A 45,153-nucleotide genomic window follows, 5' to 3' on the forward strand; every position below is an offset into this window, starting at 1 on the left:
CGGTTATCCCAATCGCGATACAAGCTATGACACTCAATTTATATTTACTGCGACATGGAGAAACTACTTTTAGTCAAAGTGGTAATTTCTGCGGTGAAACTGATGCGGAGTTGACTTCTTATGGGATGCAGATGGCAGAGAACTTTGCCGAGGTTTATCAAAAATTGAAGTGGGAAGCGGTTTATGTTAGCCCAATGAAGCGCACAATTGCAACTGCCAAGCCATTTTGTGATGCTATCGGTATGGATATGCAGTTACGTGACGGACTGAGAGAGGGTAGTTACGGCGAATGGGAAACTTTGAGTAAATCCTTTGTCCAAGAAAATTACCCAGAAAACTATGTAAAATGGTTGACAGAACCCGCTTGGAATGCGCCCAAAGGTGGAGAAACTGCGGTAGATATTGCTAACCGTTCTCTGCCTGTAATTGCTGAAATTCAAGAAAAGCATCCCCAAGGTAATGTTTTAGTAGTTTCCCATAAAGCCACGATTCGGATTATGCTTTGCAGTTTACTGGGAATTGATTTGGGGCGCTATCGCTATCGGGTGAATATTTTGGTCGCGTCAGTCAGTATGGTTAAATTTGACGTTCATGGCCCTTTGTTAGAAATATTAGGCGATCGCCATCATCTAAGCGATCATCTTCGCTCTCGTCCGGGAACATAATAGGCATTGAGCCGAGATAAGTGCAGTCAGAGGAAATAGAGCCAACCCCTTTGAAGCATGGATGTTGGCAAATGGCTATTCTCAGGAAATCATCGACCAAATCTATCAAATCATCGACAGTTGGCTTGTACTGACCTTTCACTCTGTCCAAGCCTCGGAGCATTTTGTAAATGTGGTTGATAGAGCAACGGCGATCGCTCGGTACTCTACTTTGATTTTGGTAATAAGAAATTTTATACTTTTTATTCTCAAGGGACTCTATTTTAGAAATAAACCTTTTAATATGGTCGTATTCACCCCTAGCTATTTAGCCTAGAGTCAGTAGTAAGATTTTCTGCTCTTGAGATGATTGAATCTAGAAATGAAGTGAAAATCCGCTTAGCACAGGCAGAAGATAAAGAAGCTGTACTCGCTTTTTGCGAACATACTTGGGAAGACAGGGAAGATTACATTCATCGGGTTTGGGGTAAGTGGTTAGCAGATGAAAATGGTAAGATTTTTGTAGCTGTCATGGATAGTCAACCCGTGGCAATGATACGACTTGTCTTGATGTCGGAACGGGAAGCATGGTGGGAAGGCTTGCGGGTAGACCCCCGATATCGAAAACGCGGTTTGGTCAAGGTTTTAGAAGCATCGGTAGAAAGATATTTGGCTGAGGCAAATGTTAGTATCTCGCGCAGTGCCGTTCTTGCCAATAACGCGCTTATGAACGACATCATGGTACGGCGAGATCGTCAAAAAGTTGGTTGCTATTTTGACTACGTAGCTCCTAGTATAAATTCTTCATCCGGTCAGTTAAAAAAGTTAGAAATTTCTGATTTTGATTCTCTCAGTAAATTAATAACCATTTACCCTCACGATGAGCGAGAAGTTTGTCTGTATATCAATCGTGGTGCCAAGTGGCAGGAACTGACAGCGCAACAGTTAACACAGCGCCTTAAATCCGGTCAAGTATGGGGTTTAAAGCAGAACGATTGTTGCCAAAGTATGGCTATTCAAAGCTATCTCGAAGGTTCTAACAAAACCTTATGGATAGGTTTTGCTACAGGCGACAATGAAAGCTTACCGACTTTACTGCACGAGTTGCGCCAACTGGCATACTGTATGGGTTACCAAACAGTTAGCGGAATGTTCCCTCAAAACTCCTTTATACTTGATTCACTTGCAAGAGCTGGTTACCAAAAAGTTGAGTCTGAAGAGCTTTGGCTGTATGAATGGTGACGAATGACTTTCAATAAGTGCGATCGTCAATGTTTTGGACACTCCCGACTTAAGACAAGTTGCCCCGAACTCAGTCGATACACGCCCAGTGGTTCTACAATTGGATCTCCCTTTTGCCAAGGACGCGATGCATTCTCAGTTTGTACGTTACGGACATCTCCCGTGGGATAAGATGAAACTGAGGCATCCCCAGGACGGTTGGGTAAACCGCCAGCACCCGTGATGGTGAAGCTCCCTTCAGATTTTTGATCACTGCGGGCAATGCAGCTATTGGCAATGAGGGCGTTGGTGTCAATGGGAGTTTGCGATAACTCGCTGAGGTTGTTTTGAATGGAGCTAGTATCGGGGATAAAGATATTTCCGGATGCGATCGCGCCTGTTGCGTTGACATCTACGCGATTGTTTCCATCAAGTTTTTCCAGATTGATACCTCTTGATGCAGCTTGATAGCCAGAACCAAAAAAAGCTCTTGTGTTGAGGGTAATATTGCCACCTCTGCCATCACGGGCAAAGGCGAGGATGTCGCTGTCATCAAAGGCAATGATGGAGTTAGCAGTGATGATAATATTTCCCCCCTGGTTTTGACCACTAGCAACATCTGTTCTAATATCACTGTCATTACGCAAGCGAATGTCTTTTGCAGCGATCGCAATTTTGCCTCCTGAAGACCGAGCAGATGTAGCTGAGATAATTCCTTTATTAACTTGCAGATTTTCACGAAGTGTTCTACAGGCGATCGCAAAAGATGTTGAGCTTGAAGACAGTCGTGAATATACCGAACCAGTAGTAGGCGCGTGGACTTTTGAGCCTGAGCCAGAACCAGACGATTGTGAAGATGATACGGCAGATGTGCCACCTGTTCTGTTGTTGATTGAAACCTTGCAAAAAGCCTCATCCTGGCAAGAAATTTCTCTGGCTTTGAAGAACTATGGCTCGTACAAACAGCTTGCATGGGACGCATTAACACCATTAGAGAAGAAACGAATCACAGCCCTAACCCCAACTGAAGTCAGGAAGCTAGGTGAGGCAAAGAAAGTTGGTAAAATTATCGATATATGCTTTAATGCCTGCATCTAAATCTTGCAACGCTGCTTCCATACTGGGGTAACAAGATTTACCTTCGTAAACAGTACCACCATAACTGTAAGCTCTTACCCAGGACTTAATCTGTTGATTTTCCCCAATTTCAATCCAACCAAGTTCATCCACAAAATGACACACATTTGGGTATTTTTCTTCAAAAAATTTGGACTTTGGCATTTGTCAACAAGAAAATTAAATAATTATTGGAATATAAACAAGACTACCGAAAATTCTGCTACAACGTTCGCTTGTCGATTTTAATAGCGGTTTATCTCAAAATCTTATATAGTACATAATTACTGATTAAGAACTGTTATTGCCCGTGTACTGTGTATGCAACGCCCAAAAAACAATGTCTACTCTACCCAACTCCCAACAACAACCCAACGCAACTCCCAAGTACGAAACAATAACGGGAGTGGTAGAGCGCTTGACTTATTATTCTCAGGAGTCAGGTTACACTGTGGCAAGGATGAAGTGCAGTGGAATGTCAGAACTAACGACAATTACTGGTAACTTTGCTGACATTCAACCGGGTCAAACGCTGCAATTGACTGGTTTTTGGCGCGAGCACCCACAGTACGGCGCTCAATTCCAAGTCACTCAATACAAAGAAACCAAGCCTGCCACTTTAACCGGAATGGAAAAGTACTTGGGCAGTGGTCTCATCAAAGGTGTTGGTCCCGTCACTGCCAGACGCATTGTGACTCACTTTGGTTTGGAAACTCTCGACATCATTGAAAACCAAATCCATCGCCTCACGCCCGGTAAAAGGCATTGCCAAAAAAGTTATTAATTCTTAAAGAAATTGAATCAAAAATACCGATTTCAATGCCTTACTGGGAGAAGTTCATACCCTACAATAAGTAGTTAGGCAAAATTATTTATGTCATTGTGAGCGAAATGAAATGTAGCGAAGCCATCTCCAAAGCCTTGCGTTCGCTTTATTTTGCTTCGCTTCATTCGCCACGCTCGATGTATATTTAATTTGGCATTAGTACTTAATTCAACGCTTAATTTGGTTGGGTTACTTAGCAAAATAGACTACTTGACTCTACCTTGAAAAAATTTTTTGTTTAGGAGAAAGAATTGTGTTTAACATCTATTCCCGACGTCAAATTTTGAAGGTTGGTGGAGGCACCCTTGTAGGAGCCACTGCTGTAGGAAGCTTTCCACTTATTCGTACTCTGGCTGCTGGCAGACCTAAAACCGTACTGAGATTTCAGTTTACTATTGAGGGTGGGGAGAAAGGTTCCTTTGATTTCAACACAGCTACTGTACCCACTGATGCACTAGGAGATTTTGGTAGAGAGTTTTCATACTTTAACGCTGTTTCTGATTTCTCTTTTTCAGGACGAGATAGGGATTTGAAAAAGGAGAATGCTGGTTGGAAAGTCGTCCCTGGTCTTAAAGCTGAATTTCTCGGTCTTCCGTCTGGAACTCCTGGAGTTCTTAGCGGTGTTAATTATCCAGATGGGTGTTCAACAGGAACAGCCAATGCCTGTTCAATTACTGTTGCTGTTCTCTACTTAGGTAATCTCACAGAACTTCCTAAACTTTCTACTGACCCGAATGACTACCAACTCATTGGCATTGACTTAATCGATACCACCACTGGACAGCTCAATCGTATTGATGCTATTGACAGCAAAGTCATTGCTCTACCTGACAAAGTAGGCAATTAGATTTCACCTCTAATATGCTGCAAGATATCGATTCAGGAGCGATAAGCACTCTTTCGGCTTGCGCCGAAGCGATCGCATTATTCTTTATAAAAATTCAAGATATTTTGAAAGCTTAGTAAAAGATTCGATTGACGGACTTACATAATATATTTGATACTTTTGTGAGGAAGTTGTGAGACTCCTGTTGGTACTGAGCCGAGATAGGTGTAAAAATATGCTTCGTATACTTAGAAACTTGGTAACAATACAGTTATTGCGCGAGCGCGAGCGTACTGTTCCGTAATGCCCAACCATGCGATGATATGACAAAGTGAATAAGTTCGTGGGAACGATGTCTATTGACAAAAAGGAATTGGTAAATCGAGTCTCTAAGCGCGTTATCAAAGGAACTGGCACGGTAGAAGAAATCATTGACGCCACTATAGAAGAAATTTACGAATCCCTCAAGCAAGGTGAAAGCGTCTCAATACGAAACTTTGGCACTTTTTACGTCAGGGCTTCGCTTTGAAAACTGGGTCTTCAAATTCAATCCCGGACAAAGACTGCGTTCGTTATTTGGCTGGTCGTCTACCTACAAAGGACAATAGAAGGACGCGATTAAGTGCGTCGCCTCCTGGTTGACGTGAAGTTTTACTGTGCAGTTAACACACAAGGGGCGATCGCGGTTGCACTCCAAAGGGAGCCGAATAGCGATCGCTCTGGAGTGCAGCTCCCTTCGGAGAAAAGCGCCATCATACTTCACTCAATCATCTGGAAATTGCCATCAGCAAACGGATTCAACGTCAAAGCTACTACACTTGGTACAAACAACCTCAAGATCAGAATCTACCCATTCATAACCGCATCTACGACAGTGACAGAAAATGTTGTTACGGTTAGCCATTCTAATACCCGTATGCCACTCGTGTAATTGGGATTTGTTTTGAAAAGGAAAAGTATTTGACATTTGGTGTCAAGTTAAAAACAGCAGTTCATATTATATTTTTCCAAACGGTTGTCTCAATTAAAATCAAATCAAGCTTTCATTAGTGCATTTGTACCGCTATCATGTCTATTGGCTAAGCGATCTACATCTATCTGCGTCAAGCGCTACGCGCAATTCGTCATGCGCTCGGCGATATTACTTTAGATAAACGATCGATAAATTTGACTTCTGTTTCATTTCCGTTACAGTTCTGGTAGCTGACAATTCAGCAAAACCCGATGCCCAATCTGTATAAACTATGAGTTGACAAATCTCTATAATTATTCTTGATGAAATCATTTCATTGGGAGACTGAGAATGCAATCTAATTATATTGGATTCAGCAAAGATTTGTGGTTGCCACTGTTTATTGGCATCTAATAAATATAGGACATACCAAAATATTTTCTCAAATAATAGCTCCATTTTTCTACTCCGTAAAAAATCCGCCACCTCTTTCACGATAAGTTTGTGCATCCTCTGGTCTATCTTAGTTCTTAAAAATTTCAACTGCTGGTTTTTGTTAGCAGCAATTAATAAATCAGTGCTGTGTTTTATAATGCGTCCTTTTTCTCCTCTTAAATTAGCCAAAAATAATTCTAAATAATCTTCAATCTGCTTTCGTTCGCTAAAGAGTTGCTGACAAGTCTGATAAATTAGTTGACGATGGCAACTTCGATCTAAATTATTTAAAACATTTGACTTAAACCTTTCTATATAGAAAAATAACTCCCTTGCCACCTTTCCACCGGGCAATAAAGGATTCTTTGCCCATAGTATTTGCCAAAACCACTGTTGTAATAACTTTAATCGCTGATTTCTAGCAGATCGTGCTCTGGTTTCAATCTCAGCAATGGAATATCGCGATACACGTAATTCGCACCCTGTAACAAGGATTGGGTTTTTGACAGCACGATGTATAAATGAGGACGCTACTTTAACTTCTTTATTATGTACAATCCGATTGTGAGCAGCTCTTAAAACTACAGGCTCCGAGCAGACCGGACAATGGAGCCCCAGGAGCAGGTAATCTTCATAATTACATTCAATAGCAGCAAATAACTGTCCTCCATAACGGATAGATGCAGCATATTTCATAGACGAGAGTATTGAGTAGATTTACGCTTGTGCTGTATTTAGAATTCCCAAAGTTTAATGATCAATTAACAAAAATACTGCTTTATGTACTCTGCGCGATCGCTGCAACTCTTACATCTAAATTATTCGATTGTTATGCGGATGATTTGTAAAAGGGAACTCTTAACGGGGAACGGGGAACACCGGATGAGTATGGTGGGGGCTTTGGACCTAGGGCAACGCGTGCCAGTCAAAACTATTCTCGCCTTGTTAATACCTGTTAAACACGCTTTGAGGGATTTTCTAGGCATAGTTACACGCAAAAACTACACCAATTTTAAGTGAAAAGCTAAAGTCATGCCAAAAGCATACAAAAGTCACTTCTTCTATAAGCCTTACCTAGACTGAACTTTAAGCGTTAAACCGCGAGACTAAGAGCAGTTGAGTGGTAGAGAAAAAGATGACACAATTCACAAATCAAGAAATTATTAAAGAGCGTGTACGCCAAGCACGCCAAAGTTTTAACTTAGCACTAGTCGCCACCGCTATGTCTACCTTTATCAGTTTAACTGGTGCAGGTCTCCTGCTTACAGGAAGAGCGAATGAAGGTGCAGTTACAGCTGCTAGTGGGATGACTGCTAGTGTGCGATGCGCCCAACTTGCTAAAGATGCCAATGACAGGTTAGATAAAATTGGGCAGGCTAAGAGATGAAGGTTGAGGGGTGGTTGCGATCGCCCCTTTGCTCAAAGCGATCGCCCTACAGAAGCAGCATCGCGCTTTGTCCGTTATAGAAAAGCACAGCAGAGATTGACAAGCTCCAAGCTAAGTGAGAAGCTTTGGACAAGCGAGCCTAAAATATTAATTGAAAATCTGGTTCCAAGCGACTCATGGGGTATAAGTAGGGGCTAGGCGTATCCCACTAGTTTTTTATAAAAATTAACCCCTATGCAGGGTATATATAGGTGTTTCTTAGGGTATATTAAATCTCTTAAAACGTTATACCCCACATGACACCCAACAGTGTAAGCGATAAGGCACGCTACGGGCTGAAGTCGTATCGCGAATTTTGTGGTTCAGTCTTATTCTAACTTTTTAGGGGACGTGGAGTCAGGTTTAAGTAGAAGCGATCGCACTTGCAAAGCAGTTGCCTTTGGACTAACGCTCTTTCAATGGAAAAACCCTAGCCTTGATAGCTAGGGAGAACATGAAAACCTAAATGTCGATTGAAGTTTGAAGCGAATTCACTCGTCTTAACCAGCTGCAAAAGCAACCAGAACTAAAGCAGCGACAAGTAATGTAGCAAACACGCCTTGGATAACATATTGACGTTGCTCCCAAATTGCAGGGTATTCAGCAAACTGCATTTTAGTTTCGGTTGGATAGTTGTTGAGGACGCCGTCTTCATTAACAGTAGTATACATAGCTCTTTTCCTTGTTTGTTATCTTATGTAAATAAATATAACGATATTGTTACAAAACCTCAAGAGTGCTTGACATAGAAAAATAAATAGTATCCATAAGAGGAGCTAATAATAAGATTGTTGCGATACGGTAGTATAGCCGTTATCCCTTGCAAGCTCGCACTCCCAAGAAAAAACCCCGGTAACTCTGACTAGACCGGGGTTGAATTATCTATGTGTAAGGAAATTTATCCATTAAACAGTCAACTAAGCAGCTGGCTGTTCTAGATTAACTTTGACGACTTTGTTCTTTTCTTCTTCCTTCTTTGGCAGAGTCAGATTCAAAATACCGTCTTTGTATTCAGCAGTAACGTTGGTATTTTGAACTTTAACAGGCAATGGGATGACGCGCTGAAACTTACCGTAGTGGAACTCAGTCCGAGTGATGCCTTTGTCTTCAGTCTTAGTTTCAGACTTGCGATCGCCACTAATAGAAACAGTGTTTTCTGTCACTTGGATATCTAAATCTTTGGCGTCCATACCTGGAAGTTCTAGCTTGAGGTGAACTGCATTCGGAGTTTGAGTCAGTTCAGCAGCAGGAACTTTAACGAAGTCTCTTTCAAAGGGAACTCTTGTTTCTTCAAGCAGGCGTTGAATTGCGTTTAGTTCTTTCCAGGGATTGTAACGAATGATTGTCATAGGTATTATGAATAAGTAGAAATTGTGTTCTTGTTTGTTTGCTTTATGTTTTTATGATATGGCTAGTAAAATATTTGGATGTTCGGCTTCAACTACCATTAAATTCATAATAACCGCATAATAATTTATAACTGCACTTCTTAGGGTGCTAATCGAATATTTTAGTTCGGTAAACAAGACTTAAGAACATTTCATTTAAAACATTTTTATATATTTTGGAGCTTAGGAGAAAACTGTCACGAATTGAAGTTAGAAACTTGCAAGAAAATCCGTTATGGAATACGGATGGGTGCCGCGAGTGCTCGCAAGCTCGCCTTTGTAAGAGCATCATTGCACTTTAGTTCTGGGGACTAAGTAGCGATCGCCTGACCGTTCTGGCAAACTCCAGTATTATCTCTAAGCTGTTATTATACTTACTTTTGTTAAAATACTGGAGTGTAGAATTAATTAACCTGCACCTACTTAGTTTCACCCTAACAAGCAGGGAGGCGCTGTACAAAACAGAAAAGAAATTTGTAAGTATTAATCAAGCCTAAGAGGATGTTTTAAAAGGGTGATGCAAATGCGATCGCTGCTTCCAATCCCCAACCAATTAAAGCTTCTTTGAGCAGCCAACGACTCCCTTCTATAGTTCCACCTACCAAAAACTTTCCTTCTACCAACTCCAATCGGAATTCCGGTTCAGAGCATTCACTCAATTCAATTGATTGTGACGCACAGTGATATTCTAATGCCAAGAGTGTTCATGACTCTTAGCAGTTTCTTTGTGCTATGGAAAATGAACTTTATACAGGTCAAACAACTCACCCTCCAAGTGTTTATCTACCTTAGCACCAGCAGATGCGATCGCACCTTTCCAAGCTTCCATTGATTCTAGAAAAACCTCTGCACCCAAATATGTTTCTAGAACAGCCCAATCCAAAGCCAACGGTTTCTCTGAATTGAGAACATCAAAAACAAAATGTCCCCCTGGTTTCAGTACCCTCTTAACTTCTTCCATTACGAGTAGCCAGTAATCAAGGGGATAGTAGCAACTCCAACCTGTCGCGATCGCCAGATCGAATTGGGCGTTATCATATTGCAATTGATGAGCACTCCCCAAAGCAACACCTTTAAACAGCTTAGAATTCAGTTGAGGACCGCGACTATTCAAAATATCTCGTGCAACCGTGCTGATTTCTTGACCAGAAAAAAGAGCTTCCCACTCCCGCCAAGGATAAATTAAAAAGCTAACACCACAACCAATATCCAAACAGCGCTGATTCTTACGAGGAAGTTGTATTTCCCAAAAAGGAGAAGTAATTTTCGCGTTCAAAATTCCCGTTACCCATTCTTGATAAATCGGCATAGCTTTCACTTCTTCCGGGAGTTCTGAAGCTTCATTTTGATACTGTCGATTGAAGCGATTTGCAACAATTGTTTCGATTTCAGTATAGTCCTTATGCTCTGTAAGGGAAAGCTCAGCAAATTTAGACGGTTTCATTTCCATAGGTTCTAGATTTCACGTAGTGATGTTCATTTCCAGAACGGGCGAGGACGCCCGTACCACAAGAGAATATACAAAAGATTTTCTTGAAAACTGCTGTGTACCTGTCTAGAAATATAGGGAGTAGGGAGTAGGGAGTAGGGAGTAGGGAGTAAGAAGTTTTCATTCCCTCGTTGTGGGCGATTACCTCCGGTACGCTCTGCGAACGCCTGTGTCTATCTTTTGATAAAATAGCTCAATATATAAAGTTACTATTTAAAATCATAACTTCCCCAAAATCTAAAATCCAAAATCTAAAATCCAAAATGTTCAGACCTCAACGTATTGAACCCAGTCCCGGACAAGAGTCAGTATGGGATTATCCCCGTCCACCTCGCCTTGAGGACGTGGACAAACATATCCAGATCGTTTTTAACGACATCACCATAGCAGATACTCACAGTGCCAAACGCGTTTTAGAAACAAGCCACCCCCCTGTCTATTACATCCCACCTACAGATATTAAAGTAGAATATTTACTTCCCTTACAGCTATCGAGCTTTTGTGAGTGGAAAGGAAGTGCAGGTTATTATACAGTTCGTGTTGGGGATAAAGAAGCCCAGAATGCTGCATGGTTCTATCCCAACCCTACACCTACCTTTGCATCCATCAAAGACTATGTAGCTTTTTACGCACATCTTATGGATGCTTGTTACGTTAATGGAGAGAAAGTTCAGCCTCAACCAGGGAATTTCTACGGCGGTTGGATTACAAGTGATATTGTTGGACCGTTTAAAGGTAGCCCTGGTTCTTGGGGATGGTAATAGGACTGATGCTCTACCAAATTAAAGGAATGCCAGCAAGCCGTATTTTGCTATCTCGACTAATGAGTGGTAAACCTAGATGTAGTGATGTAGCAGTAATAATTCGGTCAGGCAGATCGGGTACAGTAGTTCTCGAAACCTTTGCCACAGCCTCAGCTACCTCATCTGTAAGATTGGCAAGTATGAATCCAGTGGTACTAGTACGTAACTCAGTATCTAGTTGCATTTTCAAGTTTGGCGAAATACGACCCTTTTCTTGTAAGTAAACCATCTCTACCAGGCAGATGGTTGGAATGTAAATGCTAATCTCTCCGCGATCGCATCGTTTAAAGATCTCATTAGCCGCAGTACCTAAGTTGGGGCTATCTTCTAAATACCAAATCAGAGCATGGGTATCAGTTACAGCATCACTCATCAAATATCCTCACGGGGAAAACCACCCCACATTTGCTGTCTTATTTCCGCAATATCCGCATCCGTGATATCAACCCCTCGCCATAACCCCCGTAAAGATTTACGCGGTTTAGCTTGAGATGCAGTTATCTCTCGCTTAATCTCGGGGGCCACTTTCTCTACCAAACGCACTTTGTCAACAAGTGAAAGTTGTTTTGTCAACTCTAAAACTTCCTCTAAAGTAACCTCTTTTGCCATTTTGCCTTGTCCTTAGCTCTTGCTAACTGCATTATGACACCTTTTTAAAATTATAAAAAATTACCTCCCGACTCAACCATTGCCATAAATCTTTTTGGAATCGTTAACGATACTTCCAACATCCAGAATCATTTGCTCAGCAACACTAGAAGCGTGTGTTTGCTTGTTTGTCGCTTGAGCAATTTCCTCTAACAACAAGTCCATTTGAGTATCGATATTCATCATCCAATCGAATTTTTCTTGAATTGCCTCTACCAATTGAGTTCCTGCTGTTATTTGCTCTGCTCCCATTCCAATAGCCTCAAATGCCTCTTGGATCTCTACCTGAATTTTTACCACAAGGCATTCAGTTTCTTCTATATTCCCTTTCAACTGCCGCATCGAACCTAAAACTTTATCTGCTAGAGCAATACGCTCTTGCTCGGTGCTGTTTCGAGTTGCTTTTAGTGCGACATTCATGGCTTGAAGATTTAGTTCGGAAATTGTATGACTCACAAGCAGCACTGTTGAGGAGAGGTTTTGCGATATCTCGTCTATAAGTTCAATTTTTTCGGCAGCTTTCACGATGACTTGTTGGATGATAATGGCACTTTTGGTTACCCGATCGATAGTTTTTTGCCCAGTTTGTACAACGTGCGCGTCTTCCTGTCGTTGGAGTTTCAATTGTTGAACAGTTGCATCGACTGCTCGAACCAAATTAGCCACAACCTGAATGCGATCGCAAGCAGATTGGACAGCTTCCATTTGTTTTGATGCTTCATCTGCTATATTTTGGATAGCTATTTGTCGCTCTCTCAGCAGTTCTGATACCTCATGCTGAAGCACTTCATTTTGGTGATACTGCTGAATAGAATTCGCTTCAACTGCTTGGTAAGCCTTTTCTATCTGATTAACCAGTCGAGCATGGTCAAGAGCAAACCCCACTTGTGCAGCCACTTGGGCAAATAAATCAATTTCTACCTGTCGCCAATTCCGGGGTTCAGAGCACTGATGGGCAATCAATAAACCAAATAACTTATCATCTTTGAGAATAGGAGCCACTAAATTTGCCTTCACAGCAAATGGTTCTAGTTGACCGATATGACAAGGACTCAAACCCGCTTCATAAATATTGTTGGTTGCTTGAACTCGCCCTGCTTGATACTGGTCTACATAGCCCTCTGCAAAACAAGGGTCTTTAATATTAGCTCGCAAAGCTTTGGGAAAACCTGGAAGCACCGATTCTGCAAGGACAGTTCCATACCAATCTTCGTCAAAGCCAAACACAATGACTCGGTCAGTTCTCAGTTCCTTGCGAGTTTCTTCCACGGTAGCTTTGAGAATATCCTCTTCATGCAGGGATGCACGAATGCGTCGGGTAATGTCGATAAATACCTGACGCCGATCTGCTTTTTCATCCACCTGTTCTAACAACCTAGCACGGTCAAGCGCAAATCCAACCTGAGACGCCAACTGGGTAAATAAATCAATCTCAGGCTGTTGCCACAAGCGAGGACCGGAACACTGATGGGCAATAAATAAACCGTATAGCTGGTTGTTTGTAATAATTGGAGCAATTAGATTTGCCTTAACAGCAAATCGTTCTAGTAGACCAATGTGGCAATCATTTAGACCTGCTTGGTAAATATTGTCAGTTGCGCGAACGCGACCCTGAAGATATTTTTCTACATAACTTTCAGCAAAACAGGGGTCGTGTATTGTTGACCACAAAGCTTTTGGCCAACCAGATGCTACCGATTCTGCTACAAAAGTGCCATCCCAGTTTGCATTAAAGCGAAAGACACTCACACGGTCAGTTTTAAACACTTGGCGAACTTCCTCAACCGCAGTTCTTAGAACCTCTTCTTCAGAACGCGCTCCCCAAATTCGGTGGCTAATGCCTATCAATAGTTGTGAGAGTTCGGCTGCTACTTCCTGTTTCCACAGCAATTCTGGAAGTTGGTCTTCTATTGATTTTAGATTTGCTCCTAACGCGACCAGTTCATCTTTTCCACCTGCGCGATCGCGAGTACTCATCTCTTCTCGAAACAGCCGATTCACAACAGCCGTAGAAGTTTCTGCAGCATTGAGAACTTCACGCAGGGCGCGATTTATGAGAAAAGTCGCGATCGCACCTGCTGATAATGCTGTTACAAGAGTTCTCATCAGTAAGACTTGTCTTTGACGCTCTAGTTCAGACTTTACTGCATTTTGAGCTTGTCCTGCTTCGCTGCTTTGCTGCTGAGCCAACTGACTGCTCAAATAAGTAGATGTACCAACTGTCAGTACGGGAAACACACTTACAATTAGTGATAAAGCCATTGCTTTATGCTTCAAACTCCATGCTTGCCTTTTTTTTCCTGAAGGAAGCGCTGGTGGCTTGCCGTTATTAGTAGCCTTGCCACGAAAATTTCTGGAAATAGTTTCACTGGTACGAGGTTGAGGAGAGGGAGTTTGAGTCATGAAGAGTTTTCTATTATCTCATAGGCTAGGTAGATAGTAGATGCTTACGATAAAGAGTTTTAAGAATTGCAGAAATATGTATGGACGTAAAATTACTGACGCCATTTTAATATGTACGCAGTATTTACCGAAGCGTCAGGATAAAAATATTTAACCAACGGCACAAAGGGGATAATATTTTGGATTGAGAATGCTTTGCTTAAACCGCAGTAGATAACTTACTTAAGTTTTGTAAATTTTTAGTGTTCTAACCACTATCAAAGGAAAGATAAATTGTAAATTTTTAGTGTTCTGACCACTACCAAAGGAAAGATAAATACTTTAGCCTTTAGGTAGATGACAAAAAAATTAATATAATTGTCTTTGAAGACTTAATTCTCTATTAACCATAACAATACCTAAATTCTTTTGACTGTTCCAAAACCATAGTTGACCTAATAAATCAAAGTTACGATTTCCCGTTTCTCCCCCAGTCGGTGCTATGATAACCAATTCTCCAACAGCCGTTAATTCCAAACGCAACTCTTGATTCACAGCAACAATCTGCTCAAATTCCTCATCCGTAAATTTGAGATTAGGAGGTAATTGTAAAGTTAAAGCAGTATATTCTGCACTAGTATGTAATTTGTTTGATTTTAAAGATGGGATCAATTGATGCCAATTTGAAAATTTTGAGAATAAAATGATTGTCAGCTTTCAATACTACTCGGATAAGCAGAAATTAGAACCCCGGTTTCGCACTTATTTACCGAGGTTCTGAGATATCAAATACCGTTAACCGAGCAGTATTGAAAGTTGGCTAATATAATGGTCAAAGAAACCGGGTTTCTGTTCCGGCTTATCCGAGCAGTATTGGATGTTGTAGTCTTAGCTACAGAACTCTTAGCAAAAGCGATAGAGTGGGAGACCAACGATTGTGAAGAAGCTGTTACAGGTATCCAACGCAATACTACTCGAATAAGAATTTTTGTGGGTTGGGATCATCGTGGAGAAACTCAACAAATGCCTGTAAATGTTGGGTTTCGTTCCTCAACCCAACCTACGTATTTTCGGATTTTTACACAAAACCTACGCAGTATTGAATTGACTACTACGCGAGCAAGAACTACAACCATAGCTACATCGAATCCAATCGCTGACGTAATTTGCTGCTAAGAGCATCAATTATAGTAACGACAACTGACAATATTAATATCATGGTGGTTGCCTTGGTGTACTCAAATCCGTCGATATAACTCTTCAATTCAAAACCAAAACCACCTGCACCGACTGCACCAAGAACTGATGCTGCTCGGATATTATACTCAAACATCCACAAGGTATAACCTAATATTAAAGGCAGCACTTGAGGTAATAAACCATATTGAGCAATTTGTAACCGAGACGCACCTGCAACTTGCAAAGATTCTATAGAACGGGGATCGACAGCTTCAATCGCTTGTTGATAAAATTTGGCTAGATAACCAATAGTATAAATTCCCAAAGCTAAAGTTCCTGCAAGAGGACCTAGCCCAGTTGCAGCTACAAATAACAAACCAAGAATAATTGAGGGAACAGAACGAACAGCATTTTGCAGAAAATTAGCCAACCATCGCAGCCACAGAGGAGCTACATTACGAGCACTCGCAACAGCAATAGGCAAAGACAGTAATGCTCCAATAGTGGTTCCCAACACAGACATTTGTACAGTTTCTACCAGTGCTTTGGCTGTTTTGTACAAAATATCCCAACTGGTATTTGGGGGAAATAACCGTGAAATAAAGTCAATGATGTGGAACCAGCTATCTTTTAGTAGTTGAAAATCTACTTTCAGACCTTGCAACGCCCAACCATAAATTACAATAACAATACATAGAATAACTAAGCCACTTAGCCAAGAAAAGCGTTTCCAAAGACGAGAAATATTTTTCATAATTAGCGATAGGGTACTGGGGATTGGAGATTGGGGATGAGAATTGAAAACTCAGTCCCCAGTTACCAGTCCCTAGTTCCTGATATTTCCTTGAGCAAATGTAGCTCGTAAGCTGTTATCGCAGCACCCGTCATAAACCACACGTCCAGCATCCAAAATAATCGCTCGTTGTGCGTACTCTGCTGCGACTCCCAAATCGTGCAAAACTGTGACAATTGTCATTCCCTGCTCGGAGTGGAGTTGAGCTAGAGTTTCCATCACTTGTTTGGACGCCATAATATCCAAGCCCGTGATAGGTTCATCTGCTAGGAGAATCTCTGGCGATTGAATTAAAGACCTAGCAATTGCTACTCTTTGTTGCTGTCCACCGCTTAAATTACCAGTTTTTTGATAAGCCTGTTCTCTCAAACCTAACTGTTCTAGCAGTTCTAAAGCTTGACGACGATCGCTTTTAGGAAACCCAAACAGTGTTTGCCAAGTTGTCCTCACGCCAAGACGTCCGCACAGTACATTTTCAATCGCTGATAACTGGCGAATTAATCCCCCACCCTGAAACAACATTCCCACGTTACGCCGAATAGTCGGCAGCGTGCGAGAATTTAATGGCACACCATCGACGTGAATTGTTCCCCGTGAAATTGGAACTAACCCAACTAGCGATCGCAACAAAGTAGACTTCCCCGCACCATTAAGCCCTAACAGCACAACAAATTCACCGCGATTAATTTCAAAATTAACCTGGTTTAAAATGGGACGGTTCAACGTCGTGGAATAAGCTGTTTCTACGTTTTGACAACGAATTACTGATTGGATCATAAGCTAATTGGGGAGTGGTGAGTGGGGAGTGGTAATTACTAATACTTTTTCATAACTAAAATCCCTACTCCCTACTCCCTACTCCCTACTCCCTATTCTGAGATTATGGTTCAACTCCCGCATTCTTTAGGGCTTCACGAATTGGTTTTAAGTGAGCGTCGTGATTGATTTTTACTAATTCTGTGGAGTTATAGAGGTTGCGTAGCATCTGGTTGTTTTGTGGCTCGTTCAGCTTGAGCATAGCAGTGATGATTTTTTCTCTTGTAGCTGTAGGAACATCATCATCAATAGCTACGCCGTGTGCTGGAACACCGGGAATTTTGTAAAGAACTCGTAGTTGATTTTTTTCGGCTTCAGTAATATACGGGGCATTCATAGCATATTCTGATACTGCCGCTACATCGGCTTGACCGCGTAAAACGGCTTGCAGGGCTTTGCTGTAATTGCCACCATAACTTACCTGACCGAAGAAGCTGTCGAGGCGATCGCGATTCGGTACTAGTTTTTGCTTAACCATCTCACCCACAGGGAAAATAAACCCTGAACCAGAAGTGGGCGAGGTAAAAGCCATTTTTTTACCGCGCAGCTGTTCCAAGGTAGCTTTACCTGAAGTCAAAGTTTTCAGAGAGCTATCTTTAGGAACAACAAACACTGAATTATAAGTGTATTTTCCCGAATAAGTTGGGCGTACTTCAGCCAAATACAAGCGAGCATTTGCCAATTGCTCGGCTTTCAAAGCAGGACGGCTGCTTAAAAAAGCGACATCTGCCTTATCTCCTCTCATCGCTTCTACTGCTGCGGTATCATCACCAACTAGAGCTTCAACAGGCATTCCTACTTCTTTGGATAGAAACGCTGCTACAGCATTCGCTTTAGTTTGCAAGTCTGTAGAATCCGATCTACTTGGAAAAATAATTTTTAAAGACTGTTGTGCTGTCTGAGCGAGTAGAGTTGCTTGCTTGCGTTCGGGCTTTGAGTTAGCAACCGCTTGCAAACTCCCAAAGCTACCTGCGACTAGACTAGTTAGAGCTAGGAATGCTGCACTCGCTCCTAGCAGACCCTTTTGCCTCACACTCATTTGCTGCTCTCCATCAAAAAACTTTCTTATTAATTTTGAAATTCTATCTCAATAAGGTTCTTATTAAGAAAGACTATTATTAAGATTCAAGCTTTTTGCCACAAAAGTCAATAGATAATCTCGAGCCGCTTTCTTAAAGAATTGGTTATATGAGTAGCTTGACTAAATATTTTTTTTATGTATTATGAGTCATAATCTTTTTTAATAAAAATTTTGGTTAAGATACCCGACTTCTTGAAAGAAGTCGGGTATCTGGCAAATCAGCCCTAAATTACAGCAATACACTCAATCTCTACCAAAACATCTTTAGGCAAACGCGACACTTCAACACAAGCACGGGCTGGAGCTGAGTCTTCCGAGAAATATTTGGCATAAACTGCATTCATAGCAGCAAAATTATTCAGATCGGACAAAAATACAGTTGTTTTCACCACATTTTCAAAAGTAGCACCTGCGGCTGTGAGAATAGCATCAATATTAGCCATAACCTGCTCAGTTTGCTTTGCTATATTATTGGTGTAAAGAACATCACCAAGTTGGGGATCGATGGGAATTTGCCCAGCAACAAAAATCATTTGACCAGAGGCAATAATTGCTTGATTGTATGGTCCTACTGGTGCGGGTGCTTTATCGGTACGAATTACTTGACGAGCCATAGAGATTTTGGATGAGTGGATTTTGGATGAGTGGATTTTGGACAAATTTTTCCATCTGGCATTATCGCACCTTTAATCCCTAACCTAACCGGGGACGTATTCCATAATGCCGAAAGTGCCAATAATCGCGCAAAATCTTATCGTGGTCAAAACATAAGTTTTCAGGTACTCGCCAAGACTCAAAAATGCCTATACCCTTAGCATCATCCCCCGCCTGCGGTTCACCAGTCGCCGTCGCCAAAAACACAACACTAAGAGTGTGCTTGCGCGGATCGCGACTGGGGTCAGAATACACCTGAAATTGTTCGAGCAACTCCACCTGCAAACCAGTCTCTTCCAAAGCTTCGCGTTGCGCCGCCACCTCAACAGATTCGCCGTAATCTACAAAACCACCGGGGATAGCCCAGCCAAAAGGTGGATTATGTCGCTCAATTAACACTATTGGTCGATGAGGACGGTCTACCAATTCAATGATGATATCAACTGTTGGAACAGGATTTCGGTAATTCATGGTTAATGGTTAGTGGTTAGTGGTGTAGGACAGGCGTCTCGCCTGTCATCGTGAATGGTTAGTGGTTAATGGTATCAACTAACAACTAACAACTAACAACTAACAACTAACAACTAACCACTAACAACTAACACTGTTAACTGTTCCGTGGTAAATTCGATGCGATCGCTTTCTTGTTAACAACAGGTTAAGTATGCCTTTTCCCAGATCAAGTGGTATTCTATTACACCCTACCTCGTTTCCCGGTCGATTTGGCATTGGGGATTTAGGCTTAGAAGCCTATCAATTCATTGATTTTCTTAGAGACAGTTGTCAGCAATTTTGGCAAGTTTTGCCTCTAGGACCGACTGGTTACGGTAATTCTCCCTATGCTTGTTACTCAGCATTAGCTGGTAACCCCTTCCTCGTTAGCTTAGAAAAAATGGTAGAACAGGGCTTACTCGTTGAAGAAGACTTTGCTCATCTACCAGGATTTGAGCGATCTAAGGTAGACTACGAAAAAGTCATACCAATTAAGCTCGAGCTGTTAAGGAAAGCCTGTGAAAATTTTAAAAACAGAGCAACTCCCTTGCAGCAAACAGAATTTGCTGGTTTTTGTGACAGCAAAGCTTACTGGTTGGATGATTATGCCCTATTTATGGCACTCAAAGGTGCTAATGGGGGTGTAAGCTGGCATAAGTGGGAGCCAGAACTTGCCAAACGCGTACCATCCGCATTAGATCGGGCTGGACGAGAACTTACTGGAGAAATTTTTTTCCACAAATTCACCCAGTATGAATTTTTCCGCCAATGGTCTGAATTAAAAACCTACGCCAACATGAGCGGGGTTCAAATTATTGGCGATATTCCCATTTATGTAGCTCACGATAGTGCTGATGTCTGGTCTCATCCCGATATTTTTTGCCTGGATGAAGAGACAGGAGAAGCGGCGCTGATGGCAGGAGTTCCACCCGATTATTTCAGCGAAACCGGACAGTTATGGGGTAATCCAGTCTATAACTGGGAGGAACTGAAAAAACAAGACTATAATTGGTGGGTTGGACGCTTTCAGGCGCTGCTTGACTATGTCGATGTGATTCGTATTGACCACTTCCGAGGGTTTGAAGCTTACTGGGCTGTACCCCAAGGGGAAGAAACTGCCATCAATGGAGAGTGGCTCAAAGCACCTGGAGAAGAGTTGTTTGAAGCGATTAAACTGAGGTTGGGTAAGCTCCCCATTATGGCAGAAGATTTGGGGTTAATTACACCAGAAGTGGAAGCGTTGCGAGACAAATATGAATTCCCTGGAATGAAGATTTTGCAGTTTGCCTTTGGTAGTGATGCAGGCAATCCATTTTTACCATTCAACTACTCGCGCAATTTCATTGTCTACACTGGAACTCATGACAATGACACAACCATTAGCTGGTTCAATCAAGCGACAGAGTACGAAAAGCAGTACGTGTTGAACTATTTAGGTTGTCTCAGCCCTGAAGGTATTCACTGGGATTTCATTCGACTCGCTATGAATTCTGTGGCAAATCAAGCCATTATTCCATTACAGGATGTCTTGGGATTGGGTGGTGAAGCGCGGATGAATTTCCCAAGTAAAGCTGAAGGAAACTGGGACTGGCGTTGTACCTCAGGTAGTTTAACTAAAGAAGTGAGTCAGCGCTTGCAAACTCTCACTCGGCTGTCCGGACGCAGCCCTCAAGGGAAATCTTGAGGAGGGAGTAGGGAGTAGGGAGTAGGGAGCAGGGAGCAGGGAGCAAGGGAGACAATAAGGAATAATTAATCCCCAATCCAAAATCCAAAATCCCCATTCCCCATTCCCCACTCCCCACTCCCAATTCTAAGAAGGATTCACAGCAGCGATGGTGACTTCCTTAGCTGTTCCTGGTTCTCCCAATTGCTTGGCTTCCTCTTTGTTAACGCTCACAAGTACGCCACCAGCATTTCCGGCTTTGACGGTGAGTTGTTCTTGGGCTTTCCAAATGCGGTGAGTTCCCTCTGGTAGCTCACCCTCGTACTGAATTTTGCCATCAGCGACGACTTTGATCCAAGATTTCTCTTTCAAAGTTACACCAATTTGTACCTGCTGACCTTCATTATAAGACTGGCTAAATGTTTGAAGTTGTACATTTTTATTTTGTGTCAGATGTGATTCCAAAACACGGGCTTTTTGTACCTTTTGGTTATTTGGGCTGCTACTTGCTTGCAAAGTCGCTGTATTTAAAAATTGCGACAAGCCACTGATGGAACCAAAAATGACAAATATGTAGAGTACGTAGAGATGAACGGGACGTAATTGATCTGATGTTGTTTTCCAAATGGGCTTGAAATTGACTCGATTGGTACCAATTGGGTAACTGCTGGAGAATTGCACTCCATGAAAACCAAGGGCATCGGCATATTGCCGGATTAAACCTTGGGTATATACTGGCTCTGGCAGTTCTGATAAGTTACCTTCTTCGATCGCCTGCAGTAATCTTCGGGAAATCTTTGTGACAATAACCATTTCCTCTAGGGATAAACCCTTTTCCAAGCGCCGCGTCCAAAGCTGAGCACCCATTTCTGCTAAGACTTCGGCTCGTTGCTGGTCTGGTGAAGGTGTTGATTCTCGTTTATTTTTTCTTTTTAACCACTTCATAATCCTGTTACACTCCTTACCCCACTGAATCATTAAATAGGTATCTTCCTAAAACTTTGATTGACGGCGATCGTCACTCAAATCTTTTACTTGTGCTACTGCTTTTTTTAAAAAGCGGATTTCAACATCTTCTAGGTAACGATACTCACCCACACCAAGTAAACCAAGTCCTGGTGCTTGCAATTGAATCGAACCTATGGCTGTGCGATGCAGTCGGATAACCGGGTGTCCCAACTGTTGGGCTACGCGGCGAATCTGACGGTTTCTCCCCTCCTTTAACACAATTTCTAACCAGGTAGAGTATGCAAGATTTTCTATCACTTTGACTTGTGCTGGTCGTGTTTTTCTTCCTTCTAACAGCACACCCCGATGCCACATTTTTAACACTTCTTGCGGAGGATGTCCTTCCACTAAAACACGGTAAGTTTTAGGAACATTGTGGCGTGGGTGAGTTAGCCCAAATGTTAAGTCTCCATCGTTTGTGAGTATTAATGCTCCTGTTGTGTCGGTATCTAGGCGACCAACCGGATGAATACCTTTACCGGATCTTAATTCTTTGGGTAGTAAATCTAGCACTGTCCGTCTTCTCTGGGGGTCGTCGCAAGTAGAAACCACACCAAGTGGTTTGTGCAACAACAGATACACCAATGCTGGACGTTCTAACACAGACACTAGCTCACCATCAACAGTGATAATATCCTTTTCTGGATCGGCTTTTTGACCCAAATGTGCTAACTCACCGTTGATCCGCACTCGTGACTGCTCGATCATCTCTTCAGCTTCACGGCGGGAGGCTATACCCCATTGAGCCAGAATCTTTTGTAACCGTGACTCCATGTGGAAATTACGTATGGTTCATCTAGTTCCTATAAATAAATAATATATTTGCATTTTGTGGTGACCTGCCATAGGTGTTAAAGTTAAGACTTGTTTCAACGCTGGTTTTTTTCGTCAAAATATCCATAAGTAAAACGGTTAGATGCAACAAGACAGTTTACAAACTCGAAATCCAATTCATATCCGCATAGTTACTAACGTGCTTTCAACCGCGCTCAAGCTTTGGTTGAAAGCACAAGTGAGCCAAGTTGCTCAACTTGAAGTAGAAATTAAAGCCAGCGATCGCCAACTCCTTTCCGGACGCATCCCTTTTGTATCTATTTTTGCCCGTCATGCTGTTTACCAAGGTCTCCATCTTACAAAAATTCAGATAGTCGCAGAAAATATTCGCGTCAACATTGGTTCAGTACTCAAGGGACAACCTCTGAAACTGTTAGACACAGTACCAGTGGTAGGCGAGCTGATCCAGACAGAAGAAGACTTGAATGCTTCTCTTTCGTCTACTCTATTATTGAGTGCTTTAAATGATGCTCTGGTTCAACTATTACCAGAACACAAGGGAAAATCCAAGTCAGTGATTTGGCAAAAAATTAACCTGGATAACAGTAAGCTGGTGCTTTCTGCTACCTTAAAGGAAGAAAATCAACCCACTCACTTAGATATGAGTATGGGTTTGGAATTACTAAGTTCCCACGAGTTGCAGTTGAAACACATTCAAGTTCAAAGTAATACAGCATACTCACTTGAGGGGATCGTTCCTGAACTATATTTCGATCTGGGATCGGATGTTGACATCCAAGAATTAACTGCGATCCCAGGTAAGCTAGTGTGTCGCGGACGAATTAACGTCAATCCATAATAATTAGAAATTCAAAATTAAAGAAGGTAATTTATTATTTTTAATTATATATCCTTCGAGAGATTGGAGATAGGTCTGCTAGATCCCCGACTTCTTTGAGAAGTCGGGGATCTACTTCCCAATCCCCAGATTGAGTAATGGCAACAGAAGTGTTACGAAATAATACACTAAAGGAGCCGTAAAAATATAACTATCGGTACGATCTAAAATACCTCCATGACCGGGGATCAACTGCCCAGAATCTTTAACTCCAGCATCGCGCTTCAGCATAGATTCAGTCAGATCCCCTAATAGACCCGCAATTCCAATTAACAAACCTATGGCTACACCTGTAAAAGGAAATTTCGTCCACTTCAGGTAGTAAGACCCTATAAGGGCAATGACAACGCTAGCAAACACACCAAACACTGCACCTTCAACAGTTTTTCTGGGGCTGATGTCAGATAAAGGAGTTTTTCCAAAAAATTTACCTACAACATAAGCACCAATGTCAGACGCCCAAATACACAAAAAAGTGAGTAATGTTGCTGTCAAACCTTGCGGAAGTAAGCTTAAATCTCCTTGATGCACAATATCTAATAATTTAGATAAGTAATCACTTATAGGTAGATGGGCAATGCCTGTATTGTCAAGCGCTCGCAAACGCACCCAGTAACTCGGTAAATAACCAGTATAAAATAATCCTAAAATCGAAGCCGCAATATCCGCAATTGTTGCCATTTTGGGCTGAAATAGCAAGTAAAAACATATAAAAGTTCCAGCTACGGGCATTACCGCGTCTGCTAAATTACCATCTAGAGTACAAATGACTAATAAGATTTGACTGACAACGATAGTCGTTTTGGCAGCAGGAGCCATACCTTTGGCTAGCACCAGATCGAAATATTCTCGTTGACCTAAAAAAATGATAATAGCAAACAAGATGGTGAAGTACCATCCACCTAAAATAGTGGCGCTCATCGCCAGGGCTATTGCAATAATTCCGCTAATAATACGAGACCAAGGCATAAAAGTATTTTTAATTTTGGATTTTGGATTTTGGATTTTGGATTGAATCTAAAATCCACGCATCTAAAATCCAAAATCGAAGAGTTCTAATCTAGTTTCTCACCACTGAGGATAAAAATGGGGTTGACAGCAGTAAAAGTCTGTGAAGAACCTTTTGTTTCCAATCGGGTGACAGCCGATTGAACAACTTCGACATTTCTCGCTTGCAATTGAGAAAGGCTTTGAGAAATAGAAAACAGGCTTTCTAAATTGGCAGCTGTGGCAACAACTCGACCTAATGGTAGCAAATATTGCCATGCTGTTTGCATGATTTCTTGGATGGGACGACCCCCCTCAATACATACGCGGTCAGGAGCAACATTGATATCGTGCAAGCACTCCGGAGCATTGCCTTCAATAACTTTGACATTCTTAACTTCAAAGCGATCGCAGTTGTATCGAATCAGATTGGCTACATCTTCATCTCGTTCTACAGCAATAATTTGCCCGTTAGGAGAGAGCAAACCTGCTTCTACTGGAATAGTACCTGTTCCCGCACCAATATCCCATAAAACTGTATCGGGTTTGAGTCGCAGTTGGGAAAGTAACAGCAGCCGAATTTCTCGCTTGCTTAAAGGAATTCCCGGCAAACGCTCAAACAATTCGTCTGGAATACCAGGAGTGATGTAAGGCCAAAGTTGGGAGGGCATCTCTCAAGTCAAAGTACAGCTATAGTAAGGATATCCTTATAAAATTAATACAAAAGATTTCCAGTTAAAACTATTAAGTCATCCTAATGAACGGTCAGGTATTGGGCGATCGATACGAAGTACAGCAGCTGATGGGTAAAAAAGCTGGGCGGCGAACGCTTTTGGCTCGCGATCTACTGACAGGAGAGTTGGTAGTCGTCAAACTGCTGTCTTTTAACAGTGACTTTGAATGGGACGATCTCAAGCTGTTTGAGCGGGAAGCTGAAACCCTAAAAACCTTATCACATCCCTTGATTCCTTGCTATCTAGATTATTTTGAGGTGGATTTATCTACCATCAAAGGGTTTGCTCTCGTCCAAACCTATATTCCGGCACAATCTTTAGAGAAGTACATCAAAGCTGGTCGTACTTTTACGGAAAACGAAGTTAAACAAATAGCAAAAGCTCTACTAGACATTCTTATTTATCTACACGATCGCAAGCCTCCTACTATTCATCGCGATATTAAGCCTAGTAACATTTTGTTGACAAATCGTTCGGGAAATAATGTAGGACAGTTATATGTAGTTGATTTTGGCTCAGTGCAAACAGCAGCAGTAGGAGAAGAGGGAACAAGAACTGTTGTAGGTACTTACGGCTATATGCCTCCAGAACAGTTTGGCGGACGCACGGTTCCTGCTTCTGACCTCTACAGTTTAGGTGCTACCTTAATTTACTTAGTCACAGGGTCTCATCCAGCAGATTTACCTCAAAAAGACTTGCGAATTCAATTTGAACAAGCAGCAACCCTCAGTCCAAGTTTAACAAAATGGTTGGCGTGGATGATTCAACCAAGTTTAGACAAACGTTTGAGTTCCGCACCAGAAGCACGGTTCGCTTTAGAACACCCACAGCTTTTACAACAGTCACAGCCAACAGAAATATCCTTTATAGAGTGGATTAAAGAGCATTGGTATTGGGATGGCAATAATTGGGTCAGCAAAACACAACAACAAGCAACAAAAACAGGTCAGATAAAGTTAAATAAAAGCGAACTGATTTGTCAAATTTCTCAACCAGCAAATAGCAAAATTAACTTAAACAAAGATGAGAATAGTTTAGAAATTCTCGTTCCCCCAACTGGTTTTCAGCCATCAATGATTTTCATGGCTTTGTTTGCGATCGCCTGGAATTCATTTATTCTTTTTTGGACAATTACTGCCCTCTTTCTTCCTTTCCCCATCAATATCCCTTCTGTGTTGTTCTCACTTCCTTTCTGGGGTGCTGGTTTGCAGATGATGTCTTCTATTTTATTTCCTTTATTTAGGCGCAGCCGACTCAAGTTAAACCGATTTGCCATCTGCTTTACGTGGGAATTATTGGGATTTAAATACAATCGCATCCCTCCTGCAGCAACAAGGGATATTACCAAGGTCGTTTATACTCCAAAAACCTATACCAACGACTTTCAAGGTAATAGAATAGAGATTCCACCAAAACTGACAATTTGGGCAGGAGTGCATGAGTATCAGCTTGGTGGCAGAAAAGGTCTGATTCACTCCGAACCTGAAATTGAATGGTTAGCTTATGAATTAAGTAATTGGTTGGGTTTGCCTCTGACTTGCGAATGAGATGACGAACTACGAACAACTTCATATCCCTGGCTCAATTCAACCTCATGGTGTTTTGCTGGCATTGAGTCCTCAGCTAGAAATTTTGCAAGTTAGCAATAATACCCAAAAACACTTAGGTAAAAAGCCAGAAGATTTACTCGGTCAACCCCTCAGCACTTTACTCAACGCAACACAACTTGAAGGTATCCAAACATTCTTGCAACAACAAGAAGGTACGATTAATTCCTTCAAACTGTCAATTTTCACCGATGCAGGAGAAAAGTACTTTGACGGCATTTTTAACTTTACGGAACAGATATGGATTCTTGAGCTAGAACCCATTGACTCTCTCACGCAAATGAGTTTTTTCAGCTTCCATGCTTTAACAAGTGGGGCGATCGCCAAAATGCAAAAAACATCAAACCTCAGAGATTTTGTGCAATTAGTAGCATCGGAAGTCCGAAAAATTACAGAGTTTGACCGAGTGATGGTCTATCAATTTGACTCATTGGGAGCGGGGATCGTCATTGCTGAAGATAAACGAGAGGATTTACCACCACTCCTTGGGCTGCATTATCCCGCAACAGATATTCCCAACGAAGCAAGGGCATTATACACGCGCTGTTTGCTCCGATTTATTCCCAATTTTCAGGCTCAACCTGTTGGTCTCATCCCAGTCTACAATCCCCAAACGCAACAGCCATTAGATTTAAGCTGCGCTTTACTGAGAAGCGTACATCCTTGTTGTATTGAATACCATCAAAATATGGGTGTAGCAGCCATGCTGGTTGTACCGCTGATTCGGGAACAAACACTTTGGGGGTTGATTTCCTGCCATCACCAAAGTGTCAAATTTTTGACTTGGGAAGTCAGGAAGATTTGTGAGTTTTTAGGACAAATTGTATCATCAGAGTTAGTCCACAAAGTGAGTCAGTCAGAATTTGACTATGAGGTAAAGCTTAAATCATTACAAACTGAATTTATAGAATCCATCTCCCAAGCAGATAATTTTAGAGAAGCACTTATTTCCCCCAAACCTCGCTTGCTAGATTTAGTTGATGCAAAAGGCTCTGCAGTTTGTCTGGATAATGACATCACTCTTGTGGGAACAACTCCAAGTCTTGAGGACGTTCGCACCCTCATTGAATGGGCAGATTCTCAAATTAGCGACAATTTGTTTTCCACCAATTCTTTACCACAGCTTTGTCCAGAGGCTCTTACCTTCAAGGATACTGCTAGTGGTTTGCTGCTCTTACGGATTTCCAAAGTGCGGCGCTATTACATCCTTTGGTTTCGTCCAGAGGTGATTCAAACAGTGACTTGGGCGGGTAATCCAAATGTATCAGTAAAGGTTGATGCCAATGGGGGCGTGACCCTTTCGCCTCGAAAATCTTTTGAAAAATGGCAGGAAACAGTTCGATTGACTTCCTTACCTTGGAAATCGTGCGAACTTGATAGCGCTCTTGCTTTAAGAAATGCGATAGTGGGGATCGTTATTTCCAAAGCAGATGAGTTAGCCAAAATCAACCATGAGTTGGAGCAAAGTAATCGAGAGCTTGCATCTTTTGCCTATGCTGCATCCCACGATTTAAAAGAACCTCTGCGGGGTATTTATAACTACTCAAATGTTTTACTGGAAGATTACGCTCACGTACTTGATGAGGATGGAATTGATTACTTACAAACAGTGGTCTTTTTATCCCAGAGGATGGAAACTCTGATTAATGCTTTGTTACGCCTCTCGGTGTTAGGTCAAGCAGAACTTCAGCGACAACCGACGAATCTCAACGAATTGCTTGAAGGAGCGATCGCTGTCTTTTACGCAAGCTATCCCCACGCTAACCTTGAGATTCTCATAAATAGAGATTTACCCACAATTGAATGCGATCCGGTTCTTGTCGGTGAAGTTTTTAGTAACTTAATCATCAATGCTTTCAAGTACAACAATAAAGCCGAAAAACAGGTTGAGATTGGTTTTTTGGAAGAAGCCCACTCCCCAATCTTCTTCATCCGAGATAATGGCATAGGCATTCCAGAACACCATTATCAAACTATCTTTCGTCTCTTCAAGCGTCTCCACTCGCAAGAAAAATATGGTGGGGGAACAGGTGCGGGTCTGGCTATTGCCAAGAAAATTGTTGAGCGTCACTGTGGTCAAATCTGGGTTGAGTCTACTTTAGGTGTTGGCTCAACGTTCTATTTGACTTTCGGATCGGTTAATATTTGATAAAAACCAATTATTTTATTACAAATTTTGAAAAAAACTAATGCCGGTAACAAAACTTAATGAACCTCTACTTGTTGTTGAGGACAGCAACGAGGACTTTAAGATGTTGCAACGCCTGATGCGGCGTTTTGCTGTTCAAAATCCAATTTATCGCTGTACAAATGGAGACGAGGTTTTAGACTTTCTCTATCAAGAAGGGGATTATCAAGATCCTGGTATAGCGCCACGACCTTCTGTTATCCTGCTAGATCTTAATTTACCAGGTATTGACGGTCGCGATCTTTTAGAACGGCTAAAGCAGGATAGCAGTTTGCGGGAAATTCCTGTCGTTGTTTTTACTACGTCTTCTAATCCTACGGATATTGAATTGTGCTACCAGAAGGGTGCAAATGGCTATTTGATTAAGCCAATGAATTTTCAAAATTTGCAAAAAACAATTCAAGCATTCGTAGATTATTGGCTTGAAGCGAATACGTCTCCTTGAGAAGAGGGAGTGGGGAACTCCCTACTCCCTATCAAAATTTAAGACTTTATTTAGAAATTTTTGAGGTTTTATCATGTATGGGTAATAGTCTGAGAGAATAAATGAAGGAGTGCTAAAAATCTGCTTCATTTGTGACTTATGCCAGACTCAAGGAAGCTACTCATCATTGATGATTGTGCAGAAGATCGGAGAATATACCGTCGATATCTTTTAAAAGACCCCCACCAGTCTTACGAAATTTTAGAGGCGGATTCTGCAAGGGATGGATTGGCTTTATCTCAGACGATGCTCTGTGATGTGATTTTGCTTGACTTTTGTTTGCCAGATCTGAGTGGGTTGGAAATATTAGATAAATTGAAGCAAGCGAAATTTGAGGTTGCTCCATCTGTGATCGTGTTGTCCGGACATGGCAATGAAGAAGTCGCAGCACAAGCGATACAAAAGGGTGCTCAAGATTACTTGGTCAAGCAACGTCTAAAACCGGATGCTCTACAATCAGCAGTCCGCAACGCAATCAAGCGATCGCACTCCCAATCTCTACTTAACAAAACACGAGAACGACAGCGTCTTGTAGCGACGACGGCTTTAAGAATTCGTCAATCTTTGAATTTAGAGCAAATTTTGACAACGACTGTGGCGGAGGTACAGCAGCTTTTGCAGTGCGATCGCGTCACAATTTATCAGTTTTTCCCACAGACAGATAGCAATGAAATTGAGAAATTCGTTGAGTTTTGTAAGCAAGAACTTTGCTTATGGCAAGGCATTGTTGAAAATAGGAACTTAGAATTTCAACAAGTTATATCTAAGGTTTGTGAAACAGGTTCAAGTATCAACTGTCGCCACCTGTTAAATTGCCAAACTCTTTGCTCACCTTCCAACAGTCACTCAAGTTATGAGGAGAAGTTACTTCAGCCCCAAAATCAAGAAACAGAAAATCGGGAAATTGTCGGTTTTCAAAATAGCAATAATGCTTCAAATTTGGTGATTCCTATAACTTTAAATTGCCATGAAGAACCAAGCTCAAAACTTTGGGGTGTGCTAGTTATCCATCAGTGTACTGGGAAAAGACAATGGCAATACTCAGAAGTATCTACCCTCAAGGAATTGTCTATACATTTAGCGCTGGCAATTCAGCAGGCTGAACAGCTATCTCAAACGGAAGCGGATCTTGTTAAAGAAAAGAAACTCAACGCTTTTAAGTCTCAAATCATCACAACCGTTTCTTACGAGTATCGAACACCTTTGGCTGCTATCTTGGCTGCAGCATCGACCCTAAAGCACTATAAGAATAGACTTGATGAATTGAAGCAACAAAAGTTTCTCCAAACTATTGAACAGAAAGCGCGTCACATGACACAGTTGGTTGATGACTTGTTTCTGTTTCAAAAATTTGAGTTAAGTCAGGCAAAGTTTAAGCCGCAACCAATAGATTTGGTTCGCTTTTTGTCCGATTTAATAGAAGAACACCGACATAAAGCAAGCGATCGCCATAAATTAGTTTTTCAAATGACTTGCGAACCCAAAGGATTTTGGGGTGATGGAGTACTCTTGCGGCAAATTTTTGCGAGCTTAGTGTCTAACGCAATTAAGTACTCTCCTGATGGAGGTCATATAGAAATTAGCCTCATTGACAGGGACGCGCAAGTTATTGTTTGCGTCAAAGATGAGGGAGTTGGGATACCAATAGAAGATAGAGAAAACTTATTTCAGCCTTTTTGTCGTGGCAGTAACGTTGATACAATCCCTGGAACGGGATTGGGATTGGCGATCGCTCTTGCGTGTGTAGAGTTACACGGCGGTCAAATTGTTTTGGAAAGTCAGTTAGGACAAGGAACTCGAGTTACTGTCACGTTGCCAAAGCTAGGGAGTAGGGAGTAGGGAGTAGGGAGTAGGGAGTAGGGAGTAGGGAGTAGGGGAAAACTACTTATCGGGTATTTTGAAATCTTGTTTTTTGAATGTCTTGTTTGACATCTTCCAAATCTGTGTAGCAATCTGCAACTCTAATTAGAGATTCGCTCGTCATAGAACTGAGACCGACAACTTCAACTTGAACACCTCGGTAAGCGACAGTATTAACTGCATAAGCCAGGTCTCCATCCCCACTTAAAAGAACTAAAGTGTCGCAATGTTTTGCCAAGGTTATCATATCGACAGCCATCTCCACATCCAAATTCGCCTTTTTAGCACCATTTGGAAGTTGAGTGAGTTCTTTTTTCACCACTCGGTAACCATTACGGCTCATCCACAGCAGAAACCCCTGCTGTTTTTCGTTAGTGTAATCAACACCCGTGTAGAAGTAAGCACGGAGTAATTGACGCCCCTTGATTAAAAAATGCAGGAGTTTGGTGTAATCAATTTCAAGATTGAGTTGCATGGCCGCGTAAAACAAATTTGCGCCATCTATAAAAATGGCGATGCGTTGGCTTTGCTCAAGTTCTGAGACATCGCCCCAACTGCAGGAGCGCGTACTTCTGACACCCGTTTCCTCAAACAAGGCGGGTTGTGGTGGATTTAATCGTTGCTTGGGTTCCAATTTTAAGCGTGGCTCTCGATCGTACTGCGAGCGTGGAATTATTTGCATTATATTACCACTCCAAGCGTGTTTCTCTGTATGTCAAACAAATTGGTAAAAATCCTTTACTTAAGATAGCGGAAGTTAAGAAATAGGAAATTTAAGATTTTCTTTATTTTTAACCCCGTTCTGACTACCTCTCTTTAAAAATTATAATAATATTTAAATAAATTAACATTACTTATTATTTTCGGAAAGACTTTAATAATGACTCCCTTGTTTAAGGGTTTAGTTTGCTAAGAAGCTATTGATTGTGGTACGGGCGTCCCCGCCCGCCTTCTCATTCAGTACGGGCGGGGACGCCCGTACCACAAAACGCCAAGACTTCTCCACAAGCTAAGACTATAAAAAAGTCCGCGCAGGCGGACTTTGTTTGTATAGCCCCAGAATTCTATTCTGAGGGCATATTTGATTTTTGATAAACACAACCTATTTTCAGATAAGTTGCTCTTCCCTTACGACTCAGCAACCGGGGTCAACAATTCCCGACGCTGTTCGCCTCTGACAGTCACATTGCCAGTGTCATCGACATCAACAATGGCTGTATCGCCTTCCTTGATGCGACCGGAGAGAATTTCTTCAGCAAGGCTGTCTTCCAACAAGCGCATAATAGCCCGCCGTAACGGTCTTGCACCGTAGCTGGGGCTGTAACCTTCTTGGATGAGACGGTCTTTGAATCCTTGAGTGACTTCCATAACGATGCCTTTTTCGGCTAGGCGACCAAAGACTTCCTTGAGCATGATGTCGGCGATTTGCGACACCTCTTCTTTGGACAGCTGGCGGAAGACAATAATTTCATCCAGACGGTTGAGGAATTCTGGACGGAAGTACTGTTTGAGTTCTTCGTTCACCAAGGACTTGATTCGGTTGTACTGTGCTTCAGATGCATCTTCAGCAACGTCGAAACCAAATCCGCTACCGCTCTTCTCAATCACCTTAGAACCAATGTTGGATGTTAGAATCAGCAAGGTGTTCTTGAAGTCTACGGTGCGACCCTTAGCATCAGTTAAGCGGCCATCTTCCAAAATTTGCAACAGCATATTGAAGACGTCGGGGTGCGCTTTTTCAATTTCGTCGAATAGCACAACTGTGTAGGGACGACGGCGCACGGCTTCTGTCAATTGACCGCCTTCGTTATAACCGACATATCCTGGAGGCGAACCAATCAGCTTGCTGACGGTGTGGCGTTCCATGTATTCGGACATATCCAAGCGGATCATTGCTTCTTCGGAACCGAAGAAGTAGGAAGCTAGGGATTTTGCCAATTCGGTTTTACCTACACCTGTTGGTCCGGAGAAGACAAAGCTGGCAATTGGTCGATTGGGGTTCTTCAAACCGACACGCGCGCGGCGAATAGCTCGTGAAACCGCTTTCACAGCATCTTCTTGTCCGATGAGGCGCTGGTGCAGAGTGTCTTCCATATGCAACAACTTCTCGGATTCGGATTCAGTGAGTTTGTTCACTGGAACTCCAGTCCAAGAAGCAACAATGTGGGCAATGTCCTCTTCTGTTACGACAGGTTCATCACCTTCAGTGCGGGTTGAATTCGTCTTGCTTTGAGCAATGGCGCGAATTTCGGCTTTGATTTCCATCTCCCGATCGCGCAATTCCCCTGCTCTGTCAAAGTCTTGAGCGCGGACTGCATCGTCTTTTTCTTTCAAAATCTGACGCAGTTCTCTGTCTAACTCCTTAGCTGCGGGTGGCAATTGGGAGTTGATCAAGCGTACCCGAGATCCAGCTTCGTCAACCAAGTCGATAGCTTTGTCTGGTAAGTAACGGTCACTAATATAGCGATCGGATAATTTCGCCGCCGCTACCAATGCTTCATCAGAGATTTTTAGTTTATGGTGCTGTTCATAGCGATCGCGCAGTCCATATAGAATTTCAATAGTTTCTTCTACTGACGGTTCACCTACCATCACTGGCTGGAAGCGACGTTCTAGGGCTGCATCACGCTCAATGTGTTTGCGATATTCATCTAGAGTTGTTGCGCCAATACACTGCAATTCACCTCGCGCCAAGGCTGGTTTGAGGATATTTGCTGCATCGATAGCGCCTTCTGCTGCACCTGCACCGATCAGAGTGTGTACCTCGTCTATGACAAGAACGACGTTACCCGCTTGACGAATTTCATCCATGATTTTCTTCAAGCGTTCTTCAAACTCACCTCGGTACTTAGTACCTGCGACGAGCAGACCGATATCCAGAGTGACAACGCGCTTATCTTCTAGAATGTCAGGGACATCCTTATTCGCAATGCGTTGTGCTAGACCTTCAGCAATGGCTGTTTTACCAACCCCTGGTTCCCCAATCAGCACTGGATTATTTTTTGTCCGGCGACCCAAAATTTGAATCACGCGTTCAATTTCTTTAGCCCGTCCCACAACTGGGTCAAGCTTTCCATCTGCTGCCATTTGGGTCAAGTTCGAGCCAAACTCATCCAAAGTCGGGGTTTTGTTACCGCGAGATGGACCCCCTGGGGTGACCTCAGCTGTTTCTCCCAGCATTCGGATCACTTGGGTTCTAACCTTAGATAGATCTACGCCTAGATTTTCTAGTACTCTGGCTGCTACACCTTCTCCTTCTCGGATTAAGCCCAACAGCAGATGCTCGGTACCAATGTAGTTATGCCCTAATTGGCGCGCTTCTTCCAAGGATAGCTCCAGAACTCGCTTTGCTCGTGGCGTGAACGGAATTTCCACCGCCACAAAGCCCGAACCCCGGCCTATGATCTTTTCTACTTCAATCCGAGCGTCTTTGAGATTGACGCCCATTGATTTCAGTACCTTAGCCGCCACGCCGGTACCTTCTCCAATTAGACCCAAGAGGATCTGCTCGGTACCCACGAAATTGTGCCCAAGGCGGCGAGCTTCTTCCTGGGCTAGCATGATAACCTTAATGGCTTTTTCTGTGAAGCGTTCAAACATATGGCCTTTATCCCATCACCTGCGTCGTGCCGGTAAGCTGATTTTAGCACAGGCAAAAGAATCGGATGCCTGTATAAAGGTGTAGACAACCGAATCTTTCTACCCAAGTTTTTTGGGCAATTGTTAAGTATTTATTACCGTTTATTTAGTTTTATTTACTTTGATGTTGTCTCTGTGCTGAGGAGTTTGTCTTTTTCATTGTTCTAAGGACTGACATCAAACAAAATCAATAACTTTGGATAGTTTTTTTAAGTCAATCCCAAAGAAAAATATTTATCATTTTTTAAGGACTCTGTCAAGCACGACTTGAACTTTCTCACAAATATTTATAAGCAAAACAATACAATAAAATCTTAAAGTTTTATTAAAGCTTGTCATAAGTTAGGGTTAAGGGTTAGGCAGTGACCAGTGACCAGTGACCAGTGACCAGTGACCAGTTACGGTTTCTCACGTGCGAACAACTCTTAACCTAGCAGTATTGACTCCCTACTCCCTACTCCCCACGCCCCACTCCCCAGATAAATGTTGTAAATTGCCCAACCAAAGAATCAAGGCATCCTCATTATTATCTTTGTAGTAACGCCGCCTGAGTCCAGCTGTTTGGAAGCCAAATTTTTGGTACAAAGCGATCGCGGCTGAGTTAGAAGCACGTACTTCTAGTGTTGCTCGCTCTAAACCGCGATCGCAAGCCAACCTAAGTAGAGAGTAAAGTAAAGTTTGTCCCAAACCCCGACGCTGGTACTGAGGATGTACTGCCAAGATCGTGATGTGCGCTTCATCTAAAATTGACCAAAAGCAACCCATTCCGAGTAATTTTACGACAGAGAGTGGAGAAAATAAACCGAGGAGTTCGCTGTTGGGGCTGTCTAACTCCCGTTGATACCCTTGGTGAGTCCACAAACCGCCGAAACAGGCTCTATCTAAATCTAGCATTGCACTGAGGTCTGTTGATGTTAGCGATCTAACTTCTAATTTTGATTCGTTCACAGGTAAAATAAATCTCGCATTATCCATATGCCAAAGCAAAAGGGCGTTCCTCCTACCTTTCTTGTAAACTAAGAAACGGAGTATTCACTCATGCCCGTAAATTAAATAAGGACAACTCTTATAGTTATGGTATCGACACAGTCTACTGGGGTTCAATATTCTGGTAGTAAATATTTACCACAAGCAAGTCGTGAAAGCACAGACATTTCACCAAACCAGGAACTTTTACCGCTGAGTGCTAGAATTAACAGTCGCGATTGCCTGGAAATAGGCGGTTGTGATGTTACTACCATTATTCAGCAGTTTGGTTCACCATTATATATTTTAGATGAAGAGACCTTACGCACCGCTTGTCGCCAATATCGCGACAGTTTTAAGCGGTACTATAAAGGTGAATCTCAAGTTATTTACGCATCAAAGGCGTGGAGTTGCATGTCTGTTTGTGCGATCGTTGCTTCAGAAGGTTTGGGAATAGATGTAGTCTCAGGGGGTGAACTCCATACCGCTTTGACTGCGGGTGTGAGTCCTGACAAAATATACTTCCATGGTAATAATAAATCTCGCGAAGAATTAATTTTTGCCATTAAGTCAAACTGCACCATTGTTGTAGATAACTGGTATGAATTGCAAACCCTTGTTGAGTTGGGATTTTCGACAGCCGATTCTGAATTGAAACCCACTGATGAACAATCCCCACTCGCCACTCGCCACTCGCCACTCGCCACTCCCCATTACCCCTTATCCCCAGAGGGGGCCCCACCTTCCCCAATTCCCATCATGCTTCGGCTGACACCGGGAATAGAATGCCACACTCACGAATACATTCGTACAGGACATTTGGATAGCAAATTTGGATTCGATCCGAATGAAATTGACGAGTTGTTTACCTTTGTCAGCCAACAATCAGGTTTAAACTGCGTGGGTTTACACGCTCACATTGGGTCTCAAATTTTTGAACGCCAACCCCATCAGGATCTAGCGGCTGTTATGGTGCAGTGGATAAGTAAAGCAGCCCGGTATGGTTTAGCCGTGAAAGAGTTAAATGTAGGCGGTGGTTTGGGAATTAAGTACATCGAATCAGACGATCCACCTAGCATTGAGGAGTGGGTTCAACCAATTTGCGAAGTCATTCAATCCGCTTGTGCTGTAGAAAACTTACCTTTGCCAAAGCTCATCTCCGAACCAGGGCGTTCTCTGATCGGTTCCTCATGTGTCACAGCTTACACCATCGGCTCATCTAAAGTTGTTCCTGAAGTCCGTAATTATGTATCCGTTGATGGGGGTATGTCTGATAATCCCCGTCCAATTACATACCAGTCCATCTACCGTGCAGTAGTTGCCAATCGGATGTCCAGTCCGCTTACAGAAATTGTGACAATTGCCGGAAAACACTGTGAATCTGGGGATATTGTAATAAAGGATGCCCATCTGCCAAAAAATCAATCAGGGGATATTCTCGTAGTAATGGCAACTGGTGCTTACAATTACAGTATGGCATCTAACTACAATCGCTTGCCTCGACCTGCAGCTGTTGTAGTAGCGAATGGCGAAGCAAATTTGATTTTGCGACGCGAAACTTATCAAGATTTAATTCGACAAGATTGCCTACCGGAAAGATTAAAAGAAGGATAAAAGATATCAGGATGAAGTATAAAGGAGCGAGGATGAAAGAAAGGATGAAGAATAAAGGAGCAAAATTTTATACCTTACACTTCATTATTCATACTTTAGCCGACCCACTGAATACTTCATCCGACCTACTGAATACTTGATACTTTCACGCCAGATATCATGGGAGATTGGTGGAAGCAATGGCTGACAGTTTTATGGTCACAGGCCTTGCTAGTTCAGACTCTGGATATTCTGTTAGTACTGGCGCTGACGTACATGATACTAGTTATTATTAGTGAGCGCCGGACACTGTGGATGGTGCGGGGATTCATCATTTTGATGTTGGCATCAGCCATCAGTGGCAGACTGGAGTTACATTTGTTGAATTTTGTATTAGAAAAGTTAGTGATTGGCTGTGCTGTCGCAATGGCGGTTGCTCTTCAGTCAGAGTTTCGCCGATTTTTAGAACAATTGGGAAGAGGCGAATTCAAGCAACTTTTCCAACCGTCCCGTCTGGCGGTTCCGAAGTCTGATAGTGTAATTGATGAAATTGTCGATGCTATTAAAGAGCTATCGAAAAACCGGATTGGAGCTTTGCTGATTTTGGAAACGACCGGTCCAATTGACGAACGGGATTTTTCTGTACCGGGAGTCAAGCTGAATGCGGAGGTTTCTAAAGAACTTATACAGACTATTTTTCAGCCAAAAACTCTCCTCCACGATGGGGCAACCTTAATTCGTGGTTCGCGGATTGTGTCATCAGGTATTATTCTACCTCTTTCAGGACGTACTGCCTCGCGCCAGTTGGGAACACGCCACCGTGCAGCGATGGGAATCACTGAACGGGTTGAAAATTGCATCTGTGTTGTCGTATCAGAAGAAACGGGTTCCATTTCTCTAGCAGAACGGGGAACTCTCAATAGACCTCTGACCATTACAAAGCTGAAAGAGTCCTTAGAGGATCAATTTTCTCCCACCGTGGATCGGGAAGCGGTTGCTCCTGGTTTGTTAAGTTTAGGTCGTCAAATAAGTCGTCAGATTCAAAGTAAAGCAATCTCACCCATTTTACGTTTACTGGGATTACCATCGACCGCTTCGCGAGATAAAAAATGACAGCACAACACACTGAACTGCGAAATTTGCCCCCTGATTTAAAACAAGAATTCTTACCCAAGCACGTTGCGGTGATTATGGATGGCAATGGTCGATGGGCTAAGCGTCAAGGTTTACCCCGTATTATGGGTCACAAGCGAGGAGTTGATGCTTTAAAAGATTTGCTTCGTTGCTGTAAAGACTGGGGAATTCAAGCGTTAACAGCTTATGCTTTTTCAACAGAAAATTGGGGAAGACCTAGCGAAGAAGTCGATTTCTTGATGACTCTATTTCAACGGGTTCTGCGCCAAGAACTGCGGGAAATGCTAGAGGAAAATGTTCAAATTAGATTCGTAGGCAATTTGGGTGTTTTACCAAAAGCTCTCCAAGAAGAAATTTCCCGTTCAATGGAACAAACAAAGGATAATTTCAGCATTAAATTTACTGTAGCGACAAATTATGGAGGGAGGCAAGAGATTATACAGGCGTGTCGTTCAATTGCTAATAAAGTACAGCAAGGTTTGCTGCAACCAGATGAAATTGATGAAGCTATATTTGAACACCATCTTTACACTACCGGAATTTGCGATCCCGATTTATTGATTCGTACCAGTGGAGAAATGCGGGTTTCCAATTTTCTTCTCTGGCAAATTGCTTATGCAGAAATTTATATAACAGAAACTCTTTGGCCTGATTTTAACCGCAATGAATTTCATCGCGCCCTTTGTGCCTATCAACAAAGGGAACGGAGGTTTGGGAAAATCTAAGAATTTTGGATTTTGGATTTGCGATTTTGGATTCAAAACAAAAATCAATCCAAAATCTAAAATCTAAAATCCAAAATCACTAAGGTCCAGAAAAAACTGCTCGTTCCACATCTTGTCGGCTGAGAGAATACTTGAATGCACGTTGGATGTCTTGCCCATCTTCTCCTGCTGCAATATACCGTACTATAATTTGTTCTATATCTAACCAGAGTTCGGCTTGCCAAGCTGATCGCTGCACGTGCCAGCAATGCAGTTGGGTTTCATCTTGCTGACAGCCTTGTTCTTTTAACCAATGCTCAATCTGAGGAAGAGGGTGATTGTATAAGGGAGTATTAGGAGTAGGAAAAGACATAGGTAAGGATGAATGATGAAGGATAAAGGATGAATGCTGAATGATGATTTTGTTTCATAATTCATAATTTAAAAAGCAGCTTCGCCACGGGTTAAGCCAATAGCAATTGCTAATAGCAAACAACCTATAAGTGTTAAACCCAGAATAAACAAAGCAAAAATTTCCCCTGCGGAGAGAGGGCGATCGCTTGCGTCTAGATAAGTGGATTTAGACCAGTCGTAAGACTTGGAGACAGGATGGTTTAAGTCAGTGGGCGCTTGAATCACCCCAAAGCGCAAGTACCCTATTTTGAGATCGTAACTAAACCGTCGTTCTGGATTGCTGAGGGTGGCGTAAGCCTCGTTAAGTTGCTGAAATTTAGCTGTCGCTAAAGCAGCAGGTAGACTTGTTGTATCTGGGTGGTAACACTTACTCAGTTCCCGGTAAGCGCGACGGATTTCAATCGCTGATGCCGAGGGATGCAGTCCTAACAGTGAGTAATATGTCGGCTTGCTGCTTTGTTGGATTACCCCGTTCTGATTCACGGCTCTTGAGTCTCATAGCATTCAATGCGTTTTTTTATTCTAAACCGACAAACCGATTTAGACCTAACGCTCAACATTCAGATTTCCAAAATTATAATTACTAGTTCACTGGTAAACATCGCGTCGATCACAAATTTGAAGAACTGTAACGGTATAATTCATAACCGATCTCGCTCAATTTCAGCAATTGCTTGCTCGAATGAGATCGCTTGGTCATTAGAAGCCTTAGCGGCATCATAAGCGCGAATGCATTCTAATTCTTCTAATTCTTCAAGCATTTGGTGATACTCTGTTACATCCAGAATAACTCCAATCCGATTACCGCTATCGTCTATTATGTATTTTTCTTTTAATTTGTTCATTTTCGGCAAATTATTAGTGTAAATACTCAATACTCAAGGCTCATTGTCACGAGTTTTGGAGTACGCATTTCCGCTTCTAGCCCTCTGGACTACTTTAGTAAATCGGCACGGGGTTTAAAATTTTCCAGTTGCCGTAACTTTTCGTAGAGTTCGCGTTCTTGCTGGGTGATATTTTTGGGAGCCACAATTTGAATTTCTACAAGTTGGTCGCCACGTTCGCCGTTTTCTTTAGGATATCCTTTTTGAGCAAGGCGAAAACGCTGACCCGATCGCACTCCTGAAGGAATCGACATTTTCACCAGTCCATCTAGAGTTGGTGCTTCTATCTGTCCTCCCAAAACTGCTTCGGTAGGGGTGACTGGTACTTGGCAGAGGATGTTTGATCCCTCTACCTTAAACAGGGTGTGGGGGTCAACCGTAATTTTTAAATATAAATCGCCTCCATTGATACCTTGATTTTTGAGGCGAATTGTTTGACCTGTAACCATACCTGATGGCATACTCACTTCTAGCGATCGCCCATCTTCCAAACGAATTCTCTCAGTTCCACCCCTGTAAGCTTTCTCTAATGGTAAGGTCAATCTTGCTTCTATATCTCGACGACTGGGGCGGGAGTTGACTGTAACGTATTCTTTTGTTCTTGGGCTGCGGAATGGATCGCTGTCAGTATTATTGGTAGAGGTGCCATTCCTGTCTCTGCGCGCCCCAACACCAATGACTTGATTAATAAAACTATCAAATTCAGAATAATTACCAAAGTCTACCTTTTCATTACTTGAGCGACCGTTAGAACGGGTATCGCTCCAACGCTTATCTTGTGGTGCTTGTTTATCAAAACCTTTTTGTTTCCAAAAGCGACTAAACTGGTCATATTGTGCTCGTTTTGTGGTATCTGAAAGAACTTCGTATGCCTCTCCAATGACCTTAAATTTTTCTTCTGCTGCTTTGTTTCCCGGATTCAGGTCTGGATGATACTGTCGCGCTAATCGTCGGTAATTCTTTTTAATTTCTTCATTTGAGGCATCTTTAGTGACTCCCAAAATCTCGTAGTAATCTCGAAAGTTCTGCAAATTCTGCATAATAATATTTTAATTTAGATTTTTAACGGTTATTCATTCACTATTGAACTACATACTTACCTAATACAAATTTCCTATAGTCAAATCCGCATATTGACTCAACTATAGGTTTTTCCTTCAAATTAAAGCTAACTAGTCAGGAGCGTCATTTGCACTGGTCACTGGTCACTGGTCACTGGTCACTGGTCACTGGTCACTGATTACAACCAATCGTCATCATCATCCCAGTTATCTTGGTAGCTAGGACGAGACTTGCGAGAAGAACCACTGTCATAGGAGGAACGACCACCTCTGTCGTAGGAAGCGCGATCGTAGTCCCTACCGCCATAGTCTTTATTACCATAGTCCCTACCGCCATAGTCTTTATTACCATAGTCCCTACTACCACCATAGTCCCTACCACCGGAGTCTCTGCCATAGTAATCGCGATCGCGATCCCGTTCTTTTTCTTTATCGCCAGTAAAGATTTCACGGATAGTACCAAACAAGTCATCCTCTTCATCTTCAGCGTAGTACTGGCGAACTTCGCGGTTTAGATCGTACAGAGCATCTTGTAAGTCAGCGTATGCTTGGTCAATACCTCGGTCATCATTTGCTTGTAAACTCTCCCGTAGTTCTCGGCAAATATTATCAATTCTTTGGCGACGGTTGCGGGCAAATTGCATACCAAAATCCAACGCCACTTCTCTGAGTTGTCGTTCCGCCTGTAATATTAAGGCTTCAGATCGAGTCCGCTTTTCTACCCGTTCTTTACGCTGTCTGTCAACTTCCGAATATTTCTCAGCATCCTGAATTGCCTTCCTAATTTCTCCCTCAGTTAGGGTAGAAGCACCTTGTATTGTGATACTTTGCTCTCGACCTGTAGTTCTATCCAGGGCTGTTACCTGTAAAATGCCGTTAGCATCTATATCAAAAGACACTTGAATTTGCGGAATTCCACGTGGTGCAGGTGGAATCCCATACAGCTTAAACCGTCCTAAAGACTTGTTATCAGATGCCATTTCTCGTTCGCCCTGAACGACATGAATTTCCACGCTGTTCTGGTTGTTGTCAGACGTTGAAAAAATGTCAGAGCGACGAACTGGTATAGTGGTGTTACGGGGAATCAGTTTTTTCATCACGCCACCGATGGTTTCCAAACCCAGAGACAGAGGAGTTACATCAAGTAGAAGAACATCCTTAAACTCACCTGCCAAAATACCTGCTTGTATTGCTGCACCTACAGCAACAACTTCATCAGGATTGACATTTTGGTTAGGTTCTTTCCCAATCATTGCTCGCACGAGTTGCTGCACCATTGGCATCCGGGTAGAACCACCTACCAGTACTACTTCATCAATATCTGCAGGTGTCAAACCAGCATCTTTCATCGCTCGTTTAACGGGGATACGCACCCGCCCTAACAAGTCATCGCACAAACCTTCAAATTCAGAACGGCTGAGACGGGTTTCTAAATGGACGGGGCCATCTTCAGTTGAAGCGATAAATGGTAAATTGATGTCTGTAACGCTCACTGCTGAAAGTTCTATTTTGGCTTTCTCAGATGCTTCTAGCAGACGCTGCAAAGATTGTCGTTCTCGTCTTAAATCAACCCCTTCGGTTTCCAAGAATTTTTCTGCCAACCAATCTACGATTCTCTTATCAAAATCATTGCCACCGAGTTGTGTATCTCCACTTGTGGATTTGACTTCAAATACCCCATCGCCTACATCCAGAATTGAGACGTCAAAAGTACCACCGCCCAAGTCAAAAACGAGTATGGTTTGGTTGTCGTTGCGATCCATTCCATAAGCTAGGGATGCAGCCGTTGGTTCATTGAGAATTCGCAGGACTTCTAATCCCGCTATCCTTCCTGCATCTCGTGTTGCTTGGCGTTGAGAATCATTAAAATAGGCAGGTACGGTAATCACTGCTCCCGTAACAGGTTCACCCAGGTATTTACTGGCATCTTCTGCCAGTTTCTTCAGCACCATTGCCGAAATTTCTTCTGGAGCATAGTCCTTGTTCATCCGGGGACAGGCAATCTTGATATTACCTAATTCGTCCTTGCGGATGGTGTAGGGAATGCGCTTTGATTCTGGGTTGAGTTCACCATACCTACGCCCAATGAAACGTTTGACGGCGAAAAAGGTATTTTGTGGGTTGAGGAGGGTTTGCCGTCGCGCCATTTGCCCGACAACTCTCTCGCCTTCTTTTGTGAAGCCAACGACGGAGGGGGTTGTTCGCATTCCTTCTGCATTGGCAATCACCACCGGCTTGCCACCCTCCATGACGGCAACTACTGAGTTGGTTGTACCCAAGTCAATGCCGACTACCTTGCCCATGCGTTCTTGTTCTCCTATAGTGTCTTATAAATTAATTTGTTTAGAACTAATGCTTGATTTATTGTATCTTGCAAGCTTTGAATTACACGGTCAAACAGTGTCTCATACTCGTTAAGAATGTGAATCTCAAGAATCAACTGGAAAACCACCTCACTTATATAGCCTGCGATCGCGATCCCTATCTGGCAAGTGCCGGACATTTCTTCGTCCAAGAATACATTTGTCAACAATTTGCTCTCTGGGGAAGTGTGGAAATCCACACCTTTAGAGTTGGGGTCAAAACCTGCAAAAATTTCATCTTAAATTTACCTGCTACTGATTCTGCTCAAGGAGATTTGCCACCCATTCTAATTGGTGCTCATTACGATGCAGTACCGGGAACTCCCGGAGCTGATGATAATGCTACAGGTGTCGCAGTGCTGTTAGAATTGGCGAGAATGTTTACAACTCAGCCAGTAAAGTATCCTTTGCGACTAGTAGCGTTTGATATGGAAGAGTACGGCTTGTTAGGTAGTGCTGATTATGCAGCCAAGCTCAAGCAAGAACAGCAACCGCTACGCCTCATGATTTCTCTAGAAATGTTAGGTTACTGCGATCCAACACCAGGTTCCCAAGCTTACCCACCTCCTTTGGAAAAATTTTACCCAAATCGTGGTGATTTTATTGCTCTCATTGGTAATTGGCGGACAATTCGCGACGTAATTTCTCTAAGCCGCAGTATTCGCAAAGTGGGTGTCTCCAGCCAGTGGCTACCAGTACCAAATAGAGGTTTAATCGTTCCCCAAACAAGACGAAGCGACCATGCACCTTTTTGGGATGCTGGTTACCCAGCAATTATGGTAACAGACACGGCATTTATGCGGAATCCTCACTATCACAAACCCAGTGATACTATTGCAACGTTGGATTTAGATTTTTTAACTGGGGTGTGTCAAGGTTTGGAAATAGGAATTCGGCGATTGTAAAAAGGGTCACTGGTCACTGGTCACTGGTCACTGGTCACTGGTCACTGGTCACTGGTCACTGGTCACTGGTCACTGGTCACTTATCACGATTAAGTCTTCAATATTCCTTTTCATGG

The 45,153-nt window shown here is 42.5% G+C and carries 47 protein-coding genes and 1 pseudogene; 20 read left to right on the top strand and 28 right to left on the bottom strand.

What is annotated here, in order from left to right:
* The first annotated feature begins 26 nt into the window (after positions 1-26).
* Together WA1_RS03170 and WA1_RS03180 are read left to right on the top strand one after the other, a co-directional pair.
* Positions 27-665 (top strand): histidine phosphatase family protein, encoded by a 639-nt coding sequence (locus WA1_RS03170; protein WP_017741473.1) that lies wholly within the window; start codon positions 27-29, stop codon positions 663-665.
* A 345-nt stretch (positions 666-1,010) separates the two neighbouring features.
* Complete coding sequence (locus WA1_RS03180; protein ID WP_017741475.1) at positions 1,011-1,886, top strand: GNAT family N-acetyltransferase; 876 nt, start codon at positions 1,011-1,013, stop codon at positions 1,884-1,886.
* Between the two features lie 26 nt (positions 1,887-1,912).
* Here the strand turns inward: WA1_RS03180 and WA1_RS03185 are convergent, their stop codons facing one another.
* Positions 1,913-2,512, bottom strand: coding sequence for an S-layer family protein (locus WA1_RS03185; RefSeq protein ID WP_017741476.1), 600 nt, complete (start codon positions 2,510-2,512; stop codon positions 1,913-1,915).
* A gap of 4 nt (positions 2,513-2,516) precedes the next feature.
* Between WA1_RS03185 and WA1_RS03190 the strand changes: the two genes are divergently transcribed.
* The gene (locus WA1_RS03190; protein WP_017741477.1) at positions 2,517-2,963 is read left to right on the top strand and encodes a hypothetical protein; all 447 of its coding nucleotides are present in this window, start codon (positions 2,517-2,519) and stop codon (positions 2,961-2,963) included.
* On the opposite strand, the gene WA1_RS52200 is transcribed toward WA1_RS03190, so the two are convergent.
* Positions 2,904-3,146, bottom strand: coding sequence for a hypothetical protein (locus tag WA1_RS52200; protein WP_081402825.1), 243 nt, complete (start codon positions 3,144-3,146; stop codon positions 2,904-2,906). The two genes, WA1_RS03190 and WA1_RS52200, sit on opposite strands and share 60 nt — an antisense overlap.
* Before the next feature lie 175 nt (positions 3,147-3,321).
* Between WA1_RS52200 and WA1_RS03195 the strand changes: the two are divergent.
* The 4 genes and pseudogenes from WA1_RS03195 to WA1_RS56580 form a co-directional block, all read left to right on the top strand.
* Positions 3,322-3,763: pseudogene (locus WA1_RS03195) on the top strand (YrrC family ATP-dependent DNA helicase); the annotation flags it as partial.
* A gap of 297 nt (positions 3,764-4,060) precedes the next feature.
* On the top strand, positions 4,061-4,654 hold the full coding sequence (locus WA1_RS03200) for a hypothetical protein (protein ID WP_017741478.1): 594 nt from the start codon (positions 4,061-4,063) through the stop codon (positions 4,652-4,654).
* Positions 4,655-4,985: 331 nt separating this feature from the next.
* Positions 4,986-5,162 (top strand): HU family DNA-binding protein, encoded by a 177-nt coding sequence (locus WA1_RS03205; protein ID WP_017741479.1) that lies wholly within the window; start codon positions 4,986-4,988, stop codon positions 5,160-5,162.
* Positions 5,163-5,255: 93 nt separating this feature from the next.
* Entirely contained in the window at positions 5,256-5,564 is a 309-nt protein-coding gene (locus WA1_RS56580; RefSeq protein ID WP_158516589.1) for a hypothetical protein, read from the top strand.
* 210 nt (positions 5,565-5,774) lie between these two features.
* Here the strand turns inward: WA1_RS56580 and WA1_RS03210 are convergent, their stop codons facing one another.
* Positions 5,775-6,716 (bottom strand): hypothetical protein, encoded by a 942-nt coding sequence (locus WA1_RS03210; RefSeq protein ID WP_017741480.1) that lies wholly within the window; start codon positions 6,714-6,716, stop codon positions 5,775-5,777.
* Between the two features lie 439 nt (positions 6,717-7,155).
* Between WA1_RS03210 and WA1_RS03220 the strand changes: the two genes are divergently transcribed.
* Complete coding sequence (locus WA1_RS03220; RefSeq protein WP_017741482.1) at positions 7,156-7,407, top strand: TRADD-N-associated membrane domain-containing protein; 252 nt, start codon at positions 7,156-7,158, stop codon at positions 7,405-7,407.
* Between the two features lie 539 nt (positions 7,408-7,946).
* On the opposite strand, the gene psb34 is transcribed toward WA1_RS03220, so the two are convergent.
* The 4 genes from psb34 to WA1_RS03235 all read right to left on the bottom strand — a co-directional run bounded on the left by psb34 (position 7,947) and on the right by WA1_RS03235 (position 10,284).
* Complete coding sequence (gene psb34 / locus WA1_RS54585) at positions 7,947-8,117, bottom strand: photosystem II assembly protein Psb34 (RefSeq protein ID WP_017741483.1); 171 nt, start codon at positions 8,115-8,117, stop codon at positions 7,947-7,949.
* A gap of 246 nt (positions 8,118-8,363) precedes the next feature.
* The gene (locus WA1_RS03225) at positions 8,364-8,795 is read right to left on the bottom strand and encodes an Hsp20/alpha crystallin family protein (protein WP_017741484.1); all 432 of its coding nucleotides are present in this window, start codon (positions 8,793-8,795) and stop codon (positions 8,364-8,366) included.
* Between the two features lie 545 nt (positions 8,796-9,340).
* Positions 9,341-9,532, bottom strand: coding sequence for a hypothetical protein (locus tag WA1_RS03230; RefSeq protein ID WP_017741485.1), 192 nt, complete (start codon positions 9,530-9,532; stop codon positions 9,341-9,343).
* A gap of 32 nt (positions 9,533-9,564) precedes the next feature.
* A complete protein-coding gene (locus tag WA1_RS03235) occupies positions 9,565-10,284 on the bottom strand; it encodes a class I SAM-dependent methyltransferase (RefSeq protein ID WP_017741486.1) in 720 nt (239 codons plus the stop codon).
* 302 nt (positions 10,285-10,586) lie between these two features.
* Here WA1_RS03235 and WA1_RS03240 point away from each other — a divergent pair, with 302 nt between their 5' ends.
* Entirely contained in the window at positions 10,587-11,084 is a 498-nt protein-coding gene (locus tag WA1_RS03240) for a DUF427 domain-containing protein (RefSeq protein ID WP_017741487.1), read from the top strand.
* Positions 11,085-11,097: 13 nt separating this feature from the next.
* On the opposite strand, the gene WA1_RS03245 is transcribed toward WA1_RS03240, so the two are convergent.
* From WA1_RS03245 to WA1_RS03260, 4 genes are all read right to left on the bottom strand, one after another.
* Positions 11,098-11,499 (bottom strand): type II toxin-antitoxin system VapC family toxin, encoded by a 402-nt coding sequence (locus WA1_RS03245; RefSeq protein ID WP_017741488.1) that lies wholly within the window; start codon positions 11,497-11,499, stop codon positions 11,098-11,100.
* Positions 11,499-11,735 carry a hypothetical protein gene (locus WA1_RS03250; RefSeq protein WP_017741489.1) on the bottom strand — a complete coding sequence of 79 codons (237 nt, stop codon included), beginning with the start codon at positions 11,733-11,735 and terminating at the stop codon, positions 11,499-11,501. Before WA1_RS03250 ends, WA1_RS03245 begins: the two co-directional genes overlap by 1 nt.
* A 72-nt stretch (positions 11,736-11,807) precedes the next feature.
* Positions 11,808-14,177 (bottom strand): GAF domain-containing protein, encoded by a 2,370-nt coding sequence (locus tag WA1_RS03255; protein WP_017741490.1) that lies wholly within the window; start codon positions 14,175-14,177, stop codon positions 11,808-11,810.
* Positions 14,178-14,525: 348 nt separating this feature from the next.
* Positions 14,526-14,825, bottom strand: coding sequence for a Uma2 family endonuclease (locus WA1_RS03260; RefSeq protein ID WP_272819400.1), 300 nt, complete (start codon positions 14,823-14,825; stop codon positions 14,526-14,528).
* A gap of 147 nt (positions 14,826-14,972) precedes the next feature.
* Here WA1_RS03260 and WA1_RS03265 point away from each other — a divergent pair, with 147 nt between their 5' ends.
* A complete protein-coding gene (locus WA1_RS03265) occupies positions 14,973-15,332 on the top strand; it encodes a hypothetical protein (RefSeq protein WP_148662601.1) in 360 nt (119 codons plus the stop codon).
* Here the strand turns inward: WA1_RS03265 and phnE are convergent.
* The 5 genes from phnE to WA1_RS03290 form a co-directional block, all read right to left on the bottom strand.
* A complete protein-coding gene (phnE, locus tag WA1_RS03270; protein ID WP_017741493.1) occupies positions 15,295-16,089 on the bottom strand; it encodes a phosphonate ABC transporter, permease protein PhnE in 795 nt (264 codons plus the stop codon). The two genes, WA1_RS03265 and phnE, sit on opposite strands and share 38 nt — an antisense overlap.
* Positions 16,090-16,161: 72 nt before the next feature.
* On the bottom strand, positions 16,162-16,905 hold the full coding sequence (locus WA1_RS03275; protein ID WP_017741494.1) for a phosphonate ABC transporter ATP-binding protein: 744 nt from the start codon (positions 16,903-16,905) through the stop codon (positions 16,162-16,164).
* A 103-nt stretch (positions 16,906-17,008) separates the two neighbouring features.
* Positions 17,009-17,983 carry a phosphate/phosphite/phosphonate ABC transporter substrate-binding protein gene (locus tag WA1_RS03280; protein ID WP_017741495.1) on the bottom strand — a complete coding sequence of 325 codons (975 nt, stop codon included), beginning with the start codon at positions 17,981-17,983 and terminating at the stop codon, positions 17,009-17,011.
* 266 nt (positions 17,984-18,249) lie between these two features.
* On the bottom strand, positions 18,250-18,639 hold the full coding sequence (locus tag WA1_RS03285; protein WP_017741496.1) for a RidA family protein: 390 nt from the start codon (positions 18,637-18,639) through the stop codon (positions 18,250-18,252).
* Positions 18,640-18,718: 79 nt separating this feature from the next.
* On the bottom strand, positions 18,719-19,150 hold the full coding sequence (locus tag WA1_RS03290) for an NUDIX domain-containing protein (protein WP_017741497.1): 432 nt from the start codon (positions 19,148-19,150) through the stop codon (positions 18,719-18,721).
* Positions 19,151-19,343: 193 nt separating this feature from the next.
* Between WA1_RS03290 and malQ the strand changes: the two genes are divergently transcribed.
* Positions 19,344-20,855 (top strand): 4-alpha-glucanotransferase, encoded by a 1,512-nt coding sequence (malQ, locus tag WA1_RS03295; RefSeq protein ID WP_017741498.1) that lies wholly within the window; start codon positions 19,344-19,346, stop codon positions 20,853-20,855.
* 126 nt (positions 20,856-20,981) lie between these two features.
* Here the strand turns inward: malQ and WA1_RS03300 are convergent, their stop codons facing one another.
* Positions 20,982-21,779, bottom strand: coding sequence for a helix-turn-helix domain-containing protein (locus WA1_RS03300; RefSeq protein ID WP_017741499.1), 798 nt, complete (start codon positions 21,777-21,779; stop codon positions 20,982-20,984).
* Positions 21,780-21,827: 48 nt separating this feature from the next.
* Positions 21,828-22,616 (bottom strand): pseudouridine synthase, encoded by a 789-nt coding sequence (locus WA1_RS03305; protein ID WP_017741500.1) that lies wholly within the window; start codon positions 22,614-22,616, stop codon positions 21,828-21,830.
* A 142-nt stretch (positions 22,617-22,758) separates the two neighbouring features.
* Here WA1_RS03305 and WA1_RS03310 point away from each other — a divergent pair, with 142 nt between their 5' ends.
* Complete coding sequence (locus WA1_RS03310) at positions 22,759-23,475, top strand: LmeA family phospholipid-binding protein (RefSeq protein ID WP_017741501.1); 717 nt, start codon at positions 22,759-22,761, stop codon at positions 23,473-23,475.
* A gap of 111 nt (positions 23,476-23,586) precedes the next feature.
* Here the strand turns inward: WA1_RS03310 and WA1_RS03315 are convergent, their stop codons facing one another.
* Together WA1_RS03315 and cbiT are read right to left on the bottom strand one after the other, a co-directional pair.
* Positions 23,587-24,483 carry a phosphatidate cytidylyltransferase gene (locus tag WA1_RS03315; protein ID WP_017741502.1) on the bottom strand — a complete coding sequence of 299 codons (897 nt, stop codon included), beginning with the start codon at positions 24,481-24,483 and terminating at the stop codon, positions 23,587-23,589.
* 86 nt (positions 24,484-24,569) lie between these two features.
* Positions 24,570-25,172: a precorrin-6Y C5,15-methyltransferase subunit CbiT gene (gene cbiT, locus WA1_RS03320; RefSeq protein WP_017741503.1), complete on the bottom strand. Its 603-nt coding sequence runs from the start codon at positions 25,170-25,172 to the stop codon at positions 24,570-24,572.
* Between the two features lie 86 nt (positions 25,173-25,258).
* Between cbiT and WA1_RS03325 the strand changes: the two genes are divergently transcribed.
* The 4 genes from WA1_RS03325 (at position 25,259) to WA1_RS03340 (ending at position 31,353) form a co-directional block, all read left to right on the top strand.
* Positions 25,259-26,782, top strand: coding sequence for a serine/threonine protein kinase (locus WA1_RS03325; protein ID WP_017741504.1), 1,524 nt, complete (start codon positions 25,259-25,261; stop codon positions 26,780-26,782).
* 1 nt (position 26,783) lies between these two features.
* Complete coding sequence (locus tag WA1_RS03330; RefSeq protein WP_017741505.1) at positions 26,784-28,991, top strand: ATP-binding protein; 2,208 nt, start codon at positions 26,784-26,786, stop codon at positions 28,989-28,991.
* A 40-nt stretch (positions 28,992-29,031) separates the two neighbouring features.
* The gene (locus WA1_RS03335; protein ID WP_017741506.1) at positions 29,032-29,475 is read left to right on the top strand and encodes a response regulator; all 444 of its coding nucleotides are present in this window, start codon (positions 29,032-29,034) and stop codon (positions 29,473-29,475) included.
* Between the two features lie 138 nt (positions 29,476-29,613).
* On the top strand, positions 29,614-31,353 hold the full coding sequence (locus tag WA1_RS03340; protein ID WP_017741507.1) for a hybrid sensor histidine kinase/response regulator: 1,740 nt from the start codon (positions 29,614-29,616) through the stop codon (positions 31,351-31,353).
* A 46-nt stretch (positions 31,354-31,399) separates the two neighbouring features.
* Here the strand turns inward: WA1_RS03340 and WA1_RS03345 are convergent, their stop codons facing one another.
* The 3 genes from WA1_RS03345 to rimI all read right to left on the bottom strand — a co-directional run bounded on the left by WA1_RS03345 (position 31,400) and on the right by rimI (position 35,988).
* Positions 31,400-32,056: a LabA-like NYN domain-containing protein gene (locus tag WA1_RS03345; protein ID WP_017741508.1), complete on the bottom strand. Its 657-nt coding sequence runs from the start codon at positions 32,054-32,056 to the stop codon at positions 31,400-31,402.
* Between the two features lie 446 nt (positions 32,057-32,502).
* Positions 32,503-34,974 carry an ATP-dependent Clp protease ATP-binding subunit gene (locus tag WA1_RS03350; protein ID WP_017741509.1) on the bottom strand — a complete coding sequence of 824 codons (2,472 nt, stop codon included), beginning with the start codon at positions 34,972-34,974 and terminating at the stop codon, positions 32,503-32,505.
* Between the two features lie 486 nt (positions 34,975-35,460).
* Positions 35,461-35,988 carry a ribosomal protein S18-alanine N-acetyltransferase gene (rimI, locus tag WA1_RS03355; protein WP_017741510.1) on the bottom strand — a complete coding sequence of 176 codons (528 nt, stop codon included), beginning with the start codon at positions 35,986-35,988 and terminating at the stop codon, positions 35,461-35,463.
* Between the two features lie 99 nt (positions 35,989-36,087).
* Here rimI and lysA point away from each other — a divergent pair, with 99 nt between their 5' ends.
* From lysA to uppS, 3 genes are all read left to right on the top strand, one after another.
* A complete protein-coding gene (gene lysA / locus WA1_RS03360; protein ID WP_017741511.1) occupies positions 36,088-37,593 on the top strand; it encodes a diaminopimelate decarboxylase in 1,506 nt (501 codons plus the stop codon).
* Positions 37,594-37,752: 159 nt separating this feature from the next.
* Positions 37,753-38,685, top strand: coding sequence for a diadenylate cyclase CdaA (gene cdaA, locus WA1_RS03365; protein ID WP_017741512.1), 933 nt, complete (start codon positions 37,753-37,755; stop codon positions 38,683-38,685).
* Positions 38,682-39,431: a polyprenyl diphosphate synthase gene (gene uppS, locus WA1_RS03370; RefSeq protein WP_017741513.1), complete on the top strand. Its 750-nt coding sequence runs from the start codon at positions 38,682-38,684 to the stop codon at positions 39,429-39,431. Before cdaA ends, uppS begins: the two co-directional genes overlap by 4 nt.
* A 79-nt stretch (positions 39,432-39,510) precedes the next feature.
* On the opposite strand, the gene WA1_RS03375 is transcribed toward uppS, so the two are convergent.
* The 5 genes from WA1_RS03375 to dnaK form a co-directional block, all read right to left on the bottom strand.
* On the bottom strand, positions 39,511-39,783 hold the full coding sequence (locus WA1_RS03375; RefSeq protein ID WP_017741514.1) for a DUF3143 domain-containing protein: 273 nt from the start codon (positions 39,781-39,783) through the stop codon (positions 39,511-39,513).
* 68 nt (positions 39,784-39,851) lie between these two features.
* Positions 39,852-40,289: a J domain-containing protein gene (locus WA1_RS03380; protein WP_033334744.1), complete on the bottom strand. Its 438-nt coding sequence runs from the start codon at positions 40,287-40,289 to the stop codon at positions 39,852-39,854.
* 176 nt (positions 40,290-40,465) lie between these two features.
* Positions 40,466-40,669, bottom strand: a complete 204-nt coding sequence (locus WA1_RS03385) for a hypothetical protein (RefSeq protein ID WP_017741516.1) — start codon at positions 40,667-40,669, stop codon at positions 40,466-40,468.
* Positions 40,670-40,758: 89 nt separating this feature from the next.
* Positions 40,759-41,748, bottom strand: a complete 990-nt coding sequence (locus WA1_RS03390) for a DnaJ C-terminal domain-containing protein (RefSeq protein ID WP_017741517.1) — start codon at positions 41,746-41,748, stop codon at positions 40,759-40,761.
* Between the two features lie 200 nt (positions 41,749-41,948).
* Positions 41,949-44,072, bottom strand: a complete 2,124-nt coding sequence (gene dnaK, locus WA1_RS03395; protein WP_017741518.1) for a molecular chaperone DnaK — start codon at positions 44,070-44,072, stop codon at positions 41,949-41,951.
* Positions 44,073-44,191: 119 nt separating this feature from the next.
* On the opposite strand from dnaK, the gene WA1_RS03400 reads away from it, so the two are divergent.
* Positions 44,192-45,037 carry a M28 family peptidase gene (locus WA1_RS03400; protein ID WP_017741519.1) on the top strand — a complete coding sequence of 282 codons (846 nt, stop codon included), beginning with the start codon at positions 44,192-44,194 and terminating at the stop codon, positions 45,035-45,037.
* The last annotated feature ends 116 nt before the right edge of the window (positions 45,038-45,153 follow it).

Origin of the sequence: Scytonema hofmannii PCC 7110, from assembly GCF_000346485.2 — a bacterium.
GTDB lineage: Bacteria > Cyanobacteriota > Cyanobacteriia > Cyanobacteriales > Nostocaceae > Scytonema > Scytonema hofmannii.

Bases quoted from the DNA above. Each gene is read 5' to 3' on its own strand.
- WA1_RS03255 (WP_017741490.1), bottom strand. From the start codon at position 14,177: ATGACTCAAACTCCCTCTCCTCAACCTCGTACCAGTGAAACTATTTCC.
- WA1_RS03250 (WP_017741489.1), bottom strand. From the start codon at position 11,735: ATGGCAAAAGAGGTTACTTTAGAGGAAGTTTTAGAGTTGACAAAACAA.
- WA1_RS03240 (WP_017741487.1), top strand. From the start codon at position 10,587: ATGTTCAGACCTCAACGTATTGAACCCAGTCCCGGACAAGAGTCAGTA.
- uppS (WP_017741513.1), top strand. From the start codon at position 38,682: ATGACAGCACAACACACTGAACTGCGAAATTTGCCCCCTGATTTAAAA.
- WA1_RS03280 (WP_017741495.1), bottom strand. From the start codon at position 17,983: ATGAGTGTGAGGCAAAAGGGTCTGCTAGGAGCGAGTGCAGCATTCCTA.
- cdaA (WP_017741512.1), top strand. From the start codon at position 37,753: ATGGGAGATTGGTGGAAGCAATGGCTGACAGTTTTATGGTCACAGGCC.
- WA1_RS03340 (WP_017741507.1), top strand. From the start codon at position 29,614: ATGCCAGACTCAAGGAAGCTACTCATCATTGATGATTGTGCAGAAGAT.
- WA1_RS03275 (WP_017741494.1), bottom strand. From the start codon at position 16,905: ATGATCCAATCAGTAATTCGTTGTCAAAACGTAGAAACAGCTTATTCC.
- WA1_RS03375 (WP_017741514.1), bottom strand. From the start codon at position 39,783: ATGTCTTTTCCTACTCCTAATACTCCCTTATACAATCACCCTCTTCCT.
- WA1_RS52200 (WP_081402825.1), bottom strand. From the start codon at position 3,146: ATGCCAAAGTCCAAATTTTTTGAAGAAAAATACCCAAATGTGTGTCAT.
- WA1_RS03330 (WP_017741505.1), top strand. From the start codon at position 26,784: ATGACGAACTACGAACAACTTCATATCCCTGGCTCAATTCAACCTCAT.
- WA1_RS03170 (WP_017741473.1), top strand. From the start codon at position 27: ATGACACTCAATTTATATTTACTGCGACATGGAGAAACTACTTTTAGT.
- phnE (WP_017741493.1), bottom strand. From the start codon at position 16,089: ATGAAAAATATTTCTCGTCTTTGGAAACGCTTTTCTTGGCTAAGTGGC.
- rimI (WP_017741510.1), bottom strand. From the start codon at position 35,988: ATGGATAATGCGAGATTTATTTTACCTGTGAACGAATCAAAATTAGAA.
- WA1_RS03225 (WP_017741484.1), bottom strand. From the start codon at position 8,795: ATGACAATCATTCGTTACAATCCCTGGAAAGAACTAAACGCAATTCAA.
- WA1_RS03300 (WP_017741499.1), bottom strand. From the start codon at position 21,779: ATGAAGTGGTTAAAAAGAAAAAATAAACGAGAATCAACACCTTCACCA.
- WA1_RS03220 (WP_017741482.1), top strand. From the start codon at position 7,156: ATGACACAATTCACAAATCAAGAAATTATTAAAGAGCGTGTACGCCAA.
- WA1_RS03385 (WP_017741516.1), bottom strand. From the start codon at position 40,669: ATGAACAAATTAAAAGAAAAATACATAATAGACGATAGCGGTAATCGG.
- WA1_RS03345 (WP_017741508.1), bottom strand. From the start codon at position 32,056: ATGCAAATAATTCCACGCTCGCAGTACGATCGAGAGCCACGCTTAAAA.
- WA1_RS03325 (WP_017741504.1), top strand. From the start codon at position 25,259: ATGAACGGTCAGGTATTGGGCGATCGATACGAAGTACAGCAGCTGATG.
- WA1_RS03335 (WP_017741506.1), top strand. From the start codon at position 29,032: ATGCCGGTAACAAAACTTAATGAACCTCTACTTGTTGTTGAGGACAGC.
- dnaK (WP_017741518.1), bottom strand. From the start codon at position 44,072: ATGGGCAAGGTAGTCGGCATTGACTTGGGTACAACCAACTCAGTAGTT.
- WA1_RS03290 (WP_017741497.1), bottom strand. From the start codon at position 19,150: ATGAATTACCGAAATCCTGTTCCAACAGTTGATATCATCATTGAATTG.
- WA1_RS03310 (WP_017741501.1), top strand. From the start codon at position 22,759: ATGCAACAAGACAGTTTACAAACTCGAAATCCAATTCATATCCGCATA.
- cbiT (WP_017741503.1), bottom strand. From the start codon at position 25,172: ATGCCCTCCCAACTTTGGCCTTACATCACTCCTGGTATTCCAGACGAA.
- WA1_RS03285 (WP_017741496.1), bottom strand. From the start codon at position 18,639: ATGGCTCGTCAAGTAATTCGTACCGATAAAGCACCCGCACCAGTAGGA.
- WA1_RS03205 (WP_017741479.1), top strand. From the start codon at position 4,986: ATGTCTATTGACAAAAAGGAATTGGTAAATCGAGTCTCTAAGCGCGTT.
- psb34 (WP_017741483.1), bottom strand. From the start codon at position 8,117: ATGTATACTACTGTTAATGAAGACGGCGTCCTCAACAACTATCCAACC.
- WA1_RS03350 (WP_017741509.1), bottom strand. From the start codon at position 34,974: ATGTTTGAACGCTTCACAGAAAAAGCCATTAAGGTTATCATGCTAGCC.
- WA1_RS03235 (WP_017741486.1), bottom strand. From the start codon at position 10,284: ATGGAAATGAAACCGTCTAAATTTGCTGAGCTTTCCCTTACAGAGCAT.
- WA1_RS03245 (WP_017741488.1), bottom strand. From the start codon at position 11,499: ATGAGTGATGCTGTAACTGATACCCATGCTCTGATTTGGTATTTAGAA.
- WA1_RS03390 (WP_017741517.1), bottom strand. From the start codon at position 41,748: ATGCAGAATTTGCAGAACTTTCGAGATTACTACGAGATTTTGGGAGTC.
- WA1_RS03305 (WP_017741500.1), bottom strand. From the start codon at position 22,616: ATGGAGTCACGGTTACAAAAGATTCTGGCTCAATGGGGTATAGCCTCC.
- WA1_RS03315 (WP_017741502.1), bottom strand. From the start codon at position 24,483: ATGCCTTGGTCTCGTATTATTAGCGGAATTATTGCAATAGCCCTGGCG.
- WA1_RS03180 (WP_017741475.1), top strand. From the start codon at position 1,011: ATGATTGAATCTAGAAATGAAGTGAAAATCCGCTTAGCACAGGCAGAA.
- lysA (WP_017741511.1), top strand. From the start codon at position 36,088: ATGGTATCGACACAGTCTACTGGGGTTCAATATTCTGGTAGTAAATAT.
- WA1_RS03190 (WP_017741477.1), top strand. From the start codon at position 2,517: ATGTCTTTTGCAGCGATCGCAATTTTGCCTCCTGAAGACCGAGCAGAT.
- malQ (WP_017741498.1), top strand. From the start codon at position 19,344: ATGCCTTTTCCCAGATCAAGTGGTATTCTATTACACCCTACCTCGTTT.
- WA1_RS03210 (WP_017741480.1), bottom strand. From the start codon at position 6,716: ATGAAATATGCTGCATCTATCCGTTATGGAGGACAGTTATTTGCTGCT.